The organism is Pseudoalteromonas sp. SR44-5 (assembly GCF_014163675.1).
GTDB classification, from domain to species: Bacteria; Pseudomonadota; Gammaproteobacteria; order Enterobacterales; family Alteromonadaceae; genus Pseudoalteromonas; species Pseudoalteromonas rhizosphaerae.
This window is the reverse complement of record NZ_JACJDT010000033.1, coordinates 1-53,765: the sequence shown is the minus strand read 5'-3', so window position 1 is coordinate 53,765 and position 53,765 is coordinate 1. Positions and strand designations below refer to the sequence as shown.

Genomic DNA, 53,765 nt, shown 5'->3' with positions numbered 1-53,765 from the left:
CTAGGTGCTAGGTGCTAGGTGCTAGGTGCTAGGAAAATTTTAACGTTTTGAATTAGTAAGAAATAGTTTTAAATTTGCAAAAGCCAAAGTAGATAAACTTAATGAATAGCGAGCTGAAATTAGCTCGCTATTCATAGCTCGTAGCCTATGATTTTATTTGATCTCAACACGCTGAGAGCGCATCACGATTTCGTCGTTAAGTTCAATACCAATACCCGGCTCTTCAGACACTTCAAAGAAACCATTTTTAGGCTGTGGATCTTGCAAGCATAACTCACGGTTCCACTTTTTAATTGCATAAGTGTGATGCTCATGAATTAAGAAATTTGGAATAGCCGTTTCTAAATGTAATGATGCTGCGGTTGCAACGGGGCCGCCACAGACGTGAGCCTGAATACGCACATCAAAAATATCAGCGTAATCACACACTTTTTTAGTTTCAGTAAAACCACCACATAAACCGATATCTGGCTGTAATACATTAATACTTTGATCTTCTAAGTAAGGGCGCACACCCCAACGATTATATAAACGCTCGCCACCGGCAATTGGCACTGATACTTTATCTGCCACTTTGGCATGTAACGAATGATTTAAGTAGTTAACTGGTTCTTCATAAAACATACAGTCAAATTCTTTAGCGATTTCACCGATTTGAATAGCAGAGGTAACACCCGGTAAACTGTGGCATTCAAAAATGATATCGACTTCATCACCAACAGCTTCACGAATTGCCTGCATACGGGCGCGATATAGCTTCATTTCAGCACGTGAAATAATGTTAGTGCGGTCGTAATAGGTATTGCCGTCTTTATCATATTGGATCGGATCAACTTTAACGGCATCGTAGCCTTCAGCCACTGCTTTTAACGCCGCTTCTGCGTATTCTTGTGGATGTACCAGAGCTTTAAACTCAGTGTCCCAGTCAAACTGTAATTGCGAAGCATAAGTACGCAGCTTGTCGTTAACTTTACCGCCTAACAACTGATACACAGGTAAACCTAATGCTTTACCCTTAATGTCCCATAAAGCGGTGTCTATCGCGCTCATTGCTGCATAGACTACTGGGCCCCCACCTAAACCCCAAAAGCTTTCACGCAGCATACGCGACCATAACTTTTCGGTTTGAAATGGATCATGACCAATTAAGAAAGCATCAGCCATTTCTTTGATCATAGCAGCGGCAGCACTGTGTCCTAAATCATAAGCAAGGCCAGCTTCGCCAACCCCGCTAATACCTTCGTCAGTATGAATACGGACAAATACAGGAGTCCAAGCAGGTCTGTCTGGACAGTGGATATCAAAAACTTCAACGCGATTAACTTTCATGACAATTCCTTATTAACCAAGGCTTAGGTTATTTTGCAAAACTAGGATCAAGACGATGGGCCTTACGTAACATCGCAGGCCAAGCTAATTGCCCACCGGTACTACCGCTGTGCACTACATTCGCTTGATTATAAATATTATCGATTATGGCTTGAGGTACTGGTGTAACAGCTTGGCCACTGGCTTGTAAAGCCAGCTGTATTTCACAAGCACGCTGTAAGTCATAAAAACGCATAAATGCATCACCCACCGTTGGCCCCACAGTTAAACCACCATGGTTTACTAACAACATATGATTAGTATTAGCGAGATCATCTTGTAAACGTTTTTTCTCATCGCTATTAACTGCTAAGCCTTCATAGCCGTGATAAGACAATGACGGCAGTGAAAACATTGAATATTGACTAAGTGGCAGCAGACCATTTTGCTGCGTGGCAACGGCAATCGTTTCTTTAGTATGTAAGTGAATAACACAATGAGCGTCATCACGCACTTCGTGAATCGCGCTGTGAATCGTAAAACCAGCAGGGTTGATTGCAAATGGCGTGTCATCTAAAATATTTCCGGCCAAGTCCACTTTGACTAGGTTAGAAGCTGTTACTTCATCAAATGTGAGGCCAAACGCATTCACTAAATAATGGTCAGTACCCGGCAAACGCGCCGATAAATGTGTGTAAATCAAATCACCCCAACGAAAATGCTCAACCAACCGATAACAGGCGGCTAAATCAACTCGTAACTGCCATTCTTGTGCAGAGACTTTATTTTTTAAATCAAGTTGTGGTAAATCAAACATTATGGGGCCTTATTTAAACGCGTTAAAAGCAAAACACGATATAGATGGATAGAAGTCTAAAGTAGTGTGCGTGGATGATCAATATTTAAAACAAAACAGCCACACCAAATTGGTGTGGCTGTTTTCTGTGAGCCCAGTGATAACTCACACTCAGCAAAAATTATTTTACGTTTGCTAAGTAATCGGCAATAGCAACCATTTCTTCTTCAGTAACAGTAGCCACCATCGCTTTCATCGCTGCAGTCATGCCATTGTTGCGCGCACCTGATTTAATGTCTTTCATTTGTGCCACTAAGTAGTCTTTATTCTGACCATTTAGTTTAGGATACATTGCCATGATCGGTGCCTTACCTTCAGGACCATGACATGTTTGGCACATTTTTGCTGTATAAAGCGCAGCACCATCGGCAGCCATGCTGTTAAATGACATACTAGCAACCATTGAGAGGCTTGCACCTAAGAGTAATTTTGTTATCTTGCTCATTGTATTTTCTCTTCTTTTTGACGGTTTATAAAAATTATTAGCTTAATTGTAGACCATAATAACGGATCTTTGTACATCACATATGTACGTAATTTATACACCAAGTAGATCACCAAACACGCTGTTCAAGTCATCTCTTAGGCTACCATACTAAATCATCTGGTACTTCAAAATCAGCGTATGGGTCATCAGCATCTTTGCCTTTGTCTTCTGGCTCTACATGAAACACGATGTACTTTTCATCAACTTCTGCCACTTTACGGGCTGGCTCATCTTCAAGTACAAAAAACTGCCCTTCCAACACACAAATTGCCAGTCGGCCACCTGACAAGGCTTTTTGCGTTTGTTCATTTACGTCGAGCTCTTTGACTTTATTTTCGTAAGTAAAATTGAAAGTCCGCTCACCACGAATCGAATCTTGATTATGATGTTCTAATATCTGCTTTACGCGGGCAACTTGCTCACGTTGCTTTAACTCACCTTGGCGAGCTTGATTTAATTCTTCTGCTTTTTTCTGCTGTTCTAACTTTGTTTGCTGAATATGCTTTTGCAGATCACTAGGGTTACTGGTCGCCCCTTTTTTTGGCTTTTTTTGTTGCTTACGCTTTTCACTTTTAGCAACTTTAGCTTTATGTGATGTGGTTAATCCTGCTTGTAGCAATTGGTCTTGTAATGAACCCATAGCTTTGTTCCATTAAAAACTGATATTAGCTTTATTTTATACCCAAACCACCTCAAGATGCGAGTTTCAGTTGGAATTAAAAGCGATTTAGGCAAGGCATTGATTGCAAGTAATAGTGGGTCTATTGCTAAAATCAATAACGTAGTATAAATCGCTTTTAAACCAACCCGTTGGGCGTTTCACAGGAACTTACTCTCAGCGTTGTTACTTCTTAAAAGGGACTGCCATTCTTGCAAAGTAACGCCTTGATATTAAGCCCCTGTGAAACGCTGAATTCTGCATCTTGAGGTGGCTTGGGTATAATCACCAATTAAAACAAATCATAGTGCTGTGACCATTAATCTAGCAAAGTGTTGTGATTGAAAACCTGATTTAGCGCAATAAATACTTATTTCTAGAATAAAAGTAACCACTTAAAGAACGCGTTGAGGTTGAATTTAATATCAATCAGGTTAAGCTGTGGTTTTTGTAGTAGGGCCAATAAAATGCGTTTCGGTCATTTATTAGTTTGCTCGCTGTTTATCTTTTTCGTGCTCTATGCACCGCAGCCATTATTAAGTTTATTTGCAGAGCAATTTTCAGTTAGTCCTGCAACCGCAGGTAGCTTGATGACGGCAACTATGCTCCCTTTGGCGATTGCCCCTTTGGTATACGGCTTATTACTGGCTAAACGTAACCCTTTAACAATTCTTCGCTACGCGATGCTAGTACTAGCTGTTACCTGTATTGCTTTTGCCTACGCCCCCAGTTTTGAGTTATTACTGTTACTACGATTTTTACAAGGTTTAACCTTGCCTGCCGCACTCACCGCAATGACCACTTACATAGGCAGCACTTATCAAGCTGATAGTTTGCAAAAGAATATGACCTTCTATATTGGCAGTACAATTGCTGGGGGTTACTTTGGCCGAGTGTTAGCGGCTATTTTTGCTGATTTATGGACTTGGCAAAGCTTCTATTTTGTTATTGCCGCAGGTTTAATTAGCTTTGCATTGAATATTCCACGTAATCAAACAGCCATTGTTAACAGCACTCTTTCCCCATTAAATTATTTAAAACAGCTCGCGAATGCTGCGGTATTAAAATTATATGGTGCGGTGTTTTGTATGTTTTTTTGCTTTGCTGCGTTATTAAATTATTTACCGTTCATTTTACAAGACACTTTTTTAATTACTAATACCCGTGATATTGGCTTAGTTTATAGCGGTTACTTGATTGGCGCCCTCGCCTCTATTGCGACTCCTTGGTTATTAAAAAAGAGTATTTCACCGTGGCATTTATTGTCTGCTATATTTGCTTTTTACAGCACTACACTAGTATTTTTGATGAGCTCACAATTAGTGATTTTTTTACTGGCATTCACTGGTTTTTGCGGCGCGATGTTTATTATTCATTCAACCGCAGCGCCGCTGGTTAATAAAATAAGCAGTGCACCACCGAGTGTCACTAATGGTGCTTATGTGTCGTTTTATTATAGTGGCGGGGCTTTAGGCTCTTTTGTACCTGGCTTGGTATATCAACAACTTGGCCATATCGCATTTATGGCCTCGTTATTATTAGTCTGTATATGCGGATTAATTTTAGTAAGTTCGGCTTATCTAGCGGGTAAAAAAACCACTTTAGGTTGATGCCCTGTGGTGGCAAAAAAAGCGTCTAAATCGGCTTTTTTTAATAACCATGTTTGGGTGTTCTCAAATGGATGACAATGAAATAGATCACCAAACCATATGTCTTGGTCAAGCCATAAAGTGACATCATTTTGCTTATCATTCATCAAAGCAAGCATAGATACACATCCAGGTGCGACTTTTAAAAAGCGTGCTAAGCGCTCATCGGAGGCAAACCCTAAGCGTGACAAGCCTTGATATTTAGCCAGTGATTTTAAGTCTAACTGCTTGTCATGTGCGGTGATCACCAAAAAATGCTTTTTACCTTCGTTATCACGCAAAAATAAGTTTTTTAATCGCGTTCCGGGCCGTTCCACCATTAATTCATCTGCAGCAAGACTACTATGTAATGCAGGGTGTTCGATAACGTCATAATTGATATTTAAATGCGCTAACAGCGCCGCTAATTTACTTTTATCCGCTAACATTTATAAACAACGCCCCATCAAGCGTACACTTAAATCTCGCCACAATACTTCATTTATCTCATATTTATCGTTGCGACAATATTTTTTGTCATGCAGCTCTTGTTTTAATAAGTGCACGGCTTGATCTTCTAATTCTAATTTTAAGCTATTTGATTCTTCAAAATATTCTTGCTCTGCAAAGTTTTTAAATTGCTGGCGTGTCAGTGGTCGATCTAAGTTTAAATTTGCGCGACTATTGGCTTTAACCGATACCACATAAGCAAAAATCTTATTACCTTGCTCATCTAATTTAGTGTGTAACTGTTTATTATTAATTTCAAAAGGCGGCTCATCACTTTGGCTAGCACAACCACAGAGTAAAACGAGTAACATCAACGCGTATTTTTTCATTATTAGTATCATTCCTGTTATCCAGTGACCGTTAGTCTACCAAAAATTCATTGTTTGCGTAAAAATTCAAAAAATATATAAATAATACTTGACCAAATTTAGAAATCTCATTAAAGTTCGTCCCGCTTGAAACGGAACCTCAAGTAGGTTGCGAAATTCGTAACTTTAGGAATGTGGGGCTATAGCTCAGCTGGGAGAGCGCCTGCCTTGCACGCAGGAGGTCAGCAGTTCGATCCTGCTTAGCTCCACCACTTTCCTACTCTTCAATTTTTATCACTATGGCTCTGATGCCAAATTCAATTTTTAAATCTTTCTCATTTTAATCAAAAAACTGTTTATTTTATGTTAGTTATTTTTTAGCTATCAGTTGTGCGCTGCATGGTATTTACGATCAAAAATGCCGAGCATAAACTCGGCATTTTAATTTGGTTATTCGACTACCAATTATTCGCGAATTTGACCTACACCATTGACGAGGTATTTCTCCGTCGTTAATGATTCTAAGCCCATTGGGCCGTAAGCGTGTAGTTTTGACGTTGCGATACCAATCTCTGCACCTAAACCTAACTGTGAGCCATCAGAGAAGCGTGATGAGGTATTAACCATCACTACTGAGGCATCAACACTGCGCTGGAACAATTCAGCCGCGGCTTGGTTTTTAGTGCAAATAACTTCCGTATGGTTTGAACCAAATTGCGCAATATGCTCAATTGCACCAGCAAAATCTGGTACTACACGAATCGCGATTTCTAAATCTAAATATTCTTCGCCAAATTCCTCTGGCGCAAGCACTGTTGCATCATCAAAATATTGTGCGGCTTGGCTATCTGCATTTATTTTTACACCTTCTTGGCGTAATACAACAGCACATAAATTTAAAAACTCATCGGCAACATCCTGATGAACGACAAGGCCTTCTAATGCATTACATACGCCAGTACGCTGAGTTTTACCGTTCAGTAGCAAGTTAATCGCCACTTCTAAGTCAGCGTCTTTATCTACGTATAAATGACACACACCTTTAAAATGCTGGATCACAGGAATTGTACTGTTATCTGTTACAAAGTTAATTAGCCCTTCGCCGCCGCGTGGAATAATTAAGTCAATGCTGTCACGTTGCTGCATCAATTCCATTAATAATCCGCGGTCTGGATCTGGAATAACGGAGATTAACGCTGCCGGTAAATTATGCTGCTCTAATACTTGATGCATGACACTCGCAATTGCTTGCGAGCTTTTAAGCGCCTCTTTACCACCACGTAAAATAACCCCATTACCTGATTTGAAGCATAACGCTCCAGCATCAGCGGTTACATTTGGACGCGCTTCATAAATCATACATACCACACCAAGTGGTACGCGCATTTTACGAATTTTAATCCCGTTAGGACGTTCAGTAATATCGCGTAATTGACCCACCGGATCATCAAGGCTTACAATCACTTCAATGCCTTCAGCCATCGCTTCAATACGTTCGTCATTGAGCGTTAAACGGTCAATCATAGCGGCTGCTAGATTGTTATCGCGGGCTGCGGCTAAATCACTTTCGTTCTCTTTAATAATAAATGCTTTTTGTTGGCGTAATGCTGCAGCCATATCCAGTAGCACCTGATTTTTGGTCTCGGTATCGAGTAAGGCTAACTGATGTGCCGCTTTTGCTGCCTGACGTGAAATATCTGTAATTAAACTCATGACTTCTCCAATAATGCGATATCTTTCTCTGAAATAACGGGACCAATCGAATCTTGCATCTTGTCGCTAAATTCGCTTTGTTCGTTATCTGCTATAAAATTCAATAAACAACTACTGTAATTTGCAGTTGCTTTGGCTAATCGAGTGCCGTCGCTGCTACGTACCAAAATGGTATCGCCAATTGCAAACTCACCATGCACTGCGACAATTTCATCGCCACGGATACAGCCAGTTTCACCTTCTAAAGACTCATCGTATGAACCTGCGACAACGACTTCACCTTGCTCACTTGCAGTATGAGTCATCCAGTGAACAGCTTCTTGCATCGGTTTTTCGTACGGTAAGAAAATAGTACCTGGGTTCTCACCTTCCAGCAGTTTTGTAAATGTCTGCTCTTTAAAACCATTAATTATATAAGTAGTAATACCATGTGAAGTCGCTTTTTCAGCTGCTTCAATTTTAGTTTTCATACCACCTGTACCAACCGCACTGGTAGCAGATCCTGCCATAGCATAGATTGATTCATCAATTGATTTAATTTCAGGCAGTAATATTGCATCGTCGTGCAAATTAGGGTTTTTATCATAAAGCCCATCCACATCTGAAAAAATCATCAATGCATCAGCATCTGCTGCTGCAGCGACCATTGCCGATAAGTTATCATTATCACCGACTTTTAAATCATCAGTTGTCACCGTATCATTTTCATTCATGATTGGCAGCACACCATGATCCAACAAAGTGAAAACAGTTTCTCTAATACTCTCATAACGCTCACGGTCACGTAAGTCACCATGAGTTAATAAAATCTGCGCCGATGGGAAATCAAAAAAGCGGTCCCACATAGCCATCATTTCGGTTTGCCCTGCTGCTGCCATGGCCTTTTTCATTGCCACAGTGCGCTCTTGTGTCTTCGGAAATAAATGCGCGCCAGCGGCAACTGAGCCTGACGAAACTAAAATAACTTCAATTCCTTGACTACGACAACGAACAATAAACTGAGCGATGGTTAATAAATAGCGTGAGCGACAACCATCTTGATCAGGTGCAATCAATGCGCTACCTACTTTTAATACGATACGTCGCCAATTTAACTTTTGCATAAATGTTCAACTTTCCATTTTAACTGTGACTTACCCTAGTTTGGATAAATCTGAAAACAACCACCTAGTGTTTACCTAGGTTACGAGTTAACAATTTGCACTTGCTTTTGCTCACTTTCTTTAGCCATCACTTTTTAATACTCAGCCGGAAACGCTCACTTAGTTAATTAACAAAGTGCGTTAGATATAGCATAACTTTGGCTCAATCATTAAGACTGAACAGTTATAAAGTAAATAAAAAGTGTTGTTTATGCATCGCTGTAAAAAGCTGTGTGAAGCTTTTTTATTAACAACATACATAGAGCCTCTAAAGTCTGATACACCAACAGATAGGGTGATGACTCAAGGACCGAGATTTGCTCACCACGATGGGTGTCAAATATTGAGTAAGTAACAGTTCAACTCAAACAATATGAATCACAATAAAATGTAATTTATGTTCAAATTAACTAATTACTAAAAATGAGTAAAATTGTACAAACTGCATTCAAAACAATTAACAAATTGATTTTTAAGCATATAAATATAGTAACCTCAATCTAAATTGTTGTAATTTAAAGCAACTTAAAAATAACTATATGTATTCGCTTAGACCTAACAAGTAACTAATTAGATGACTAATTGTTTGAACACTAACTATATTACGCTACTTTTAGCCTAAAGATCAAGACTATATTTTATTCACTCGGCTTACTATTGCAGCTAATAAATTTTAAAGTCATTAAGATTCAGTAAGTTAAATAGAGTTTAATTTGTTTCAAATATTTTAAAACCAATAAATTATCATTTCTTCTACAAATAAGTTCGTAAACAGCTAAAATTCTATTAGGAAAAATTAACATACACGTGTATACCCCTGTATTATAAGTATCGAAAGGTTTACTCCTAACTGTTGTAATAAATAAGGAATACTTCATCTATGTCAGCTATTTATATCGCAGGGATCGCTCTATGTTCGGTTCTCGCCCAATGGATAGCATGGGGTTTTCGTGTCCCAGCTATTTTATTTTTGTTACTTACCGGCCTGTTACTTGGCCCTGCTACGGGTTTACTTGATCCAGATGCACTGCTTGGTGATCTACTCTTTCCTGTGGTCTCACTCAGTGTTGCGGTGATCTTATTTGAAGGTTCTTTAACTCTGCACTTTAGAGAACTCAAAGGTATTGGCAAGGTAGTCCGTAACTTGTGCTCTATTGGCATGATTACGACTTGTATAGTGATAAGCCTCAGTGCCTATTGGATTTTAGAACTCAACTGGCGTGTAGCAGCGGTGCTCGGTGCAGTATTGGTTGTGACTGGCCCAACAGTTATTGCACCGCTATTAAACTCAATGCGACCAACCCAAGATATTGACCGCATACTACGCTGGGAGGGCATTGTTATTGACCCAATTGGTGCTTTATTTGCGGTTTTAGTATTTGAAGCGGTAATGCTAGTTGGTCAAGGTGAAGTGTTTATTCATACCGTAATCGCCTTGTTTAAAACCTTAGGAGTCGGTTTATCTATTGGCGTGGTCGCAGGTTGGCTTACAACGTTACTGATCCGCCGCGAATGGCTACCATTTGAATTACATAAATTCGGCATCTTAGCTCTGGTACTTATTAGCTTTACAGTCTCAAATCATTTGAGCCATGAGTCAGGTCTATTAGCGGTTACTGTATTTGGTATTTGGTTAGCGAACCAAGACGATTTAGAAATTGATTCTGTTTTAGAGTTTAAAGAAGATCTGTCTATGATCTTAATTTCAACCTTATTCATTTTGCTTGCTGCGCGTTTAGAATTAGCTGATTTAATGATGCTTGATGCCGATGTGTTCATCTTTTTGGCTATCGTATTATTTATCGCTCGCCCATTGTGTATTGCGATCTCCACTTTCGGCACTGAGCTACCAATTAAATCTCGCTTAGTACTCGCGTGGATTGCTCCGCGCGGTATTGTCGCAGCAGCGGTAGGCTCTGTATTTGCTATTAGTATGATGGAAGCTGGTGTTGCTGACGCCGAGAAAATGGTGCCACTGATTTTTACCGTTATCATTATCACAGTAGTTCTGCAAAGCTTAACTGCGATCCCGATTGCGAAGCTATTAGGGGTTCGTCAGCCTTCACCGAATACTATTTTGATCATTGGTGCAAACCATGTCGCTCGTGCCATTGCTTGTGGGCTAAAAGAGCAAAATATTCAAGTACACTTATCAGATCCAGCTTGGGAAAACTGCCGCATGGCACGTATGGATGGGCTGCCTTGTTATTATGGTAACCCGCAATCAGAACATGCTGAACGTTACTTACCCCTGACAACTCTACGCAGCGTAATGGCGCTTTCGCCAAACCGCCATCATAACGCGCTAGGCGTGCAGTATTTTTCACATTTATTGAATGAAAAGAACGTCTTTTCATTGCGTTCTTCGACCTCTCACGCCAAAGCAAACAAAGACAGCGCGACGTTTCTATCTCGGCAAATTTTGTTTGGTGACAGCGGCTCTTATGCACGTTTAAGTAGCTTAATTGCTAAAGGCGGCAAGGTCAGTGTAACGCGAATTTCTGAAGAGTTTAACTGGGGCAAATACCAAGAGATGAACAGCGATGCAATTCCGTTATTCATCCTCAATGGTGACAAAGACAGTGATGATGATAGCCCTATCAAACTGCGTCCGTTTACTATTAATATGGAAAAACCGCCGCAAGAAGGTGAACGTGTCGTCGCGATGCTGCCACCAAAAATGTCGGTATTGAAAGATCCTAATAATGGTAAAAACAAAGAACCGAAAGAAATAAAAGAGTAAAACGAAAAAGGCTAGGTATCGCACCTAGCCCTTTTACTTTCAACTTGCTAGTTTTCTAACTCGCTAACTAATCTACTCAAACCTACAATGGCAATCGTGCACGCGCTACTACACTATCGGGCATTTTTTGCGCCAATTGGGCTAGCGAGCGTTCAATCTTTTTATGGGTTGCTTTATCTGCAACCATACTATGAAATAACCAACGATATGCGTCTTCGTAATCACGTGGACTGCCATAGCCTTGATTAAATAAACTAACTAACCGCAATTGTGCTTTTAAATTACCTTGTGATGAAGCTTCACGTAGGTAAGTCACAGCAAGCGCTTTATCCTTTTGCACCAATCGACCCGTGTCATAGTATCGCCCGAGTTGCTCTAATGCCGCCGCTAAGCCTTGCTGTGCTGCTTGACGCATATAATACACACCAAGCTCTACATTACGATCAACACACACCGCATACGCCAGCATATCGCCATATAAAAATTGATAAGAAGGCAGTGCCATTTTATTGGCTCGTGCTTCGATATCTTGTACTAACTGGCAGTCATCTGCCTTTACTCGCGCAAGATGTGTATTACTATTGATCAAAGCAAGCAGCTCAGTTTCTGTATATAGTGGCACGGCAGCTATGGTCTCTTCAGACTTGGCGTGGCTTGCCAGCAAAAACGATAACGGCACTAATGATAAACAAGTTAACAAACGCATTTAGGTCACTTTAAATTAAAAACCATCTTGCTAAAGTTTATACAAAGATCGTTCCAGAATGAAATTTATAAATAGCTTATTTATTATAAACACTATCCCCAGACACAAAAAAAGCTGCACAAGGCAGCTTTTTTAGTACTATCAGTAATTATGCAAACGGACTGCGTAATACTATAGTTTCTACACGGTCAGGACCTGTAGAAATAATATCAACAGGTACACCGGTGATTTCTTCAATGCGTTTGATGTAATCAAGTGCCGCTTTTGGTAGCTGCTCAACAGTAGTAGCACCCACTGTATTTTCAGTCCAACCAGGCATCTCTTCATATACTGGCGTTACTTTATCATAACCTTCAGCAGCAAGTGGCGTCACATTAGTGATAGTGCCATCTTCTAACTGATAACCAGTACAGATTTTTAGTGTTTCTAGACCATCTAACACGTCTAGTTTAGTTAAACAAAAACCTGAGATAGAGTTAATTTGTACTGCACGGCGCATAGCCACAGCGTCTAACCAACCAGTACGACGTAAGCGACCAGTCGTTGCACCAAACTCATGACCTACGGTACCTAAGTGCTTACCAACTGGGTCTTGTTTTTCTAAACCGTCGTAAAGCTCGGTAGGGAAAGGACCAGAACCAACACGCGTGGTGTAAGCTTTGATAATACCTAGTACATAATCAAGATTTAACGGACCAAAACCAGCACCTGTAGCAACGCCACCAGCAGTAGTATTTGAAGACGTTACATATGGGTAAGTACCGTGATCGATATCAAGTAATGTACCTTGCGCGCCTTCAAACAAGATGTTGTCGCCCGCTAAACGCGTTTGATCAAGTAACTCAGTTACGTCAACAACCATTGCTTTAAGGATATCTGCAACAGCCATTGCATCATCAAACGTCTGTTGGAAATCTACCGCATCTACTTTGTAATAATTTACTAAAGTGAAGTTATGGTATTCCAATACTTCTTTAAGCTTCGCAGCGAATAATTCAGGGTTGAATAAATCACCGATACGCAAACCACGACGGGCTACTTTATCTTCATAAGCAGGACCTATGCCGCGACCTGTTGTACCAATCGCTTTATTACCACGTGCTTTTTCACGAGCTACATCTAATGCGATGTGGAAAGGCAAAATAAGCGGACATGCTTCACTGATCAATAAACGTTCACGTACTGGTACGCCACGTTCTTCAAGCATGCCAATCTCTTTCATTAGCGCTTCTGGTGAAACAACAACACCATTACCAATCACACACTTAACATTGTCACGTAATACACCCGATGGAATAAGGTGTAAAACTGTCTTTTCACCTTCGATTACCAGTGTATGACCAGCGTTATGGCCACCTTGGTAACGAACTACTAAAGATGCTTTGTCTGTAAGGAGGTCAACTACCTTACCCTTACCTTCGTCACCCCATTGGGTGCCTAATACAACAACGTTTTTACCCATTGTAAATTCACTTAGAAAAAATTAGGACGAGATTTTACCAGATAATGAGGGGAAAGATCACCCCCGTTTAGGTTATTTTTTCTGCGCAGTCGTACAACGACCTTTGCAATAAAAATTAACTGGTTGAATAACATTAAGTTACTCATAAAAATTCATCTTACTAAAAGAAAAACCCTGCATACACAGGGTTTGGATTTGTGCTAGATTTAGAAAAAGATTACTGCGCTGCAGCACCTTTCATATATCTAAAGAAGTCACTGTCTGGTGATAATACCATTACGTCTTGCTTATCTTTAAAGGTCTTTTTATAGGCCTCTAATGAACGTACAAAACCAAAGAATTCAGCATCTTTATTGTACGCATTGGCATAAATAGCCGCAGCTTTTGCATCGCCTTCACCGCGAACGGTACGGGCATTACGCTCAGCATCAGCCAGCATTACTGTGACACGACGGTCAATGTCAGCACGAATCGTTTCGGCTTTTTCTTGACCTTCAGAGCGGTGCTCTTTAGCAACAGCAGTACGCTCTGCACGCATACGTTGGTAAATCGAATTACTCACTTCTGACGGTAAATTGATTTGCTTAACACGTACATCAAGTACTTCAATACCTAGCTCTTGAGCACTTTCAGAAGCTTGAACTAATGCTTCTTCCATTAACTCACTACGTTCACCGGAAACAATCTCACGGATAGTACGTGAACCAAAGTTAGTACGTAGACCATTATTTACTTTTTGCTTAAGTAGTGCTTCAGCGTATTGCTTATCACCACGGGCACGTAAGTAAAAAGCACTAAAATCACTAACACGCCATTTTACAAACGAATCAACTATTAAGTCTTTTTTCTCGCTAGTAACAAAACGATCCGGTGCACCATCTAATGTCTGAATACGCGCATCAATACGACGTACTTGACTAAAGAAAGGTACTTTGAATTGTAAGCCAGGACCATAAACAATTGCTTTATCATCACTGTCTTTTTGCACTTTGCTGAATAGCATAACAATTGCTTTTTGCCCTTCAGGTACTACGAACACTGACGAAAAAGACAACACAACGGCCGCTAGTAATATAACTAAACTAAAGTTTTTCATTGCGCTTATCTCCCGTCGTTAAAGCGATCAGCACCAAAGCGGTCTGAACTTGAGTTCACAGTGCTATTGCGCGATGTATTAACTTTATTGCGTAAGTCGTTAATATCACTTGAGCTAGGTAATGCAACACGGGTTGCGTTCCCTTGCTTATCCATGATTTTATCAAGCGGTAAATACATCATATTATTGCCGCCCTTAACATCAACTAACACTTTTGAACTGTTACCTAGCACTTCTTCCATGGCATCAATATATAAACGCTCACGGGTTACACGCTTAGCAGCCTGATATTCAGGTAATAGCTTTTCGAAACGCGCGACTTCACCTTGTGCTTCTAAAATAATGCGCTCGCCGTAACCTTCAGCTTCTTGCGTCATACGGGTAACTTGACCACGAGCACGTGGCTCAATTTCACGCGCATATGCTTCAGCTTCACGAATAAAACGTTGTTCATCTTCTTGTGCGGCAATGGCATCATCAAACGCGTCTTTAACTTCAGCCGGTGGGCGTGAGTCTTTAAAGTTAACGTCAGTTACGATCAAGCCTAAGTTATACGGTTCGATGATTTTATTCAGTTCATCCCAGGTATTTTGACGCACAACCTCACGGCCATTTGTTAATACTTGGTCCATTTTTGAATGACCAACAACATAACGCAGTGCACTCTCTAGCGCTTCTTCTAAGCTAGAATCAGCATTAGTTACACTAAATTTGTATAGGAAAGGATCAATAACACGGTATTGCACCTGAAACTCAACGCTTACCACGTTTTCATCTTCAGTGAGCATAAAACCAGACGTCGATAATGAGCGAACGGCTTCAATATCTACCGGAATTACCGTTTCAATAAACGTCATTTTCCAACGCAGACCTGGATCTGCAATGCGGTCAAATTGACCAAAATGTAAAACGATGCCGCGCTCTGCTTCTTTCACGGTATAAATACCGCTCAGTGCCCATACAATTGCAGCAATGATCAGTACAAATGAAAGACCAGCTCCACCAAGTCCGCCGCCGCCATTGCCGGATTTATTACCGCCAAATAAGCCACCAAACTTGCTGCTGAATTTACGAAACACCTCGTCTAAGTCAGGTGGGCCTTGATCACGTCCGCCTTTTTTGTTCCACGGATCTTTGTCATTGCCATTATTACCCGGTTCATTCCAGGCCATAGCTATACTCCATTGTTATCTAAATAATTTAGGTAATTACGTTAAATCTAACAAAAATACCGCAGTTCTCATACTAAAAATGACATTGTGCAGTAGTTTTTTCGAATTACGAAATAAAAGCGTCGATTTCAGGACCAAACTCTTTTCTTAAACGATTCCATTCTACCATAGGCAGTCGAGTAGCAAGTAACCAATGACCCTGTTCATCAAAGTCTTCTTGATGCACGGCATTTAAATTGAACAACGCAGCACGTAAACGACCATATTGCGGAGCTAATTTAAGCGTATGAACAAACATTTTCTTTGCTAACAGCTCGCTGATAGCTTCAGACAATAGTTCACACCCTGCGCCACTGTGTGCCGACAACCATACTCTAATAGGCATGCCTTCATCGTCACGGTCAATACGTGGTTCAATATCTTCAAGCGCATCAATTTTGTTGTAAACCAACAATTGCGGCACTTCATCAGCTTCTATTTCTTTAAGAACCGATTGTACCTGTTCAATATTCTCTTTACGACGATGATCCGCAACATCGACCACATGAAGTTGTAAATCAGCTTCACGAGTTTCGGTTAGCGTCGCTTTAAATGCGGCAACTAGGTCATGGGGTAAATGACGAATAAAGCCAACGGTATCGGCTAAAATTATCGAACCAACATCTTCTATTTCGAGTTTGCGTAAGGTTGGATCAAGCGTCGCGAACAGTTGATCAGCAGCATACACATTAGAGTTAGTAATGCGATTAAATAACGTCGACTTACCCGCATTGGTATACCCTACCAACGACACCGTAGGAATTTCATTGCGGTTACGAGCACGTCTACCTTGCTCACGCTGCACTGCCACTTTCTCTAAACGCGCGCGAATACTTTGAATACGAACTCGCAATAAACGTCGATCTGTTTCTAGCTGAGTTTCACCAGGCCCGCGCAAACCGATCCCGCCTTTTTGGCGTTCAAGATGCGTCCAGCCTCGGATCAAACGCGTCGACATATGACGCAATTGTGCTAGCTCAACCTGCAACTTACCTTCATGGGTACGTGCACGTTGCGCAAAAATATCAAGAATAAGCGTCGTTCTATCAAGCACACGACATTGGCAAACGCGTTCTAAATTGCGTTCCTGTGACGGTCTGAGTTGATGATTAAAAATGACGACATCTGCGTTGTGGATTTTGACAATCTCAGCGATTTCTTCAGCCTTTCCGGTACCGACGAATAGTTTCGGATGTGGTGCTTGACGGCTGCCTTGCACAACCGCCAAACTGCTAACACCAGCAGAAGATACCAACATTTCCAATTCATGAAGATCTTCACGATCCCCTTCTTTTGGAAAGTCGATATGAACTAAGACTGCCTGTTCGCCGGCTTCATAACGGTCAAACAAACATTATGCTCCTAATTTAAAAATTTCCAGCTTCAGGCTCTTCACCGTCTTCGCTTCCTTGAATACCTTGGAAGTTAACAGCACGAGCAGGAACTACGGTAGAAATCGCATGTTTATACACCATTTGATTCACGGTGTTTTCTAGTAAAATAACAAATTGATCAAATGACTGGATCTTACCTTGTAGTTTGATGCCATTAACCAAAAAGATTGATACTGGAATACGCTCACGACGTAGCGCATTCAAAAATGGGTCTTGTAACGATTGGCCTTTTGCCATGTTATTTTCCTTCGTTCTAGGTGTTATTATAATTAAGTGGCTGAACTCATTTAACAAAGCTAAAAAATTTCAACTACTACTAGCTTAGCGAACTTACAACACGTTGCAAGTTTTCTTCATCACCCGTTGTTAACCACGTTACATCGGGCCAACCTCTTAGCCACGTCAATTGACGCTTAGCAAGCTGTCGTGTTGCTGCAATACCGCGAAAGACCATTTCATCGTAATCAATCTCGCCAGCAATGTAATCCCACATTTGTCTATAACCCACGCAACGAATGGAAGGTAAGTTAGGGTGTAAATCCTTACGTTGATATAGGGATGAAACTTCATTTTCAAACCCCTGCTCAAGCATTATTTTAAACCTTTGTTCAATTCGCTGGTGTAAATCGGCGCGATCATCAGGCGCAATAGCAAATTGATGAAAAGTATACGGTAAACTCGGCTGCTTACTTTTTTGTAATTCAGTCATTGTTTTACCCGTTAATCGGTAAACTTCAAGGGCGCGGTTAATACGTTGCGAGTCATTCTCGCTCATTTTTTGTGCCGCTTGCGGATCAATTATCTCAAGCTCTTTATAAAGTGCCGGCCAGCCATGTTGCTTGGCTTGTTGCTCAAGCTCTGCTCGTACTACCGGGCATGCTTCAGGTAATGGCGATAATCCATCAATTAATGCTTTAAAGTACATCATTGTACCACCAACTAATACAGGCACTTTACCTTGTTGGTGAAATTGGTCAATCTTTTCAATTGCATCACGACGAAAATCAGCTACTGAGTAACTTTCGCTAGGGTCGATTAGATCAATTAAATGGTGTGGCGCAAGCGCTAACTCATGTTGATCTGGTTTTGCCGTACCTATGTTCATATCTTTATACACTAAGGCTGAATCGACGCTGATTATTTCAGTTTTTAAATGTTGGCATAAGGCGATTGCTAATGCAGTTTTGCCTGCAGCGGTTGGGCCCATTAAAAAAATGACCGGTAAATTACTCAACTCGATAACCTTAATCTAACTGTGCTAAAAAATAACTTAAATCTATTTTAACTGCTTTTGCAGATAAACGCTGGATTGTTTGCGGATTATTTTGCATTCGCGTAACCGCCAAGGCAAAAGCTTGGCTGGCAAAAAAGCGCTCGGGCACTTGGCTAAGCTGCCAGTTTAGCCATTGCTCCACACTATTAAGCTCAGCCTTAGTGGCTTTTAATAGCGCATCTACGGCTTGGCTCACATCAAGCAGATACAAACTCTGTGGCAACTTTTTAACCATCACAAATTGCTTTTCAATCAATAACTCAAAGCCCAGCAAGGTAAACCATGATTGTTGCTGTGTTAAGCTTTGGCTGTCTTCTTTACTGATATTAACTCGCACAGGCAATAGTAAGGCTTTTCCTTCTAAGCTGCCTTGCTCAGCAATAAGCTCAAGCCAATCATTGACTAATAAATATTTAAAGTGTGAGCAATATAATTGCTGTTGCAGGCTAAATACACAACCGCCATCACTTTGTACCAGCAACGGCTGCGCACTTTGCGTCTGTAACAATGGTGCTACTTCTTGAGTAACGCCAATAGGTTGATCAAAATGGCTGGCGTGTTGCTCATTGACCCCTTGATAAAACGCACTCACATCTTGATGATTTGTCCGGCTCGCTTGCTTACTTCGCTCGCTTGAACCTGTATATCCACCACCACTAGGTGCTGGATTAGCACCGTAGCGAGCTTGCTCCGCTGGTTGTAAGTGCGACTTAGGATAATCAAACAAACTGCCTGCTGTATTGCTGGAGTGAGAGGGTGTTGCTGTATGCGCTGCTTTAGCATCGCTGTGTTGCGAATCAACATGCTGAGTAACACCAGCAAACTCATCTTGAAGCGGCACCACGACTTGTTTAATTGCCTGCAGAATAAAATCATGCACTAAGCGACCTTGATGAAAACGCACTTCGTGTTTCGCAGGATGCACGTTTACATCCACTTGACGCGGATCAATGTCGATATAAATAACAAAGCCCGGTAGCTCTTCTTGGCCTGCGACTTCTTCGAACGCTTGGCGAATGGCATGAGAAATAAGCTTATCGCGCATCATACGATTATTTACATAGGTATATTGCGTAGTATTACTCGAGCCAACTGGTAGCACCCAACCATGTAGCTGCAAGCCTGTATCGCCTGACTCAATATATAACCCCTGCTCAGCAAAGGCTTTACCTGCAACCTGAGCGACCCGAGCAATAGCCTGTGCAGGGTCGGTTTTAGCACGATATTGACGCACTACTTTATCGTTATGTGTGAGGGTAATTGACACATCAAAACGGCTCAGGGCAATACGCTTTATTAACTCATCAATGTGAGTAAATTCGGTTTTTTCGGTGCGTAAAAATTTACGTCTAGCGGGCGTATTAAAAAATAAGTCTTTAACTTCAATGGTGGTGCCGTCAGGGTGAGCAGTGGGTTTAATCTGCACCGCCATATCTCGCCCCTGTGCAAATGCTTGCCAAGCCGCCTCTTGCTGTTTGGTTTTTGAGCTAAGTGTCAAACGCGATACCGAACTAATAGACGCCAATGCTTCGCCGCGAAAGCCCAAAGAACAAATATTTTCTAAATCATCAAGGGACTTTAATTTACTAGTAGCATGACGAGAAAGCGCCAACGTGAGCTCGTCTTTATCAATGCCTGAGCCGTTATCACGAATGCGAATAAGCTTATGACCGCCGCGCTCAATATCAATTTGAATACGTGTTGCGCCTGCATCTAGGCTATTTTCAACGAGTTCTTTGACCACAGATGCGGGTCTCTCAACCACTTCGCCCGCAGCAATTTGGTTAGCTAATCGCGCGGGTAATATTTCAATGCTCATACTGATCCTAACGATTTTAACTTTGCGGAATGTCTAACTCTTGACCAATAAACAAGGTATTAGATTTTAATTGATTGACTTGCTTAAGCTTACCTACTGATACCCCATAGCGACTAGCTAACAAACTTAACGACTCACCAGGGCGAACTTTATGTTTAGTGGGATATTGCGATTTTAACGACGCAAACAGCGAATCATCCGGAGGATTTTTCAGATAATAGCTTTTGATAGAAGTAAATATTGCTTTCGCTAAGCGCTCTTGGTGATTAGCACTTTTTAATAGTTTTTCTTCTCGCGGGTTTGAAATAAACCCAGTTTCGACCAAAATAGATGGAATATCTGGTGACTTTAATACCGCTAGGCTAGCCGCTTGCGGCTCTTTTTTATGTAACTTAGCGACCTTTTTAAGCTCATGAACCATGCCTTCAGCAACGCTGAAACCGGTTTTCATCGAATGATCCATCGACATATCCAACAGCGCCTGCGCCAAGTACTTTTCACTGGCCGTGTCTTTAATCACTCCAGCAGCACCACCGAGTAGCTCTGAATGTTTTTCTTTATCTTCTATCCATTTACCAATTTCTGAATTAGCACGACGAAGTGATAACACCCAAACAGAGGCGCCATTTGGTTGCGGGCTAGTAAATGCATCCGCATGAATTGAAACTAAAAAGTCAGCCTTTTTCTGCCTTGCACGGCTAGTGCGGGTATTAAGTTTGACAAAGTAATCTCCACTTCGCACCATTCGCGAAATCATCCCGCGCTCGGCATCAATCATCCGCTCTAAGCGTTTGGCGATTTGTAGTGTGATATCTTTTTCATAAGTACCAGAAGGACCAATTGACCCAGGGTCTTCGCCGCCATGGCCTGCATCAATAGCAATAATAATATCGCGTTGTTGATTAAGCTCACGCTTTTTAACCCCAGTATTACTCGTTGCAGCTACTGGCTCTGCTTGATTTTTGTCATATAAGTCGACCACTAAACGATTTTTATAAGGTCCCGTTGGCGCCAATGCAAAAATCACCGGTTTAACGGCCCCTGTAAGCTCAAAAACAAATCGTACCCCCTGGCTGCTTTTCGCTTTCGAGTAACGTAGTTTACTGACGATTTGATGCTTACTGGGAATAGTTGGTAGGTCTTTTATTTTATCTGTATTTTCTAAATCGACCACTAAGCGCAGTGGATTTTTTAGCATAAAATAACTGAAGTCGGGCTTATCCGTTAAGTCGAATACTACCCGCGTACTATCTGGCGATGGCCACACCCGTACACTATTGATAGTATTTTGTGCATAGAGATTAGCACTGATTGCTAACAGCAAAAAAGCACCCATCCACTTTATGACAACTCGACTCATCGTTATCTTCACACCCTTGTTATTTGTTGTTATTCACTATGGTTTTTGAGTTTATCCACGATACTGTGACCACGCGGGCTAATACTTTGGATCTCAATTGCTCGTGCATCGCCGACATAACGTAAAGTAATATCTAAGTCTGGTGTTGGGATAAACTCGCCGCCTTTTTCAGGCCATTCCACCACACAAATAGCTGTTGGCGAAAAATAATCTCGAATACCCATGTATTCTAATTCTTCTGGGTCGCCTAAACGATATAAATCAAAATGATAAACATTGGCCGTTGCCAACTCATAAGGCTCCACCAGCGTATAAGTTGGACTCTTAACTTTGCCTTGATGACCAAAGCCTTGGATCACACCACGTGTTAAGGTGGTTTTGCCTGCTCCCAAATCACCGTGTAAGTAAATAACTGCCCCTTGCTCCATTAGCATAGCAAGTTGATTGCCCATTTTAACCGTTGCAGCTTCATCAGCGAGTTGAAAACCAACACAGTGCGTCATTCTAACCTCATGGATAGTATTAAAAACGATAACTTGTTAATCATACCAGATTATTTTGCTAAGGCGAGAATCGACACTTATAGACACAAAAAAACCGGCAAAGTTGCCGGTTTTTTTTGTAATTAGGATTATAGACCTAATTTTTTCTCAAGATAGTGGATGTTAGTACCACCATTTTGGAAGTTTTCATCCGCTAAGATGCGCTTATGTAATGACGTATTAGTTTTAATACCGTCAATCACAAGCTCATTCAATGCGTTACGTGCACGGGCAATTGCTACATTACGGTTTTCACCGTAAGTAATTAATTTACCGATCATTGAATCATAGTGTGGTGGCACTGTGTAGTCAGCATAAATATGGCTGTCCCAACGAATACCTAAACCACCTGCTGGGTGGAAACGCGTAATTTTTCCCGGTGACGGGATAAACGTTTCAGGGTCTTCAGCATTAATACGACACTCAATTGCATGACCACGGATAACGACATCGTCTTGCGTGAATGATAGTGGTTGGCCCGCTGCAATTTTTAACTGCTCTTTGATCAAATCAACACCGGTAACCATTTCTGTCACTGGATGCTCAACCTGAATACGAGTGTTCATTTCAATGAAATAGAACTCACCATTTTCGTATAAGAACTCAAATGTACCCGCACCACGATAACCGATTTCGATACATGCACGCGTACAACGCTCACCGATAAACTTACGCACTTCAGCAGTAATACCTGGTGCTGGCGCTTCTTCGACTACTTTTTGATGACGACGTTGCATAGAACAATCACGTTCACCTAAGTGAACAGCATTACCTTGCCCGTCAGCCAATACTTGAACTTCGATATGACGTGGGTTTTCAAGGAATTTTTCCATGTAAACCATGCTATTACCAAAGAACTGTTTTGCTTCTTGTTGCGTTAAAGCGATTGAGTCAATTAACTCAGCTTCACTGCGAACAACCCGCATACCACGACCACCACCGCCACCAGCGGCTTTGATGATCACTGGGTAACCGATACGTTTAGCGATTTGCATGTTGCGGTCTTTATCATCCGATACCGGACCATCTGAACCTGGTACACATGGTACGCCAGCTTTACGCATTGCTTCGATTGCAGATACTTTATCGCCCATTAGACGAATCGTGTCGCCGCGCGGACCAATAAACACAAAACCACTTTGTTCAACTTGATCAGCAAAATCAGCGTTTTCTGCAAGGAAACCATAACCCGGGTGGATAGCAACTGCATCGGTTACTTCAGCTGCCGCAATAATGCGCGGAATGTCTAAGTAACTTTCAGTGGCAGAAGGTCTACCAATACATATTGTTTCATCTGCAAGCAATACATGCTTAAGATCGCGATCCGCCGTTGAATGCACAGCAACCGTTTTGATCCCAAGCTCTTTGCAGGCGCGCAATATACGAAGTGCAATTTCACCTCGGTTTGCAATGACTACTTTATCTAACATTAGAGTTGGCCTTTTAGGTTGCGCTATTATTCAATGATGAATAAAGGTTGATCAAATTCTACTGGCTCGCCATTTTCAACTAAAATCGCTTTCACTGTGCCCGCTTTATCTGACTCAATTTGGTTCATCATTTTCATCGCTTCGATGATGCAAAGCGTATCACCTACTTTAACTTGTGAACCCACTTCTACATATGAAGGCGCTTCAGGAGAAGCTGCTTTATAGAAAGAACCTACCATTGGCGATAATACTTGATGGCCAGTAGGACCGGCAGGTGCTGCCGCTTCTACGTTTGCAGCAGGTGCAGCTGTAGGGGCTGGAGCCGGTGCTGGAGCGTACTGTGGTGCATAATGTGGAGCGTAAGCAGGACCTGCACTCATATTATTACGATTGATACGTACTGATTCTTCACCTTCGGTGATTTCTAATTCAGCAATACCTGATTCTTCTACTAGTTCAATTAGTTTTTTGATCTTGCGAATATCCATGAACGACCCGCCTGTTAGTTTGTTAGTTTAAAATTAATTCGAGTTTTGCAACCGATTGACAGCAGCTTCAAGTGCTGCGCGATAACCCATTGCGCCTAATCCACATATCACGCCCTGCGCCACATCAGAAAAATATGAATGATGACGAAACGCTTCCCGCGTGTGCACATTAGTTAAGTGCACTTCAAAAAACGGGATATCAACAGCCAGTAACGCATCACGTAAAGCCACGCTTGTATGCGTAAATGCCGCTGGGTTGATAATAATGTAATCAATGACCTGCCATGCACTATGTATGTGCTCAATTAAAGCTTGCTCACTATTACTTTGAAAATGCGTTAGCTCAACATCTAGACCATGCGCAAACTCAGTTAGTTCGCTCATAATCTCACTCAGTGTTTGTAAACCGTATTTTTCTGGTTCACGCTTACCCAGCATGTTTAAGTTAGGGCCATTTATAACTAAAAGTTTAAATTTTGCAGCCATAATACGCGATAATCCTATAAATAATGAGTTAAGCCATTTTGATTAGAAATCCCCGCAAAATGTAGAGGGGAAAAACTAAAATAGCAAGTATTTCTCACGTTAACCACCTATTATAGCCAGTTCGATGTAAATAGCAGCAAAATACTGGTCTAATCACTAGTAGCCACCACAAAAACAAAAACGCCACTCATATAAAGTGGCGTTTAAAATAGCGGTGCGAAAAATGTTTATTTAGCGCTATTTCTCACTTTTGCTAAATGCTCAGCAAAGTCCTTGGCATTTAAAAAGCCCGTCACACGCTGTGCTGCAAGCTCTTCACCTTGTGTATCAAAAAACAAAATACTGGGTAAACCAAATACCGAAAACTCTTCCATTACAGCAATTGTTTTATCATCACTTTCGGTCAAATCAATTTTTAACAACTCAAAGTTTGCAAACTCACCTTGTACTTTAGCGTCAGGAAAAGTGTATTTCTCGAACTCTTTACACGCAACACACCAATCTGCATATAAATCGACCATCACTAAACGACCATCACTGTTTGCATCATTTATTGCTTGTTTGAGCTCAGCTAAGTCAGCAACTAATTTAAAGCCGCGCTCTTGTTGCTCGCCATTTGCGGCACTAACAACTTGCGCTGTTGGCCATATATAGTTTTTAGTTAAGCTCACACCGCTAACAACTAATAACGTTGCAACAAACCACAATGCAGTTTTTAACTTACCTTGTGTTTGAGCGCTCTGCCAATGATGTAAATACAAGGCCGTTGCTAATGCTAATAAGCCCGCCATAAGTAATATGATGTCTGCATCGACAATACGTTCAAGCAAGATCAATGGCACTACCAGCATGATAAAACCAAACAGGGTTTTAACTTGTTCCATCCAGCCGCCTGCTTTTGGCAATAATTTACCGCCAGAGGTGCCTAATAACAGCAGCGGAATACCCATCCCTAAACTCAGCACATACAAAGTTAAGCCGCCAACTAAATAATCGCCGCTTTGCGCAACAAACAATAGCGCAGCTGATAACGGTGCGGTGGTACAAGGTGAAGCAATTAAACCCGATAAAACCCCCATTAAAAACACGCCAATGTAGTTGCCGCCTTTTTGATTATTACTTACTTGTGTGAGCTTATTCATCATGCCGCTAGGGAGCTTTATTTCGTACCAACCAAACATCGACATAGCGAGTAAAACGAATAATAAACTGAAACTAATCAATACATATGGGTGCTGCAAATAACCTTGCACTTGACCACCAAGTGATGCAACCACAAGGCCCAGCGCCGCATACGTAACGGCCATACCCTGCACATAAACAAAAGAAAGCGCAAAAGCTTTTTTAGTGGAAAGATTTTTTTGTCCTGCAATTAGGCTCGACAAAATAGGAAACATCGGAAATACACATGGCGTAAATGCCAAGCCAATACCGACCAAAAAGAAAATCGCTAAGTTCGCTAACAAACCTTGCGAGGCCAGTTTTTCAGTAAAGTTTAATTCTTTTTCTAAGTCATCTTCTTGCGTTACAACATCTTCTGTAGCAGCCGCTGATTCAGCGCTAAGCGCAGCTAATGCATTGCCTGCTGTTGCATTATCAGTTGCAGGGATTTCACCGGCAATCATACTCAATGGAATGGTGATGATTTCTGGCGGGTAACATAGCCCTGCTTCAGCACAGCCTTGATAACGTACTTTAATTACGCCACCTTCAGCTATATTACTTAGCTTGCTGATCACACTCAGTGAATCAAAAAACACTGCTGTTTTGCCAAAGAACTCATCTTCAATGATCACGCCTTTACCAAGATCAGGCACTTCAATATCAGCACCTTTACCAATAATTTCTAGCTTCTTTTTATATAGGTAATAACCTGGCGCAATATCCCAACCAATAAAAAGAGTGCTGCCTTGCTGATCAAAATCAAATGAAAATGCCTGATCAACAGGTAAAAATGTTTGCTCTGCGGGCTGCAGCAAATCACTTAATAAATTATTAGTTGCAGCCTGTGCTGGCATTAACGACAGCGCACAAAGCAATAAAAGAAAACAACGCATTAATTAAGTACCTCATCCATCCAATTAAAATAGGCTAAATTGCCAGTGGCCACATCAATAACCTGTATTTCAGGAATTTCATAACTATGTAATTGCTTGATAGTTTGAATCAATTCATTCATTTTTTCTGACTTTGTTTTAATTAATAATTTACACTCGGTTGCATAAGCAACCTCTCCTTGCCACATATAAACAGATTCCACATTTGGAAGAATGTTCACACACGCAGCTAATTTAAGCTTAACTAATTGCTCAGCCATGGAGCGTGCCTCACTTACATCTGCGCAAGTGGTAAAAATAAGTCGAAAATGAGTCGTCATATTGAACCTTTGATTGATTGCTCTGCCCAATGCCATAGTAGCTGATAGCTAAGGCAAAGTGTAGTTAACCTAAACTGCGGATAATAAATCGCTTAATCAGAGTTCAGGCTATTTAGCCAACACAGCTTTACCACTAGCCTTGAAAAAAGACCTGATAACCCATATTTATATTTCATCAACTCAACTGAGTGATCACTATTTAGAGAGCCTTATGTTTAGATTTTTGTTTTTATTATTTATTCTCGTGCCAATTATTGAAATTGCGTTGTTAATTCAAGTAGCTGATGTAATTGGTGGATTCGCCACTATTGCACTGGTTATTGTAACCGCAATATTCGGCGCAAAATTAGTTAGAACACAAGGTATGGGCGCACTGCAAAATGTGCAAACACAAATGGCGCAAGGGCAAATGCCAGCCAAAGAATTATTTACCGGTTTATGTGTGATTATCGCCGGCATATTATTGCTAACTCCAGGCATTATGACCGACGTATTCGGTTTTTTATTATTGACCCCGGCCATTCGCAATAAACTAGCTGCAGGCCTTGCTAGTCAAGCAACGGTGCGTATGAGTGCAGGCATGCAACAAGGTCCAACAGCATTTAATCAGCACACTCATGCAGAGCCAGAACCTCGCAAAATGAGTGAGCCGACCACTATTGATGGTGAGTACGAGAGAAAAGATTAAAAATTTTAATTTTTATCACTTGGGTTTTGAAGCAATACCCCCATTACTGAGTACAACTAAATCAATTGCCTTGAACCACAGGGTTTAATGCAAACTGGTACATATAAAGCTTTTTTCTGTCCTGTTCAGAAACTGTTAGGAGAACTAAATAAAATGAACATTCGTCCTTTACATGATCGCGTGATCGTTGAGCGCCTAGAAGAAGAAACCAAATCTGCTGGCGGTATTGTATTAACTGGTTCTGCGGCTGAGAAATCAACCCGCGGTAAAGTTATTGCAGTGGGTAATGGCCGTACTCTAGATAACGGTGATGTGAGAGCATTAGAAGTTAAAGTCGGTGACACTGTGTTATTCGGCTCATATGTTGAAAAAGCTGAAAAGATCGAAGGTCAAGAGTACCTGATCATGCGTGAAGACAATATTTTAGGCATTGTAGGCTAAAGCTACTTTTCGTTTAACAAACATTCAGAATTCAGAGGAAATTAATCATGGCAGCAAAAGAAGTACTTTTTGCAGGTGACGCACGCGCTAAAATGCTAGCTGGCGTAAACATCTTAGCAAACGCAGTTCGTGTAACTTTAGGTCCTAAAGGCCGTAACGTAATCCTAGACAAATCATTTGGCTCTCCAGTGATCACTAAAGATGGTGTATCAGTGGCAAAAGAAATCGAACTTGAAGACAAGTTTGAAAATATGGGCGCACAAATGGTTAAAGAAGTTGCATCTAAAGCAAACGATGCAGCCGGTGACGGTACAACTACTGCAACAGTATTAGCACAGTCAATTGTAAACGAAGGCTTAAAAGCGGTTGCTGCGGGCATGAACCCAATGGACCTTAAGCGCGGTATTGATAAAGCAATCATCGCAGCTGTTGCTGAGCTAAAAGAACTTTCAGTACCATGTGCCGATGCAAAAGCAATCGCTCAAGTGGGTACTATTTCAGCTAACTCTGATAAAGAAATTGGCGACATCATTGCAGAAGCAATGGAAAAAGTAGGCCGTAATTCAGGTGTAATCACTGTTGAAGAAGGTCAATCACTTGAAAACGAACTAGATGTTGTTGAAGGCATGCAGTTTGACCGTGGTTACTTATCTCCATACTTCATCAACAACGCAGAAAAAGGCGCTGTTGAATTAGATAACCCATTTATTCTACTTGTAGATAAAAAAATCTCTAATATTCGTGAGTTGCTACCTACATTAGAAGCCGTTGCTAAAGCAAGCAAACCATTACTTATCATTGCTGAAGACCTTGAAGGCGAAGCACTAGCTACTCTAGTTGTTAACAACATGCGCGGTATCGTTAAAGTATCAGCAGTTAAAGCACCTGGTTTTGGCGACCGTCGTAAAGCAATGCTACAAGATATCGCAGTATTAACTGGTGGTACGGTTATCTCTGAAGAAATCGGCCTGGAACTTGAAAAAGCAACAGTTGAAGATTTAGGTACTGCAAAGCGCGTAGTTATCACTAAAGATGATACAACTATCATCGATGGTGCAGGCGAAGAAGCTGGCATCAACGGTCGCGTTGCGCAAATCAAAGCACAAATCGAAGAAGCAACATCAGACTACGATAAAGAGAAACTACAAGAGCGCATGGCTAAACTTGCCGGCGGTGTTGCGGTAATCAAAGTAGGTGCTGCTACTGAAATCGAAATGAAAGAGAAAAAAGACCGCGTTGAAGATGCACTTCATGCAACTCGCGCTGCGGTTGAAGAAGGCGTAGTGCCTGGTGGTGGTGTTGCACTAGTACGTGCAGCAAGCAAACTTGTTGATTTAGTTGGTGACAACGAAGATCAAAGCCACGGTATCAAAGTAGCACTACGTGCTATGGAAGCACCACTTCGTCAAATCGTTACCAACGCAGGTGACGAAGCGTCTGTTGTTATTAACGCAGTTAAAGGCGGCACGGGTAACTTCGGTTACAACGCAGCAACTGGCGAATACAACGACATGATTGAAATGGGTATCCTAGATCCAACAAAAGTAACGCGCTCTGCACTACAATTTGCAGGCTCGATTGCTGGCCTTATGATCACCACTGAAGCAATGGTAGCTGAAATCCCAAAGGATGAAGCTGGCGGCGCTGATATGGGAGGCATGGGCGGCATGGGTGGTATGGGCGGGATGATGTAAATAGAGTTTTAACTCTATTAATGTAGCTCTAACCATTTAAACGAAAGCCCGAATAGCAATATTCGGGCTTTTTTATTACTCCTTATTAATATCTAATACTTTTAATATGCCTTAATTGTGGGCTAAGCAAAAGCTATCTTTCATCCAAACCTAATGTCTGCTTTAAGCCTCTTTAACACGTTACATAGCCCATCTTTAAATAGTGTGGACATCCATCCACATCAACTCAATATGAAAGAGGTGACACTATGTATCAAACTACAATTTATAGGAAAAAGGAATCTTGGAATAAAAATAAGCTTGTTGGTCAAAAGATCCCATTTAAACTTCAGTAAATCTGGGCTATTCGTATTCGCCTACAGCTAGCGAGTAATGTTAGAGACGTAGCGCTATTTAACCTAGCTATTGACAGCAAGTTAAGAGGTTGTGACCTAGTTTATCTGAGGCTACTTGACATTGCTCATGGACTAAGTGTGCAATCCAGAGCTATGGTAGTTCAACAAAAGACCGGGCAACCGGTAAAGTTTGAAATGACGAAAAACAAACGTGAATCTATCTCACAGTTAATTCAACACGACCAATTGACGTCAATAGGTAACTGGTTTAAATGTGTTTATTAATCAGAGAGCTTTCATTAATCATTAATACAAATTCAGACTGTTCACCTAATTTGTAATCGAACACTACTAGCTGCTTTGTACCTCGAAAATCTGCTACTCCAATCCATACACCAAGTAGTTCATTGGTCATTTTGTCATCTAAGACATTTAGCCTTTCCTTATATCGTTCTGTGAATTCTCTGACAGTTGAATTGCCCATCTTTTTATCAAGCTGATATGTTGCCGTGAGTATGGGGTTATTTTGGTCATCGATATACATTTCAAGGACTTCAAATGAGTCACTAGCATTTTTCACCCTGCACTTACAAAGTGCTGTCGAGCAATAAATTGGTTTCTGTTTTAATAATACCCTGAATTAATCGTATTTCACCCAGCAACCGGTTCAATGATGGCAAAGTATCAGTGCGGATTTCAGCAATAAGATCCCAATGGCCACTAGTATGGTGTATCACCACCACTTGCGGATAAGCATGCAGTTTTTTAATCACTTTAGCTTCATCTTTTGCTTCTAACGAAATATTCATTAACAAGCGAATTGGTTCTAACTCAACCTCAGGTTTTAACTTAATGGTATAACCTAAAATCACCCCCACTTGTTCGAGCCTATCGAGCCGGTTTTGGACAGTAGCCCGAGATACATTCAATTCTTTTGCCAAGGTAACAACCGAGGTACGTGCGTTGTGCCTAAGTAAGGAAATCAACCGTTTATCTTTATCATCTAACTTACTGTCCACATCACTAACCTTACAAAAAGAAAATAAAACCTAACAATATGTACATTAATGCATTCCAATTGTACAGCTTATTGGCTATTAATTGGCTAAACCAAGTGCTAAATTAGTGATATTGATAGCAAGAGAAACGAGAAATACATGACTTTATTTTTAGATGTGAACACCTTAGCAAAATTAATCAACCAAGTAGGTTTATCTCACTTTATGCAAAATTTGCTTGGCTATATGCAAGCAGACTTTAAACAATGGCCCCAATTTGATAAATCAGCACGTACCGCAGCGCACAGCGATGTTGGCGTGATAGAGCTGATGCCTATTGCCAATAATCATCAATTTGGCTTTAAATACGTCAACGGTCATCCTAATAACCCACTCACTGGTCATTCAACCGTGATGGCGTTTGGTGCGTTATCTGATGTTGCAACAGGTTACCCAATCCTACTGAGCGAATTAACCTTAGCGACGGCAGTGCGCACAGCGGTAACATCAGTAATGGCCGCAAAAGCACTCGCCAATCCTCAGTCCCGTAAAATGGCGATGATAGGTTGTGGTGCGCAAAGTGAATTTCAAGCTATCGCTTTTCATTGTTTGATGGGCATAGACGAAGTGCGAATTTTCGATATTGATGACATGGCAATGAACAAAGTGGAGCAACACTTAAAACAGTATCCGAACTTAACTGTCACTCGGTGTAACAGCAGCCAAGAATGTACCCAAGATGTTGATATTATAACAACCGTCACTGCTGACAAACACCTTGCAACAATTCTAACCCTCGACATGATCCAAGCTGGTATACACATCAATGGTGTAGGTGGTGACTGCCCAGGTAAAACCGAAATCAGCGCCGATGTACTTTATGCGGGTAAAATATTTGTAGAGCACGAACCACAAACGCGCGTTGAAGGCGATATTCAACAACTCCCCGCCGATCATCCGGTTCATCCATTATGGCAAGTGATTACAGGAAAAGCATCTGGGCGCGAAAGCGCTGCGCAAATAACTATTTTTGATTCGGTTGGCTTTGCCCTCGAAGATTTTTCAATGCTTCGCTACCTTTATGATTTAGCGAAGAAACAGCAGCTAGGTCAATACATAGAACTCGTACCCACATTAGCGGATCCGAAAGATTTATTTGCATTAACAACCCAAGAGCATTAACTTACAACGAGCGAATTTTCGCTTAATATAGAGATTTATGATGAAATTAAACGCGTTAGCACTACTTATTTTAGCACTACATGCAACTCACCTTTTTGCCGCGCAAATAGATAACGAAACAGTGATGGATCGTTTCATTCGTTATGTAAAAATAGATACCGAATCTGACGATACCAGCACAACAGTGCCAACTTCAACCAATCAGTTAGTTTTTGCCTCCCAATTATCCCAAGAGCTCACACAACTGGGGGTAAAAAATGTCCGCTTGAATGAATTTGGTTTTGTTTATGCAATATTACCCGCTAATACACCAAACAACATAGACGTTCAGCCCTTTGGTTTGATCGCCCATTTAGATACTTCGCCCGGCATTTCAGGCAAAAATGTAACACCCATTGTGCATCGAAATTATCAAGGAGAGGATTTAATTTTACCTGCAGATCCGAGCCAAATCATTACCGTGGCTGCCAATCCTGTACTCAATACTTTAATCGGTGACGATATTATTACTGCTGATGGCACAACATTGTTGGGCTCCGATGATAAATCAGGCATTGCTGCAATCATGACTTTAGTCGCACGCTTACAGAAAAATCCTGATATAAAACATGGTGATATTGCAATTGCCTTCACGCCAGATGAAGAAACCAGCATGGGAATTGCAAAGTTTGATGTCGCCAACTTTGGTGCAAGCGTAGCCTATACGGTCGATGGTGGTGCCATTGGTAATATCACTAATGAAACATGGAACGCCAGAGAGGTACAAATTGAGTTTTTAGGCCAAAATGCTCATACAGGGAAAGCAAAAGGAAGCATGATCAACGCAGGATATGCCGCAAGTAGTTTTATTACTCGTTTACCCAAAACGCAGCACGCTGAACAAACCGAAGGGAGCACTGGATTCATTCACTTAGATAAAGCTGAACTCAGGGTCCCAAAGGCAACTTTAGAAATCTTATTACGCGATTTTAGCCTCACTGAGTTAGATAAAAAATCGGCTCTAATCCATGATTTAGTAGCACAAACAAAAATTGAATTTCCTGATACACAGATAAAAGTGAAGATCACTGACAATTACCAAAATATGTATGAGGTTATTAAACAACACCCATATTTAATTGATAACGCCATACTTGCGGCAAAGCGCGCTGGCGTGACAGCACAAAAAACCGCAGCGCGTTGGGGTACTGACGGGTCAAGTTTGTCATTTATGGGATTACCCTGTCCAGATATTTTCACCGGCGGCCATAATTTTCATAGCAAATTAGAGTTTAATAGCCGTAAAGGATTAGAAAGCACTGCTGAAACTCTGTTTCAATTAAGTCAAGTATTTGTTCAACAAGCAAAAACTCTCACTCAATAAGCGACCTAAACTCAGCATCAGTAAGAGTAACTATAACTATTACATCAAGGCGCGTGAAAGAAAACGATCAACGTCAGAGAAAAATGTAGGGATTTCAAATGTCTGAAAAGAAACCAGCACCAAATCCTCTGGAAACTAGGCACTTAAAAGGCGAGGCATCAAAGCCTAAAAACTAACGCAGTTAACAAATAACTACTGATGTGTTGATTTTTAACAGCAATTTTAACCTTAATTTTAGTCGTGAGTTGGCGGGGGTATAAAGTGGTGTGTACTTGTTTTTCAGTGTAACTAATTTAATAAAAACAGATAGATAAACTGTATATGGGCGGCATGATGTAAGAGAATTAAAATTCTATTACGATAAAGTTCTAACCACTTAAACGAAAGCCCGAATAGCAATGTTCGGGCTTTTTTTTATTAATTTTTTTATCACTAAACTTGAACTGTGTGCGTATCATGCGCATAATGTGAAGATAGAATGATTAGAGTGTTGATAATGAATATTACTTTAGGTAAAGAATTCGAGCGAAGAATTACTGAGAAGGTATCTGATGGTTTATATACCTCAGCAAGTGAAGTGATCCGTGATGGATTAAGAATGTTATTTGAAAAAGATGTTGCTAAAAACAAGCAACTCGAAATATTACGAGAAGAAGTAGCTAAAGGTTTTGAACAATTGGCTGCTGGTGAATCATCAAACCACAGCATAATGGATATCTTTGAACAAGCCTCCCTTGCAGTAGATAACCTGAACTCTGGATAACGGATATGCGAATAAAACATATAATCCTTTAATTTTCAAATATATAAAAACAATTCTTGCGATTACTGACATATTATCGTTATCAATGTCATAAGTTTTGAATGAATCAAGGCAAGTTTGTGTACCTAATAGCTGGCTATTAGTAGCAAACTTAACGCTGATACGAGCAAAAATCGTGGCATTGACGTATATAGCTTATCCAGAGTTCAGGTTAGATAGTAAGTCTACAAGTAAGAATACCAATGTCGAACTATAGTTATCTCCTTTAGCCGAAGAGGATTTATTCAAAATAATTTCAACAACTATTGAGTCTTGGGGAAGTACACAGGCAAAAGTTTATTCTCAAAGCATAGATGCTGCCTTAATAAAACTTGCACAATACCCTGATTTCGGTAGAGAAAGAAATGAAGTTTACAATGGTGCCAAAAGCTTTCCTGTAGACAAGCATATCGTGTTCTATCAAGCCAGTGATAACGGTATTGATGTTGCTCGTATTCTTCATCAACGTATGGATCCATCAAAACATTTCTAAGCATATTTTGGTAAAATTATTCTTATCGCTGAAGTCATGTAATCTCATATAGTTAATTGATTTTTAATTCGTTTTTACATATATGAGATGTCAGGGGTATAAAGTGGGGTATCACTACCAATACCCATGTAACTATTTCAATAAAAACAAGTAGATATTTATCCGATGGGCGGCACGATGTAATTCATCTCCTAACCATCTAGCTCAATTAAAAAACCAGCTTCGGCTGGGTTTTTAGCATTATGGGCAAAGATAAAATAGCGGATATAACTTGCAAATAAAATGACTCCAGCGTATTGCAGTGCTTTTTAACTGTATGCCAAAACCATACTCAGAGTTAATTTTATTTATAAGCCATAATTAAGGATAGTAAGATGAATAAAAAGCCTGAACTGATCATCTCGTCACTCGATGCTGATAGATTGTATGATTTAATGGAATCATTACCAGCAGGAAGCTTTGCTGGCGAAAAAGAACTTGAAGCCGAACTTGGCCGCGCAACAATCGTTGAGCCAAAAGATGTGCCTTCGACAGTGGTTACTATGAACTCAACGGTAAACTTTATTGTTGAATCAACTAAAGAAGAATTCACTAAGACCTTAGTGTATCCAAAAAATGCTGATGCAAGTGCTGATAAAATATCAATTTTAGCCCCTGTTGGTAGCGCCTTACTTGGTCTATCGCAAGGTGATGAAATTGAATGGCCAAAACCAAGTGGCGGTCTCATAAAAGTAAAAATAAAAGCAATCACTTATCAGCCAGAACGAGCCGGTGAGTTACATCGATAATATTTATGTTATTAAAAACCCAGTGAAAGCTGGGTTTTGTTTTTAAAGATAATAAGTTTAAAACCTAGCGCCAGCCACACGTAAGTTCAGATTTATCGGGAAAAGCTTTCTGACTGAAGTCAGACCTACGGATAAATCTAGCACCGCACTTAACGTACCAGTCTTTTGTCCTCGGGTTATATTTTCTTATATGCTAAAAAGCATCTTTAAGCACTGCATTATTTCAAGGTTAGGACAATGACAAACATAAAACAGCATATAGGTAGCATGGCATTAGTTGTAGGGAATTATGATGATGCGATTGCATTTTACACTCAAAAACTGGGGTTTGATTTAATCGAAGATACTGATCAGGGTAATGGCAAACGCTGGGTATTAGTATCACCACCTAACTCTAATGGCACTAATTTATTACTCGCACAAGCAAGTACTCAACAGCAGTTAGAGGCTGTGGGCAACCAAACTGGGGGCCGAGTGTTTTTATTTTTACATACCAATGACTTTTGGCGAGATTATGAATTAATGCAAAAAAATGGCGTTAACTTTAATGAACAGCCCCGCGTAGAAGAATACGGCACCGTTGTGGTATTTGAAGATTTGTATGGTAATAAATGGGACTTACTACAATTAAATTAAAAGCAGTCTGTGAGAGGTCACTTATCGCGATAAATCACAACCTACTAGCGCTTAATACGGAACCTCTGGTTGACTTGATATTGTTCAATTAACCCTCATTAACTAACTATTAGTAACCATATTAAAAACAAATGGATTTATTAAACAAAGTTAGCATTGAAACATTATTAGTTCACCTTGGTGTAGTGACGTTATTGTTACTGGTGATATTGTGGTCAATGGTAAAAATAGTTGTGTGGGGTAAAACCATGTCACGAGGGGCTTTTTTATTTTTGTCGTTCTTTGCGCTTATTTCGTTATTCCCTATTCCACCCCCCGCAATTTGAGAATGTACAAAAAGCCAAACAAGAGCAACGTAAACGCAAAGAAGACTCCGGCGATCCACCAGAAGAGGACGAAGGTGAAGCATCGCGCTGAGATTCTCAGCTAACGATGCTTGAAAAACACTATCAATGAATCACATTATTGCTGACTAATTTGATATAAACGCTGTGCTTGGCTATTTGAATCTTTGCTGACGCTACGAAATTCTTCAGCATCACTGGCATTTTGCACAGAGATCTCACGAATTCGCTCTGCCAAGTTTTTCACATTTTCGGTTACTTGTGATTGCTCTTCAGTCGCTACAGCAATGCTTGATGAACGCTCTTTAATATCATTAAACGCGGTAACAATACTTTCATACTGTGCACGTGTTGTTGCTGAGCGCTCGTTCACTACTTCAGAGTATTCACGGCATTGCCCAATAACGTTAACCCCTCTACTAGCGGCTTCTTGCAATTGGCTGATCATGGTTTCAATCTCGCCAGCCGATTGCTGAGTACGATGTGCCAAGGTTCTAACTTCATCAGCCACTACCGCGAAACCACGTCCTGATTCACCTGCTCGAGCGGCTTCAATGGCAGCATTAAGCGCAAGTAGATTAGTTTGTTCTGAAATATTCATGATCACATCAAGCACCGAGCCCACTTGTTTTGAGTCTTGTGCAATCCGTGAAATGGCATCTGATGATTCCGTTAATTTATCAAATAATAACTGGATTGATTCGGCATTCTTCTCAATAACATCAAAACCAGAATTCACTAAATCAGCTGATTGCGTAGTAATATCTGCAACGCTCAAAACATCTTGTGAGGCTGATGAGGCTGCTATCGACATTTCATGAATTGCCTCAGCCAACATGTTGTTTTCTTCCATCAACTCTTGGGTACGAATTTGGCTGTTATTACTTAAGGTATCCATCGCTTCAGCGTTGTTTTTAACCGCAGCGGCTTCTGCTTGGATCTGTTCTAAAATCTTAATCAGATGATCGCCATAATCATTAATCGCTTCGCATAAGTGGCTCATTTCATCACTTCCGCGCACCGCCAGTTTTGAATTCGTGCGACCTTGCACCAACATTCTAACTTGCTCTGTGGTGGTGTTAATTTGCTGCACCAGGCGATTACCAAAAATCAGTAATACTGATACAAAAGCGAGAATAAGGGCGATAAATGAACTGTATAAATAATAAGTGAGGGTGTTAACGGTTTTCTTGGCAATTGCGGCAGGAATAATAACCCCGGAGCGCCAATTTTGCTCTGCCAATGAGTAAGTTACTAAAATAGATTGGTCATTATTAACCACACCACTGGCAAATTCAGCAACAGTTGTATTACTGTTTTGCAAGGCGCTGACCAACGGCTTTAAGCTACTGTCTTTACTGGCAACCTGAGTAAGGCTCATCATTGCTAAATTAGTATTGCGTATCGATGGAATCGATACCAGTTGCTCGGCGCTATCTAAAATAAAGTTATAGGTGCCCGTAGCATTGTTCTCTGCGATCAATGAGCTTTCGATAGATGCCAGTTCAACGTCTAAAGTGGCAACCCCCCAAAATTGGTTATCACGGATTATTTTCACGGAACAGGTAACCATCGGTACATTCGATACCGTGTCTACATAAGCTTCGGACCAAACGCACTCACCCCGATTAGCGTTAATGGCATTTTTATACCAGGTTTCTTGTTGATACGCGCTGCTGTCGGGCTGGTTATAATCATCTAAAAGTTTATATTGGCCATTACCTGTTTTCGCCCAGAAAAGAGATGCCTTTGCTGCTGAAGGCAGCATTTTATTCGGCTCAGGCCAAATACCACCACCCGCAATACCTTTGCCACTTGCAATCAAAGGAGCAATATTTTCAATAAAGGCCGCTTGCTGCAATGGCAAAGTCTCGGCTACCACGGCTAAGCTTTGCGTTAAGGTGGCACTTTTAGCTAAATCTTTTGCTAACGATTCGCCGATCACCTTTGCTTGTAATTTTGCGCTGGATATAGCGTCATTTTTAATGATTGGCGTAACAACTAGCTGCATTATTCCTGACAGAATAATTAAAGCAAACAACAGCAGCAGAAAACTCCCTAGGTACATTTTTTTTTGTATCAACATCTTCTTTTTACCTCAGTAGTAAATAATAGCCGCGCAAATTAGAGTATAGGGACTGTGCTGTATTTAGCAAAACGAGTTCCTAAAAATAGTGACCAAAAAGTATATTTAACCGCTATTTACCATTAATGAGCTGCCTGACAATAGCAAATAAATCACTTGGCAACATGCCGCGCTCCCCTTCGCGTTCTGCCAAAATATCGGCTGCTTTAGCGTGCAATGTCACACCGTAACATGCGGCTTGATCAACAGCGAAACCTTGAGCAAGTAACGCACCTATGATGCCGGTAAGCACATCACCACTGCCACCAACGGCAAGCGCTGGATTACCATTTTCGCACAACCAAGTTTGCTGCCCGTTGGCGATCAGGCTACCCGCGCCTTTCAGCACACTGGTACTGGTATAACGTTTAGCTAAATCCGTAGCAGATTGAAAGCGATTTGCTTCAATCTCAGCAATTGAAACTTTCATTAGCCGTGAGGCTTCACCAGCATGCGGGGTTATTATGCAATTTTTAAGGCGATACTCTAAAGCATGCTTAGCCAACAAATTTAAGCCATCAGCATCAATAACTAATGGTAAATTATTTGCTAAGCAATATTGTATAACCTGCTCAAATGCGATTTGCGCCCAACTATCCTGACCAAGACCTGGACCAATAATGACACAATTTGCCCATGCAAGGGCTGCGGATAAACTGTCGCAACTAACCATTAATTCAGGGCGACCACTACTAACGACTTGTACACTGCTTTGATGAGTATAAACACGCACCATTGCAGCACCTGTACGAAGTGCTGCTTCACTTGATAAACGAATGGCCCCGCTAGTACCTTGATTCCCACCGACGCATAACAGCTTGCCGTGGTTCCCTTTATGGCTATTGCGACTTCGTGCAGCAAGTGGTTTGAAACTAGTGATATTGATAAGTGTTGCGCTAGCATCCACTAACTTGGTAAATGATTCTGCGATCCCTAAATCATTAAAAATGATTTTTCCTGCAGCACTTCGCCCGGCACCGGTTACTAAGCCTTGTTTAATCCCCACAAAAGTAACGGTAATAGTAGCCTGAATAGCGATGCCAAGTGGCTGCCCGGTGTCGGCGTCTATGCCTGAAGGTAAATCAATTGCCACTATTGCGCTAGGTTGCGCGTTGGCATCTTCAATCATCGTTAAAAATGGCCGACGAACTTGACTATTAATTCCGGTACCTAACAAACCATCAATAATAATATCGGCATTATTGAGGCGACCTTGCGTGTAACTTTCAACTTCGCCCCCCAATGCTTGCCAACGTTGCTGAGCTGTAAGCGCATCCCCGGTGAGATGTCTACTGGTATCGGCTGCAAGTACAATGACTTCTTTACCGGCTTGCTTGGCAAGGCTTGCCACAATATAGCCATCGCCCGCATTATTACCATAACCGACCAGAATAAAGTAGCGCTGAGCATTCGGAAAATGCTCGATACACTGCGAGAATACCGCATGCCCTGCGCGCTCCATCAAAGTGAACATGCTAACGCCTGCCAAGGTCGCTGCTTTTGCTTCGTGCTCCCTCACCTGCTTTGCCAAAAATAGTTGCTGTGCTAGGCCTTGATTCTGCATATTGATCCATAATAGAAGACGGGCTGTTTACTTAGACTATTAGCCACAGCTGCTAGCGTCAAGGAATGTCGTCACCAACATTTTCAGGCTAATTTAGGAGGTATACTTAGGAAGGATGGTCTTTTCGTTTGCTTTTGTTGCTGCATTTAGCAACTTTAATAAAAAACGGCGCGCAATTTACATTGCGCGCCGTTTTTTAAAACTTACTAATTAAGTGAGTTTATTCTGCTTCCGGCAGGTTACGGCCGTAAAAGATTTCTTGCATTTCACGTGTTAATTTAGAACGAATTGCTTCTTCTTCGTCTTCAGATAAATCACTCGTAGTAACACCAAATAAATAAGTATTTAGGTCTGTTTCTTTTAGCATCATCTTAGTGTGGAACAAGTTTTCTTGATACACATTCACGTCCATCATTTGGTACGCTTCTTTGGTATCTTCGGTCATGTAGTTTTGAATTGAGTTGATCGCGTGATCGATATAGTGCTTAACACCATCTACGTCACGGGTAAAACCACGCACTCGGTAGTCAATTGTTACAACATCTGACTCTAAGCTATGAATTAGGAAGTTTAACGCTTTTAATGGCGAAATAATGCCACAGGTTGATACTTCGATATCGGCACGGAAAGTACAAATACCATCATCAGGGTGAGCTTCAGGATAGGTATGAACGCAGATGTGGCTTTTATCTAAATGAGCAACAACTGTTTCAGGTAATGGTCCTGGTGCTTCATCAACTTCATAAGTTTGCTGCTGCTCAATTGGCTCTTCTGAGATCAGAATTGTTACACTAGCACCTTGAGGGTCGTAATCTTGACGCGAAACATTTAAAATATTCGCACCGATAATGTCTACTACTTCACCTAAAATATCGGTTAGTCGATCAGCACTGTACTGTTCGTCGATATATTCAATATATTCTTTACGTTGTTGCTCAGTCTTTGCATAGCAAATATCGTAAATACTAAAGCTTAAACTTTTGGTTAAGTTATTAAAGCCATGAAGTTTAATTTTATCGAAGGGTTTGTTCATGATAAACCAACCTATAAACAAGTGAAATCTGCCAGAGCAGAATGAAAAGTTCGCGGATTTTATACGAATTTCACCTCAGGAAAAAGCGTTATTTTCCCTGTTCTTGTATAACTTCGTGTGTGTGGGTAATTTCTACTGTTTTATCAAGCATTAATGCTACTGAACAATACTTCTCTGCAGATAGTTGAACGGCACGCGCAAGGTGCTTTTCTGAAACGTTGTCGCCAGTCACAACAAAGTGTAAGTTAATCTTAGTGAATACTCGCGGAGCGGACTCTGCGCGTTCAGCACTCAATTGCACTTGCACATCTGAAAACTGTTGTTTAGCTTTTTTTAGAATACTGACTACATCAACCGATGAACAGCAGCCAACTGACATTAATACCATTTCCATTGGGCTTGGTGCGGCGCTATCGCTACCAGCATCAAACACAACATTGTGACCAGAATTAGAACGCCCTAAAAAAGTATCGCCTTCAACCCATTTCACATTCGCTTGCATTTTATTACTCTCAAAGAAGTTATTTCCTTGATTGTAAGGAAGTCACACACAGTTGCAAATTAAAAACGATAATTGGAATGATCAGGCACTTTCGACAACTGCGCTATCAAAGAGGTTTTTTACCAATGCGGCAAATTCATCGATAAATGCATGTTGCTCTATTGTCACTTGATTACTGGTGACGCTGCTGAGGACTTCTTGTAAGTCGTATACAATGCCATCTACTTCACGCACGATTTGACTACGTTGTTCAGTAGAAAGCTCAGTGTGTTGCTGGCATAACAACATAACATTTTCAGCAATATCATCTTCTATTAGCTCCATAATAGTAGGAGCGCCTGGTTTTATTTCGCCGGACTTCTCAAATAATGCTAAATTTTGAGTAAGATACATGATGAGGTCATCATATCCTTGCCTATCTAAAACCATAATTATCCACACCTAATTAAAACGACTGTATTGATTTAAGCAGAAAGCGCTTTTAATTGCTACCTTTGAGCATTAACCAATACAAAAAAAGCAGCCTTGGCTGCTTTTTTAGTTATTTATTACTATTTGACCAAAATCGATTAATCGATTTTTAAGCCAGGGCTTAATGTTGCTGGCATTGCTACTTTTTCAAGTTCAACAGAGGCAACTGGGTATGCGCAATAATCAGCTGCATAGTAAGCACTTGCACGATGATTACCTGATGCACCAATACCACCAAAAGGAGCTGCACTTGAGGCACCGGTGATTGGGCGGTTCCAGTTAACAATACCAGCACGGATACGACGTAAAAAATGGTCGTAATCTGCCGCATTATCACTGAGTAAACCCGCAGACAAACCAAAGCTGGTATCGTTGGCTTTATCAATCGCACTATCAAAATCTGTAAAGCGGAATACTTTTAATAGTGGACCAAAGTGCTCTTCATCTGGGAAGTTAGCAACATCTGTACACTCAATAATACCAGGCGTTACAAAACCTGTATTTTCAGTATGCTTAAGCTCAACCAATACTTCAGCACCAAGCTCAACGAGTTGTTGCTGTGCTTTTACCATACCAGCGGCCGCAGCTGATGAGATCATCGAGCCCATAAACGGTTGCTCTACATCATCGTAGTTGCCCACTTTGATGGCTTTAGTCGCGGTAATTAAACCGGCTAAAATAGCATCGCCTTGCTCACCTGCTGGTAAAAACAGCTTGCGTGCACAGGTACATCGTTGGCCACTTGAGATAAATGCTGATTGAATAATATCGTGAATAACGGCTTTAGTATCAGCAACATCAGTAATAATCAGTGGATTGTTACCACCCATTTCTAATGCTAAGATTTTACCTGGTTGACCGGCAAACTGCTCATGCAGAATATGGCCTGTGCGTGATGAACCGGTAAAGAATAAGCCATCAATACCTTTGTGAGCAGCAAGAGCCTTACCTGTGGCTACTTCGCCTTGTACTAGGTTAATAACCCCTGCTGGTAAACCTGCTTTTTCCCATAACTTAAGCGTTAGCTCAGCAACAGCTGGAGTTAGCTCCGATGGTTTAAACACCACGGTATTGCCCGCCAAAAGTGCAGGCACAATATGGCCATTAGGTAAATGACCAGGGAAGTTATAAGGGCCAAATACCGCCACTACACCATGTGGTTTATGGCGGATCATTGCACGACCTTGCGGCATTGGGTTTTCTACGTCGCCAGTGCGCTCTAAAAATGCTTTTTCAGAGATAGCTATTTTACCGACCATAGCACCCGCTTCAGTGCGAGTTTCCCATAACGGCTTACCCGTTTCTTGGGCTATTACAACAGCAAGCTCTTCGCTGTGCTCTTTTAGGGTTTCGGCAAAAGTTTTTACAATCGCTAAACGTTCTGCAAATGATTTATCAGCCCAGCTATAAAATGCTGCACGCGCAGAGTTAACAGCGGTGTCTACTTGCTCACTGGTGGCTGAGTTTGCTTGCCAAATAATTTCGTTATTGGCTGGGTTTACTGAATTAAATGCATCGCCTAGGCCTTGCGACCATTGACCATTAATAAATTGTGCAGGATGAGTCATGTACTTTCTCCTAAATTATATACGTGTTGCGGTAACTATATCGCCAGCTTGTAAGTGCAGTGCATCGGCCATTGCCTGTGGCAAAGTCAACTCAGAGCTTGTTTCATCAAGGTTTAGTTGTGCAACGGTTGCTCTAAAATCATTGAGTTTGTCATTCGCTAGCATGATAGCCGTCTCGCCGCTGTTTTCACCGATTTTTACGGTAAAGTTTTTGGCATTACGAATAGTTGCAATATTATCTACTTTTGCTTCTACCGTTGGGCCAGCATCAAAAATGTCAACGTAGCCATTAAAGGTGAAGCCTTCTTTTTTCAGTAGTTCAATCGCAGGGCGCGTATTATTGTGCACCTTGCCGATCACGGCTTGCGCCTCTTTACTTAATAAGTTGACGTAAATTGGGTACTTTGGCATTAGTTCAGCAATAAACACTTTTTGGCCAATACCGGTTAAGTAATCAGCTGTTGGAAAATCCATCGAGAAAAAGTGTTCTTCTAACCATTGCCAAAATGGACTACTGCCGTGTTCGTTAGAAACACCGCGCATTTCTGCAATTACGGTTTCAGCAAAGCGTTCTTGGTGCTGCTTGATAAACATAAAACGTGCTTTTGAAAGCAGCTTACCGTTATTATTTTTACGGTAACCATCTTTTAAAAACAGCGTACAAAGCTCTGTTGCTCCAGTGTAATCATTACACAAGGTTAAAATATCAACCGCTTTATAAACATTCAATGTACGAGATGAATGAATAGCTTTACTTAAATGATAGTGATAAAACGCATCATCTAAACCAACCGCAGCTTCAATTGCTGAAGTACCGACTACTTCACCTGTTTCGCTATCTTCAAGAACAAACAAGTAACCTTCATCACCCGGATGAGATGCACTTTTTGCGAATGAGCTTATTGAATGAGCTATCTTCTTTTGTAATAACTCTTCGTTATTAGGTAAAGAGGTAAAACCATGTCCTGATTCGTGGGCAATTTTCAATAAAGCTGGGTAATCACATTGCTGGATTGGGCGAAGGATCATCATGAGTCCGCTTGCTCCCTTATAAATAACGGTAAATTAAGAATATTAGGGCAAGCTTGCTACTTGCCCTTATTATGATTAGAGGTGTTGATTAACCGTTCACAACGTTGGCTACGGCTTTTTCAAAGCGCGCCATCCCTTCACGGATATCCGCTTCAGGGATCACTAAAGATGGAGTAAAACGCACCACATCGGCACCCGCGACTAACGACATCACACCCTCAGCGGTTCCTGCTACTAAAAACTCTTTAGCACGACCTTTAAACTGCTCATTAACCACAGCACCAATTAATAAACCTTGACCACGAATTTCCGAGAAAACGTTGTACTTATCGTTAATTGCAGTTAGTAATTCATTAAACAATGCTGACTTTGCTTTTACGCCAGCTAATACTTCTGGTGTATTCACAGTATCAAAGGCTGCTTCACCAACAGCACATGCCAACGGATTGCCGCCATAAGTAGAACCATGAGTACCGACTTTAAGGTGCTTAGCAATCTCTGTCGTGGTGATCATTGCACCAATTGGAAAACCGCCGCCAAGTGCTTTTGCAGTAGTTAAAATATCAGGTACTACATTTAACCCTTGGTATGCATAAAGATCGCCAGTACGACCGACACCAGTTTGTACTTCATCAAAAATAAGTAATGCGTTATGTTTAGTACATAACTGGCGTACACCTTGAGCAAACTCGTCAGTAGCAGAGATAATGCCGCCTTCACCTTGTAATGGCTCCATCATTACCGCACATGTGTTATCAGAGATTAGTGCTTCAAATGCGGCTAAATCGTTATAGTCACAATGTACGATATCTCCCGGCTTAGGACCAAAACCATCAGAGTAAGCAGCTTGACCGCCCACGGTTACAGTAAAGAATGTACGGCCATGGAAACCTTTATTGAAAGCGATGATTTGCGATTTTTGCTCACCAAAATTTTCAAGCGCAACACGACGCGCTAATTTTAGTGCGCCTTCATTTGCTTCTGCGCCTGAGTTGGCGAAATATACTTTTTCAGCAAATGTAGCATCTACCAATTTTTTAGCTAAACGAAGTGCTGGCTCATTAGTCATTACATTTGATAGGTGCCAGATTTTTTCGCCTTGCTCTTTTAATGCTTTAACCAATGCTGGATGACAATGACCTAGACAGTTAACAGCGATACCACCGGCAAAATCGATATATTCACGACCTTGCTGATCCCATACACGTGAGCCTTCGCCACGAACAGGAATAACGCTTGAAGGTGCGTAGTTAGGAACCATTACTTGATCAAATAATTCGCGATTGACTGTCATTTTATATCCTCTTAATTGTGATCCTACAGAAAGTTTAAAAAATAGGCTTGATGATAGACTGTTGTACCATCTCCTTTGGCGTAAATCAGCATAGCTCACATCGCCAAAAAATACTCTCTGGTTCAATTTTCAGATAATCATTATTTCAGAGTTTTTCGTTATTGTCTCTTATAAAACTTTCATGTAGCCCTTGTTATTAAAGGCTTTGAGATATAATTTCAGAGATAGTGAATAACTATCTGAATAACGAATTATGGGGTTGTTTATTCTATATCGCTGCCCCACCCCCCACCAGGCAGAGCTTTGCAAGATAAAATATGGGTAAGAGTAGATATTAATGATGAATGAATAGTCGTAAAAAAATTAACAAAAAATTTATGAAATAAGGGCGTGTTGACCTTTCAGGATTAAAATTTGTTCAAATTAGGGGCGATTTAATCACGGCGCGAGATTTGTAACCTAGTGGGCTAAGTAAAAATTGAGCAAAGCTTCCGCGTCCTGCTCACGCCCCTTACTTACATCCATGTAAGTAACAAAGAGTTAATCGCCCCTAGGAAGAACCCTTCGGGCAGCGCGTGTTTGGCATTGATGCTGCGTTATCGCCTATTTATGGGGAACAACCACACTACATAGGCTCTGCCTTGCCTAAATACCAAACACACTGCTGCAAATTCAACCTCGAAAGATAAACACGCCCTAGTCAATTTTAATATGAAAGTGCTGCAAATTGGTTTTTTCAAGCTGCTCTAGTTCCTGTTTTGATAACCCAACGTAATCAAACCAGAGTGATTTTTCATCACTTTCCACCAGCTGATGTTCGCTCAAAGTAACACATTGACTATAACAACGTGCCTTTTGCATTAACATTGCTAATGGCAATAGTGAATCCCCTTTGGACACACCATTAATCAACTGCGATAACACAGCATTAAAAGGTAAATACCGAAACGCCATTTTATCAATCACCGTCGCCGTGACTTTTAGCGCATGCTGATTAAGTAAAGTACTTAAAAATAACGGATCAGGTTTTAACTCTAACAATGCGGTGTGAAGATCTTTATGTTGGTCTTCTCGGGCAAGGGTTACTTTGCGCTGCCACACTCGTTCGAATGTGCGTAAATAGAGTCGAATCAAAGCTATCTTGCCAACATCGAGTAACATACCCAAAGTAAATGCATGTACTTCATTAATACCATTGAGCTTAGCCAACTCTTGCGCCGCAATCGCGCAAGCCATTGAGTTATCGCGTAGGCGACGCTTTAATAATGGAAATGGTTCGGTGCTGTGTGGCATCCAATGACGTACCGCAAAGGTAGGTACTACAAACTGTAAGTTGTCTAAACCAATATAACGCAGAGCTAAAGAGGGATTATCAACTTTTACCGAAGTATGTTTATTGCGCTGCGCGCGATAATAAGGCAAATTCACAAAAGCAACTAACTCACGTCCTAACCAAGTTAAATCTTTAACTAATGGCTCAAGGCGTCCTACCGATGCTGATTTTACCGCAAGTATGTCTAAAATCGCGGGGACATTATCTTCAATACCAATGATTTCATGTAGTACCGTATCAATATCGGCTAACTGCTTGTTCATGGCAGTATCAATAACTTGATGTAACTGCTGGCTGGCTTGAGCGCGGTACTTATGATGCGAAGTACTGGAGAGTTTACGTATTTTTTGCGCAGCAACTTCAACCTCAAGTAAGGTACGCTGCTTTATCGCTTCACCATAATTTATATCTAGAGTATGAATATAGCCAATTTGACGTTGCGCAAAGCTATGTCCAAGCAACAAGTCATGGGCTCGCTGCTCTAATGCCTTAGCTGTCCTTTGTTGGCGTATTTCATCTGTCATTAATAGTTATCTTTTATAAATAAATTAAGGGGAGCTACTAGGTTTGTTAGCATAAGCCTAGAACCGAGTTAAAAAGTTAGCAAGTAATTCAAGTCCTCGCTGCGTTAAAATTGCCTCTGGGTGAAATTGTACCCCCTCTAACGCTAAGCTATTATGAACTAAGCCCATTATTTCATCTAACTGGCCGCTTTCAGTTTCGGTCCAAGCGGTGATTTGCAACTCATCAGGAATGCTATCTTGTTCAACAACCAACGAATGATAACGGCAAACTGTTAATGGATTTGGTAAGCCGGCAAATACACCTTGATTAGCATGATAAATTGGCGATGTTTTGCCATGCATCACTTGCTTTGCCCTAACAATGTTCGCACCTAATGCTTGTGCTATTGTTTGATGACCTAAACAAATACCTAAAATTGGAAATTGACCTTTTAGTTGCTCAATAAGCTCCAAAGATATACCCGCTTCATTTGGTGAGCATGGGCCGGGAGATATCACGATATGCTGAGGGTTTAACTGGGCAATTTGACTAACCGAGATCTCATCATTGCGCTTTACTAGCACCTCTTGATCTAAACGTTGAAAATACTGTACCAAATTGTAGGTAAACGAGTCGTAGTTATCGATCATTAAAAGCATGTAATAAAGCACTCAAAATAGAAATTGTTTGCAGGCAACTGCCTGCGTTCATATTCTAACTTAAGCCCGCACGAGTGTCAGTGTTTTGTATTCAGGCAAAGGGAAATTACTTTAATAACGATAATACTGAGATTGATGTTGATTTATTTTAAATCAGCCCAAGCTCTATTGTATTGGCAAAACGCCTCAGAGCATTTAATTTGACTAAAACCCATGCGTGTTTATCTATCGAGATTAATATGTAACACGCTTTAATAAGGAGCGACCTATGTTAGGCGAAGATCATTCATTAACTAAAGATTTCCCTGAATACCAAAGCACTATCACTAAGCTCAACACTGATAATGAAGAGTTCGCGGCAAGGGCAAAGCAATACAATGCAATTGATAAAGAAATCCGTGTCCTGGAGTTACAAGATGCCCCTATTGATGATGAAGCAATGCATCAATTAAAACACGATAGAATGGCATTAAAAGATTGGCTCCATCAGCAATTAGCTGATGCTGCCAACTAATAATTATATTATATATATATCTGGCGCTTATTTAAAACTAAGCGCCAGCACTGAGCGTTAACTCCCTTTCACTCATCCTATTTGCCTAAAATTACATCCATTATGGTGCAAAAGCATTGCTATTCGTTTAGCTTAGAGACAAGCTATCTTTATCTAAGTTAAATAACATTATATTTTATGTGCAAATACATACTCTCGATTGACCAAGGAACGACGAGCTCTCGCGCCATCTTATACACCAAAGATGCCGAGGTTTTTGGCACAGCCCAACAAACTTTCCCGCAGCACTTTGTGCAAAATGGTTGGGTTGAACACGATCCTGTAGATATTTGGCAAACCGTATTAGCGAGCGTTAAAAACGTATTGGCGCAGCAACGGGTAACGGCTGCCGACATTATTGCCATAGGCATTGCTAATCAACGAGAAACCACCTTAGTGTGGAGTAAAAAAACCGGGCAACCTATTTACAACGCGATTGTGTGGCAAGACCGACGCACTAGCCAGTACTGTGATAGTTTGCGCGATGCTGGGCACAGTAAAACCGTCAATGATAAAACCGGCTTATTACTCGATCCGTACTTTTCTGCCACCAAAATTCGTTGGATCTTAGATAACGTCACTGGCGCTAAAGAGCAAGCACAAGCAGATGAGCTGGCGTTTGGTACGGTAGACACCTACTTACTATGGCAATTAACCGATGGTAAAGTACACAAAACCGATGCAACCAATGCCTCTCGCACATTACTGTTTAACATTCACCAGCAATGCTGGGATGAAGACTTACTCGCCTTATTTGATATTCCAGCCTCGATGCTACCTGAAGTAATGGACTCAGCGGCTGACTTTGGTGTTACTAGCAGCGAGTTATTTGGTGGTGAAATTCCAATTAGCGGCATAGCGGGTGATCAGCAAGCCGCTTTAATTGGCCAAGCTTGTTTTGAAGAAGGTATGGCAAAAAGCACCTACGGAACAGGCTGTTTTTTAATGCTTAACACCGGCGATAAAGCACTAAAGTCAAACAATCGCTTATTAACCACCATCGCATATAGACTTAACGGCAAACCTACGTATGCCATTGAAGGCAGTATTTTTATGGCAGGTGCCACCATGCAGTGGATTGTAGAGGGCTTGAAATTATTAGAAAGCGCGGGAGAAAGTGAAGCCCTCGTCAAAGGTGTTCCCTTAGATCATGGGGTATTTTTAGTGCCCTCTTTTACAGGTTTAGGCGCTCCCTATTGGGATGCCAATGCCCGAGGTGCTATTTTAGGGCTTACTCGAGATTCAGGTATTAGTACGATTGTCGCTGCAGCTTTGCAATCAGTGGGTTATCAAACTAAAGATTTACAAAAAGCGATGGAAGGGGATGGCTTGCGCCCCAGCATATTGCGCGTTGACGGCGGTATGGCTAATAATAATTGGGCTATGGAGTTTTTAGCTAATATTTTAGGTGCGAGTGTTGAGCGGCCCACCTTAACCGAAACCACCTCGCTTGGCGTCGCCTATTTAGCAGGCCTGCAAAGTGGTGTTTATGAATCAACAGCGCAACTGGCAACTATGTGGCGATGTGACCGCCGCTTTGAGCCAACAATGAGCAGCGATGAGCGTAACGATTTATATGCAAAATGGCTACATTGTATTGCGCAAGTGACGCTTGCTAATAATCCGCAGAATGACGGCTAATCGCGTTAATATAATCTGGCATTAACAACTAACTTTAAGGTTCACCCGTGCAGTTACTCGATAACGAATATGATTTACTTGTCATTGGCGGTGGCATTAATGGTGCTGGTATTGCAGCAGATGCAAGTGGTAGAGGCTTGAAAGTATTATTGTGTGAGCAAGACGATTTAGCCTCAGCCACCTCATCAAACAGCAGTAAGCTTATTCATGGCGGGCTGCGCTATTTAGAGCACTATCAATTTAGGTTAGTAAAAGAAGCATTGCTAGAGCGTGAAGTGTTATTAAAAAAAGCACCGCATATTATTTGGCCGCTCTCGTTTAGGCTTCCTCATCAGTCACATTTGCGGCCGCCATGGATGATCCGCCTAGGATTATTTATTTACGACCATCTAGGAAAACGAGACACGCTACCCGCTTCCAAGTCGATTATTTTCACAAAAGACAGTGTGCTAAATGCATCAATTACACAAGGGTTTGAATATGCTGATGGCTGGGTAGATGACGCGCGTTTAGTGATCTTAAACGCCCTTGCCGCCGAACAACACGGAGCAACCATAGCAACGCGTACTCGTTGTATCAAGGCACAGCGCAATATTGAACATTGGGATGTAACTCTAGCGCAACAAACGACCCAGCAGCAACTACAAATCAAAGCCAAATGCATTGTTAATGCCGCAGGCCCTTGGGTTGCTTCATTGTTTGATAATGTATTTATTCAGCCATCACCACAGCATATTCGCTTAGTCAAAGGCAGCCATATCGTGGTGCCACGTATTCATGACGAGCCATGTGCCTATATTCTCCAAAATGAAGATCAACGTATTGTTTTTGTCATTCCTTTTGAAGATGACTATTCCTTGATTGGTACTACGGATGAAGAATATACCGGCACCATTAAAGATGTAAAAATTAGCGAACAAGAGATTAGTTACTTAATCAATATTACTAATCATTACTTTAAAACCCCGATTGAAGCGACTGATATAGTACATACATTCAGTGGCGTACGGCCATTACTCGATGACCACTCAGCAGATGCTCAAGCTGTAACCCGCGATTATAAGCTGATATTAAATAATGATGATAATCAGGCTGCTTTGTTAAGTGTGTTTGGCGGAAAAATAACTACTTATCGAAAACTGGCAGAAAATGCTGTGGACAAACTCGCGCTATTTTATCCTCATATGACTGAAGCGTGGACAAAAAGCGCGCCGTTACCAGGCGGAGATTTTAGTGAAAAAGCGACGTTAATAACGCAACTACAAGTAAAATACAATTGGTTGCCTGAGTTATTATTAAATAGGCTGGTACGCTCCTATGGCACGCTAACTAATGCACTGCTAGGTAATTGCAGTGCATTGGCTGACTTAGGTTGTCATTTTGGCCATGGTCTATACGCTCAAGAAGTCGATTACCTAATTGCCAAAGAGTGGGCAAAAACCAGCGATGACATATTGTGGCGTAGAACAAAGCTCGGGCTACGCTTTAGTAAAGCGCAAGTCACCGCTTTAGATAACTACTTGCGCACCTTAAATTACTAACTACACATTAAGAAGCTGCAATAAAATGCTCATTTAAGGCTGCTTTTTCAATACTAGATAAAGCTTGCTTAGCTTTAGCGGCAAAGTCGTAACGTACCAGCACTGTTTTACCGATTGCGCAGCATTTATCTTGCTGCCACGCCTCTTGGCGAAGCACAAATGAGCTGCTGCCAATATGCTCTACCGATGTTTTAATACTTACTTCATGCGAGTAAAACAACTCACCTACAAACGACACCTCAATTTTAGCAATAATAAGCTTCCAATCGTGAGGATTTAAATCGGGGGTAAAAAATTTAAAAATAGGTGCACGTGCGGCTTCAAACCAAACAGGGAGTACGGTATTGTTGATGTGTCCGAGTGCATCCGTTTCGCTAAAGCGCGGCATCACTTTTTCAGTAAACATAATAATCCAATAATAATTAAACAGGTAACTCATGACGGACTTTATCCGCGTGTATGACAACGCGCTCAGTAATGACTTTTGCGATAACTTTATCACCACCTTTTCGCAAAGCCCGCATATAAAACAAGGGATGACATCAGGCGGCATAGATCTTAATAAAAAAGATAGCCACGACTTACACTTAAACAATCATCCTGAATACGCTGAGCAATTAAAACATATTCAACAAACTACTGCACAATATGTTTTTAACTACATTGAAGAACATATTTTTATAATGATTGGGGCGTTTGGTTTAAAAGTGTACCACCCCCAAACAGGACAACCTGTTGATTTAACGCAAGCTAATTTTGACGAGGTAGGTAAACCGCAATTACCTTTATTGGTACAGCAAATTTTTCGACTCGGTAATATCCAAGCGCAAAAATACGAAGTTAACAAAGGCGGCTACCCGTATTGGCATAGTGAAGTGTACCCACAGTTACACCATAACGAAGCACTGCATCGAGTATTGTTATTTATGTTTTATTTAAACGATGTTGAAGAAGGCGGTGAAACCGAGTTTTATTATCAAAATCGTAAGATAGCTCCGAAAAAAGGCACTATGGTGATTGCCCCAGGCTACTTTACTCATACTCATCGCGGTAATAAACCTGTGTCGAATGATAAATATATTTTAACGTCGTGGGTGCTGTTTAACCGCGCAGAACAAATATACGGGCAGCCACAGGCCTAAGCGGTAAGCGGTAAGCGGTAAGCGGTAAGCGGTAAGCGGTAA

At 41.1% G+C, this 53,765-nt stretch carries 51 protein-coding genes, 1 tRNA gene and 1 pseudogene; 17 read left to right on the top strand and 36 right to left on the bottom strand.

Annotation, left to right across the window (positions count from 1 at the left end):
- Positions 1-153: 153 nt before the first annotated feature.
- The 4 genes from H5154_RS16100 to H5154_RS16085 all read right to left on the bottom strand — a co-directional run bounded on the left by H5154_RS16100 (position 154) and on the right by H5154_RS16085 (position 3,291).
- A complete protein-coding gene (locus tag H5154_RS16100) occupies positions 154-1,329 on the bottom strand; it encodes a mandelate racemase/muconate lactonizing enzyme family protein (protein WP_064668182.1) in 1,176 nt (391 codons plus the stop codon).
- A gap of 28 nt (positions 1,330-1,357) precedes the next feature.
- Positions 1,358-2,125 carry a class II aldolase/adducin family protein gene (locus tag H5154_RS16095; RefSeq protein WP_145238137.1) on the bottom strand — a complete coding sequence of 256 codons (768 nt, stop codon included), beginning with the start codon at positions 2,123-2,125 and terminating at the stop codon, positions 1,358-1,360.
- 160 nt (positions 2,126-2,285) lie between these two features.
- Positions 2,286-2,609 carry a c-type cytochrome gene (locus tag H5154_RS16090; protein ID WP_145238134.1) on the bottom strand — a complete coding sequence of 108 codons (324 nt, stop codon included), beginning with the start codon at positions 2,607-2,609 and terminating at the stop codon, positions 2,286-2,288.
- 142 nt (positions 2,610-2,751) lie between these two features.
- On the bottom strand, positions 2,752-3,291 hold the full coding sequence (locus H5154_RS16085) for a DUF2058 domain-containing protein (RefSeq protein WP_149980503.1): 540 nt from the start codon (positions 3,289-3,291) through the stop codon (positions 2,752-2,754).
- Between the two features lie 485 nt (positions 3,292-3,776).
- On the opposite strand from H5154_RS16085, the gene H5154_RS16080 reads away from it, so the two are divergent.
- A complete protein-coding gene (locus tag H5154_RS16080) occupies positions 3,777-4,919 on the top strand; it encodes an MFS transporter (protein ID WP_182718931.1) in 1,143 nt (380 codons plus the stop codon).
- Here the strand turns inward: H5154_RS16080 and H5154_RS16075 are convergent.
- Complete coding sequence (locus tag H5154_RS16075; protein WP_145238125.1) at positions 4,886-5,386, bottom strand: prolyl-tRNA synthetase associated domain-containing protein; 501 nt, start codon at positions 5,384-5,386, stop codon at positions 4,886-4,888. The genes H5154_RS16080 and H5154_RS16075 overlap by 34 nt on opposite strands.
- Positions 5,387-5,776 carry a hypothetical protein gene (locus H5154_RS16070; protein ID WP_145238122.1) on the bottom strand — a complete coding sequence of 130 codons (390 nt, stop codon included), beginning with the start codon at positions 5,774-5,776 and terminating at the stop codon, positions 5,387-5,389.
- Between the two features lie 175 nt (positions 5,777-5,951).
- On the opposite strand from H5154_RS16070, the gene H5154_RS16065 reads away from it, so the two are divergent.
- Positions 5,952-6,027: transfer RNA gene (locus tag H5154_RS16065), tRNA-Ala, on the top strand.
- Positions 6,028-6,220: 193 nt separating this feature from the next.
- On the opposite strand, the gene H5154_RS16060 is transcribed toward H5154_RS16065, so the two are convergent.
- Positions 6,221-7,468 carry a glutamate-5-semialdehyde dehydrogenase gene (locus H5154_RS16060; RefSeq protein ID WP_145238119.1) on the bottom strand — a complete coding sequence of 416 codons (1,248 nt, stop codon included), beginning with the start codon at positions 7,466-7,468 and terminating at the stop codon, positions 6,221-6,223.
- Complete coding sequence (gene proB / locus H5154_RS16055) at positions 7,465-8,571, bottom strand: glutamate 5-kinase (RefSeq protein ID WP_145238116.1); 1,107 nt, start codon at positions 8,569-8,571, stop codon at positions 7,465-7,467. The genes H5154_RS16060 and proB overlap by 4 nt, the downstream gene beginning before the upstream one ends.
- 919 nt (positions 8,572-9,490) lie before the next feature.
- Here proB and H5154_RS16050 point away from each other — a divergent pair.
- Positions 9,491-11,353: a sodium:proton antiporter gene (locus H5154_RS16050; RefSeq protein ID WP_145238113.1), complete on the top strand. Its 1,863-nt coding sequence runs from the start codon at positions 9,491-9,493 to the stop codon at positions 11,351-11,353.
- Positions 11,354-11,435: 82 nt separating this feature from the next.
- On the opposite strand, the gene H5154_RS16045 is transcribed toward H5154_RS16050, so the two are convergent.
- From H5154_RS16045 to cutA, 15 genes are all read right to left on the bottom strand, one after another.
- Complete coding sequence (locus tag H5154_RS16045; RefSeq protein WP_182718930.1) at positions 11,436-12,059, bottom strand: tetratricopeptide repeat protein; 624 nt, start codon at positions 12,057-12,059, stop codon at positions 11,436-11,438.
- 148 nt (positions 12,060-12,207) lie between these two features.
- Positions 12,208-13,521 (bottom strand): adenylosuccinate synthase, encoded by a 1,314-nt coding sequence (locus H5154_RS16040; protein WP_182718929.1) that lies wholly within the window; start codon positions 13,519-13,521, stop codon positions 12,208-12,210.
- A gap of 217 nt (positions 13,522-13,738) precedes the next feature.
- Positions 13,739-14,617 (bottom strand): protease modulator HflC, encoded by an 879-nt coding sequence (hflC, locus tag H5154_RS16035; RefSeq protein ID WP_145238107.1) that lies wholly within the window; start codon positions 14,615-14,617, stop codon positions 13,739-13,741.
- Positions 14,618-14,622: 5 nt separating this feature from the next.
- Positions 14,623-15,789, bottom strand: coding sequence for an FtsH protease activity modulator HflK (gene hflK, locus H5154_RS16030; RefSeq protein ID WP_145238104.1), 1,167 nt, complete (start codon positions 15,787-15,789; stop codon positions 14,623-14,625).
- 106 nt (positions 15,790-15,895) lie between these two features.
- A complete protein-coding gene (hflX, locus tag H5154_RS16025) occupies positions 15,896-17,179 on the bottom strand; it encodes a ribosome rescue GTPase HflX (RefSeq protein WP_149980498.1) in 1,284 nt (427 codons plus the stop codon).
- 16 nt (positions 17,180-17,195) lie between these two features.
- Entirely contained in the window at positions 17,196-17,459 is a 264-nt protein-coding gene (hfq, locus tag H5154_RS16020) for an RNA chaperone Hfq (RefSeq protein WP_064668197.1), read from the bottom strand.
- 79 nt (positions 17,460-17,538) lie between these two features.
- Entirely contained in the window at positions 17,539-18,456 is a 918-nt protein-coding gene (gene miaA, locus H5154_RS16015) for a tRNA (adenosine(37)-N6)-dimethylallyltransferase MiaA (protein ID WP_149980497.1), read from the bottom strand.
- Positions 18,457-18,466: 10 nt separating this feature from the next.
- On the bottom strand, positions 18,467-20,314 hold the full coding sequence (mutL, locus tag H5154_RS16010; protein ID WP_182718928.1) for a DNA mismatch repair endonuclease MutL: 1,848 nt from the start codon (positions 20,312-20,314) through the stop codon (positions 18,467-18,469).
- 16 nt (positions 20,315-20,330) lie between these two features.
- On the bottom strand, positions 20,331-21,674 hold the full coding sequence (locus H5154_RS16005; RefSeq protein ID WP_182718927.1) for an N-acetylmuramoyl-L-alanine amidase: 1,344 nt from the start codon (positions 21,672-21,674) through the stop codon (positions 20,331-20,333).
- A 29-nt stretch (positions 21,675-21,703) separates the two neighbouring features.
- Complete coding sequence (gene tsaE, locus H5154_RS16000; protein WP_145238089.1) at positions 21,704-22,177, bottom strand: tRNA (adenosine(37)-N6)-threonylcarbamoyltransferase complex ATPase subunit type 1 TsaE; 474 nt, start codon at positions 22,175-22,177, stop codon at positions 21,704-21,706.
- A 128-nt stretch (positions 22,178-22,305) separates the two neighbouring features.
- Positions 22,306-23,646, bottom strand: a complete 1,341-nt coding sequence (gene accC / locus H5154_RS15995) for an acetyl-CoA carboxylase biotin carboxylase subunit (protein WP_145238085.1) — start codon at positions 23,644-23,646, stop codon at positions 22,306-22,308.
- Positions 23,647-23,672: 26 nt separating this feature from the next.
- Positions 23,673-24,134 (bottom strand): acetyl-CoA carboxylase biotin carboxyl carrier protein, encoded by a 462-nt coding sequence (accB, locus tag H5154_RS15990; protein WP_182718926.1) that lies wholly within the window; start codon positions 24,132-24,134, stop codon positions 23,673-23,675.
- A 33-nt stretch (positions 24,135-24,167) separates the two neighbouring features.
- Complete coding sequence (gene aroQ / locus H5154_RS15985) at positions 24,168-24,620, bottom strand: type II 3-dehydroquinate dehydratase (protein WP_145238079.1); 453 nt, start codon at positions 24,618-24,620, stop codon at positions 24,168-24,170.
- A gap of 227 nt (positions 24,621-24,847) precedes the next feature.
- Positions 24,848-26,677, bottom strand: coding sequence for a protein-disulfide reductase DsbD (locus tag H5154_RS15980; RefSeq protein WP_182718925.1), 1,830 nt, complete (start codon positions 26,675-26,677; stop codon positions 24,848-24,850).
- Complete coding sequence (cutA, locus tag H5154_RS15975; RefSeq protein WP_145238073.1) at positions 26,677-26,997, bottom strand: divalent-cation tolerance protein CutA; 321 nt, start codon at positions 26,995-26,997, stop codon at positions 26,677-26,679. The genes H5154_RS15980 and cutA overlap by 1 nt, the downstream gene beginning before the upstream one ends.
- A 211-nt stretch (positions 26,998-27,208) precedes the next feature.
- Here cutA and H5154_RS15970 point away from each other — a divergent pair, with 211 nt between their 5' ends.
- The 3 genes from H5154_RS15970 (at position 27,209) to groL (ending at position 29,820) form a co-directional block, all read left to right on the top strand.
- The gene (locus H5154_RS15970) at positions 27,209-27,685 is read left to right on the top strand and encodes an FxsA family protein (protein ID WP_182718924.1); all 477 of its coding nucleotides are present in this window, start codon (positions 27,209-27,211) and stop codon (positions 27,683-27,685) included.
- Between the two features lie 153 nt (positions 27,686-27,838).
- Positions 27,839-28,126, top strand: a complete 288-nt coding sequence (locus tag H5154_RS15965) for a co-chaperone GroES (protein WP_145238066.1) — start codon at positions 27,839-27,841, stop codon at positions 28,124-28,126.
- A gap of 47 nt (positions 28,127-28,173) precedes the next feature.
- Positions 28,174-29,820: a chaperonin GroEL gene (groL, locus tag H5154_RS15960; protein WP_145238063.1), complete on the top strand. Its 1,647-nt coding sequence runs from the start codon at positions 28,174-28,176 to the stop codon at positions 29,818-29,820.
- A gap of 603 nt (positions 29,821-30,423) precedes the next feature.
- Here groL and H5154_RS15955 read toward each other — a convergent pair.
- Positions 30,424-30,735 (bottom strand): hypothetical protein, encoded by a 312-nt coding sequence (locus H5154_RS15955; RefSeq protein WP_182718923.1) that lies wholly within the window; start codon positions 30,733-30,735, stop codon positions 30,424-30,426.
- Positions 30,736-30,742: 7 nt separating this feature from the next.
- Entirely contained in the window at positions 30,743-31,174 is a 432-nt protein-coding gene (locus H5154_RS24055; protein ID WP_182718922.1) for an Lrp/AsnC family transcriptional regulator, read from the bottom strand.
- Between the two features lie 138 nt (positions 31,175-31,312).
- On the opposite strand from H5154_RS24055, the gene H5154_RS15945 reads away from it, so the two are divergent.
- From H5154_RS15945 to H5154_RS23715, 7 genes and pseudogenes are all read left to right on the top strand, one after another.
- Positions 31,313-32,335, top strand: coding sequence for an ornithine cyclodeaminase (locus H5154_RS15945; protein ID WP_182718921.1), 1,023 nt, complete (start codon positions 31,313-31,315; stop codon positions 32,333-32,335).
- Positions 32,336-32,372: 37 nt separating this feature from the next.
- Entirely contained in the window at positions 32,373-33,698 is a 1,326-nt protein-coding gene (gene pepT / locus H5154_RS15940) for a peptidase T (protein WP_182718920.1), read from the top strand.
- 478 nt (positions 33,699-34,176) lie between these two features.
- Positions 34,177-34,461, top strand: a complete 285-nt coding sequence (locus H5154_RS15935; protein WP_259398530.1) for a type II toxin-antitoxin system ParD family antitoxin — start codon at positions 34,177-34,179, stop codon at positions 34,459-34,461.
- A 268-nt stretch (positions 34,462-34,729) separates the two neighbouring features.
- Positions 34,730-34,993: pseudogene (locus H5154_RS15930) on the top strand (type II toxin-antitoxin system RelE/ParE family toxin); the annotation flags it as partial.
- A gap of 374 nt (positions 34,994-35,367) precedes the next feature.
- Positions 35,368-35,781, top strand: coding sequence for a nucleoside diphosphate kinase regulator (gene rnk, locus H5154_RS15925; protein ID WP_182718918.1), 414 nt, complete (start codon positions 35,368-35,370; stop codon positions 35,779-35,781).
- A gap of 237 nt (positions 35,782-36,018) precedes the next feature.
- Positions 36,019-36,417, top strand: coding sequence for a VOC family protein (locus H5154_RS15920; protein ID WP_149980488.1), 399 nt, complete (start codon positions 36,019-36,021; stop codon positions 36,415-36,417).
- Positions 36,418-36,699: 282 nt separating this feature from the next.
- Positions 36,700-36,834 (top strand): hypothetical protein, encoded by a 135-nt coding sequence (locus tag H5154_RS23715; RefSeq protein ID WP_259398529.1) that lies wholly within the window; start codon positions 36,700-36,702, stop codon positions 36,832-36,834.
- Positions 36,835-36,879: 45 nt separating this feature from the next.
- Here H5154_RS23715 and H5154_RS15915 read toward each other — a convergent pair whose 3' ends face one another.
- The 10 genes from H5154_RS15915 to H5154_RS15870 all read right to left on the bottom strand — a co-directional run bounded on the left by H5154_RS15915 (position 36,880) and on the right by H5154_RS15870 (position 48,846).
- Complete coding sequence (locus H5154_RS15915) at positions 36,880-38,772, bottom strand: methyl-accepting chemotaxis protein (RefSeq protein WP_259398528.1); 1,893 nt, start codon at positions 38,770-38,772, stop codon at positions 36,880-36,882.
- Between the two features lie 187 nt (positions 38,773-38,959).
- Complete coding sequence (locus H5154_RS15910; RefSeq protein WP_182718916.1) at positions 38,960-40,450, bottom strand: NAD(P)H-hydrate dehydratase; 1,491 nt, start codon at positions 40,448-40,450, stop codon at positions 38,960-38,962.
- A gap of 220 nt (positions 40,451-40,670) precedes the next feature.
- Positions 40,671-41,483: an adenosylmethionine decarboxylase gene (speD, locus tag H5154_RS15905; RefSeq protein WP_145238045.1), complete on the bottom strand. Its 813-nt coding sequence runs from the start codon at positions 41,481-41,483 to the stop codon at positions 40,671-40,673.
- 88 nt (positions 41,484-41,571) lie between these two features.
- Positions 41,572-41,985: an OsmC family protein gene (locus H5154_RS15900; RefSeq protein WP_145238042.1), complete on the bottom strand. Its 414-nt coding sequence runs from the start codon at positions 41,983-41,985 to the stop codon at positions 41,572-41,574.
- A gap of 81 nt (positions 41,986-42,066) precedes the next feature.
- On the bottom strand, positions 42,067-42,414 hold the full coding sequence (locus H5154_RS15895) for a DUF3802 family protein (protein ID WP_149980484.1): 348 nt from the start codon (positions 42,412-42,414) through the stop codon (positions 42,067-42,069).
- A 140-nt stretch (positions 42,415-42,554) separates the two neighbouring features.
- Positions 42,555-44,024 carry a succinylglutamate-semialdehyde dehydrogenase gene (gene astD / locus H5154_RS15890; protein WP_145238036.1) on the bottom strand — a complete coding sequence of 490 codons (1,470 nt, stop codon included), beginning with the start codon at positions 44,022-44,024 and terminating at the stop codon, positions 42,555-42,557.
- A gap of 15 nt (positions 44,025-44,039) precedes the next feature.
- Positions 44,040-45,056: an arginine N-succinyltransferase gene (gene astA, locus H5154_RS15885; protein ID WP_145238033.1), complete on the bottom strand. Its 1,017-nt coding sequence runs from the start codon at positions 45,054-45,056 to the stop codon at positions 44,040-44,042.
- Between the two features lie 88 nt (positions 45,057-45,144).
- On the bottom strand, positions 45,145-46,350 hold the full coding sequence (locus tag H5154_RS15880) for an aspartate aminotransferase family protein (RefSeq protein ID WP_149980483.1): 1,206 nt from the start codon (positions 46,348-46,350) through the stop codon (positions 45,145-45,147).
- 696 nt (positions 46,351-47,046) lie between these two features.
- The gene (locus tag H5154_RS15875) at positions 47,047-48,207 is read right to left on the bottom strand and encodes an HDOD domain-containing protein (RefSeq protein WP_182718915.1); all 1,161 of its coding nucleotides are present in this window, start codon (positions 48,205-48,207) and stop codon (positions 47,047-47,049) included.
- Between the two features lie 57 nt (positions 48,208-48,264).
- Entirely contained in the window at positions 48,265-48,846 is a 582-nt protein-coding gene (locus H5154_RS15870) for an aminodeoxychorismate/anthranilate synthase component II (RefSeq protein WP_182718914.1), read from the bottom strand.
- 268 nt (positions 48,847-49,114) lie between these two features.
- Between H5154_RS15870 and H5154_RS15865 the strand changes: the two genes are divergently transcribed.
- From H5154_RS15865 to glpD, 3 genes are all read left to right on the top strand, one after another.
- Complete coding sequence (locus H5154_RS15865; RefSeq protein ID WP_145238021.1) at positions 49,115-49,360, top strand: YdcH family protein; 246 nt, start codon at positions 49,115-49,117, stop codon at positions 49,358-49,360.
- Positions 49,361-49,537: 177 nt separating this feature from the next.
- The gene (gene glpK, locus H5154_RS15860; protein WP_182718913.1) at positions 49,538-51,040 is read left to right on the top strand and encodes a glycerol kinase GlpK; all 1,503 of its coding nucleotides are present in this window, start codon (positions 49,538-49,540) and stop codon (positions 51,038-51,040) included.
- 47 nt (positions 51,041-51,087) lie between these two features.
- Positions 51,088-52,581 (top strand): glycerol-3-phosphate dehydrogenase, encoded by a 1,494-nt coding sequence (glpD, locus tag H5154_RS15855; protein ID WP_182718912.1) that lies wholly within the window; start codon positions 51,088-51,090, stop codon positions 52,579-52,581.
- A gap of 7 nt (positions 52,582-52,588) precedes the next feature.
- Here the strand turns inward: glpD and H5154_RS15850 are convergent, their stop codons facing one another.
- Positions 52,589-52,987 (bottom strand): thioesterase family protein, encoded by a 399-nt coding sequence (locus tag H5154_RS15850; RefSeq protein WP_182718911.1) that lies wholly within the window; start codon positions 52,985-52,987, stop codon positions 52,589-52,591.
- Between the two features lie 31 nt (positions 52,988-53,018).
- On the opposite strand from H5154_RS15850, the gene H5154_RS15845 reads away from it, so the two are divergent.
- Positions 53,019-53,723, top strand: coding sequence for a 2OG-Fe(II) oxygenase (locus tag H5154_RS15845; RefSeq protein ID WP_145238009.1), 705 nt, complete (start codon positions 53,019-53,021; stop codon positions 53,721-53,723).
- Positions 53,724-53,765 lie beyond the last annotated feature (42 nt).

Excerpts from the sequence above, each read along its gene's own strand:
- H5154_RS16100 (WP_064668182.1), bottom strand. The coding sequence starts at position 1,329 with ATGAAAGTTAATCGCGTTGAAGTTTTTGATATCCACTGTCCAGACAGA.
- H5154_RS16095 (WP_145238137.1), bottom strand. The coding sequence starts at position 2,125 with ATGTTTGATTTACCACAACTTGATTTAAAAAATAAAGTCTCTGCACAA.
- H5154_RS16090 (WP_145238134.1), bottom strand. The coding sequence starts at position 2,609 with ATGAGCAAGATAACAAAATTACTCTTAGGTGCAAGCCTCTCAATGGTT.
- H5154_RS16085 (WP_149980503.1), bottom strand. The coding sequence starts at position 3,291 with ATGGGTTCATTACAAGACCAATTGCTACAAGCAGGATTAACCACATCA.
- H5154_RS16080 (WP_182718931.1), top strand. The coding sequence starts at position 3,777 with ATGCGTTTCGGTCATTTATTAGTTTGCTCGCTGTTTATCTTTTTCGTG.
- H5154_RS16075 (WP_145238125.1), bottom strand. The coding sequence starts at position 5,386 with ATGTTAGCGGATAAAAGTAAATTAGCGGCGCTGTTAGCGCATTTAAAT.
- H5154_RS16070 (WP_145238122.1), bottom strand. The coding sequence starts at position 5,776 with ATGAAAAAATACGCGTTGATGTTACTCGTTTTACTCTGTGGTTGTGCT.
- H5154_RS16060 (WP_145238119.1), bottom strand. The coding sequence starts at position 7,468 with ATGAGTTTAATTACAGATATTTCACGTCAGGCAGCAAAAGCGGCACAT.
- proB (WP_145238116.1), bottom strand. The coding sequence starts at position 8,571 with ATGCAAAAGTTAAATTGGCGACGTATCGTATTAAAAGTAGGTAGCGCA.
- H5154_RS16050 (WP_145238113.1), top strand. The coding sequence starts at position 9,491 with ATGTCAGCTATTTATATCGCAGGGATCGCTCTATGTTCGGTTCTCGCC.
- H5154_RS16045 (WP_182718930.1), bottom strand. The coding sequence starts at position 12,059 with ATGCGTTTGTTAACTTGTTTATCATTAGTGCCGTTATCGTTTTTGCTG.
- H5154_RS16040 (WP_182718929.1), bottom strand. The coding sequence starts at position 13,521 with ATGGGTAAAAACGTTGTTGTATTAGGCACCCAATGGGGTGACGAAGGT.
- hflC (WP_145238107.1), bottom strand. The coding sequence starts at position 14,617 with ATGAAAAACTTTAGTTTAGTTATATTACTAGCGGCCGTTGTGTTGTCT.
- hflK (WP_145238104.1), bottom strand. The coding sequence starts at position 15,789 with ATGGCCTGGAATGAACCGGGTAATAATGGCAATGACAAAGATCCGTGG.
- hfq (WP_064668197.1), bottom strand. The coding sequence starts at position 17,459 with ATGGCAAAAGGCCAATCGTTACAAGACCCATTTTTGAATGCGCTACGT.
- mutL (WP_182718928.1), bottom strand. The coding sequence starts at position 20,314 with ATGAGCATTGAAATATTACCCGCGCGATTAGCTAACCAAATTGCTGCG.
- H5154_RS16005 (WP_182718927.1), bottom strand. The coding sequence starts at position 21,674 with ATGAGTCGAGTTGTCATAAAGTGGATGGGTGCTTTTTTGCTGTTAGCA.
- tsaE (WP_145238089.1), bottom strand. The coding sequence starts at position 22,177 with ATGACGCACTGTGTTGGTTTTCAACTCGCTGATGAAGCTGCAACGGTT.
- accC (WP_145238085.1), bottom strand. The coding sequence starts at position 23,646 with ATGTTAGATAAAGTAGTCATTGCAAACCGAGGTGAAATTGCACTTCGT.
- accB (WP_182718926.1), bottom strand. The coding sequence starts at position 24,134 with ATGGATATTCGCAAGATCAAAAAACTAATTGAACTAGTAGAAGAATCA.
- aroQ (WP_145238079.1), bottom strand. The coding sequence starts at position 24,620 with ATGGCTGCAAAATTTAAACTTTTAGTTATAAATGGCCCTAACTTAAAC.
- H5154_RS15980 (WP_182718925.1), bottom strand. The coding sequence starts at position 26,677 with ATGCGTTGTTTTCTTTTATTGCTTTGTGCGCTGTCGTTAATGCCAGCA.
- cutA (WP_145238073.1), bottom strand. The coding sequence starts at position 26,997 with ATGACGACTCATTTTCGACTTATTTTTACCACTTGCGCAGATGTAAGT.
- H5154_RS15970 (WP_182718924.1), top strand. The coding sequence starts at position 27,209 with ATGTTTAGATTTTTGTTTTTATTATTTATTCTCGTGCCAATTATTGAA.
- H5154_RS15965 (WP_145238066.1), top strand. The coding sequence starts at position 27,839 with ATGAACATTCGTCCTTTACATGATCGCGTGATCGTTGAGCGCCTAGAA.
- groL (WP_145238063.1), top strand. The coding sequence starts at position 28,174 with ATGGCAGCAAAAGAAGTACTTTTTGCAGGTGACGCACGCGCTAAAATG.
- H5154_RS15945 (WP_182718921.1), top strand. The coding sequence starts at position 31,313 with ATGACTTTATTTTTAGATGTGAACACCTTAGCAAAATTAATCAACCAA.
- pepT (WP_182718920.1), top strand. The coding sequence starts at position 32,373 with ATGATGAAATTAAACGCGTTAGCACTACTTATTTTAGCACTACATGCA.
- H5154_RS15935 (WP_259398530.1), top strand. The coding sequence starts at position 34,177 with ATGATTAGAGTGTTGATAATGAATATTACTTTAGGTAAAGAATTCGAG.
- rnk (WP_182718918.1), top strand. The coding sequence starts at position 35,368 with ATGAATAAAAAGCCTGAACTGATCATCTCGTCACTCGATGCTGATAGA.
- H5154_RS15920 (WP_149980488.1), top strand. The coding sequence starts at position 36,019 with ATGACAAACATAAAACAGCATATAGGTAGCATGGCATTAGTTGTAGGG.
- H5154_RS15915 (WP_259398528.1), bottom strand. The coding sequence starts at position 38,772 with ATGCAGCTAGTTGTTACGCCAATCATTAAAAATGACGCTATATCCAGC.
- H5154_RS15910 (WP_182718916.1), bottom strand. The coding sequence starts at position 40,450 with ATGCAGAATCAAGGCCTAGCACAGCAACTATTTTTGGCAAAGCAGGTG.
- speD (WP_145238045.1), bottom strand. The coding sequence starts at position 41,483 with ATGAACAAACCCTTCGATAAAATTAAACTTCATGGCTTTAATAACTTA.
- H5154_RS15900 (WP_145238042.1), bottom strand. The coding sequence starts at position 41,985 with ATGCAAGCGAATGTGAAATGGGTTGAAGGCGATACTTTTTTAGGGCGT.
- H5154_RS15895 (WP_149980484.1), bottom strand. The coding sequence starts at position 42,414 with ATGGTTTTAGATAGGCAAGGATATGATGACCTCATCATGTATCTTACT.
- astD (WP_145238036.1), bottom strand. The coding sequence starts at position 44,024 with ATGACTCATCCTGCACAATTTATTAATGGTCAATGGTCGCAAGGCCTA.
- astA (WP_145238033.1), bottom strand. The coding sequence starts at position 45,056 with ATGATGATCCTTCGCCCAATCCAGCAATGTGATTACCCAGCTTTATTG.
- H5154_RS15880 (WP_149980483.1), bottom strand. The coding sequence starts at position 46,350 with ATGACAGTCAATCGCGAATTATTTGATCAAGTAATGGTTCCTAACTAC.
- H5154_RS15875 (WP_182718915.1), bottom strand. The coding sequence starts at position 48,207 with ATGACAGATGAAATACGCCAACAAAGGACAGCTAAGGCATTAGAGCAG.
- H5154_RS15870 (WP_182718914.1), bottom strand. The coding sequence starts at position 48,846 with ATGCTTTTAATGATCGATAACTACGACTCGTTTACCTACAATTTGGTA.
- H5154_RS15865 (WP_145238021.1), top strand. The coding sequence starts at position 49,115 with ATGTTAGGCGAAGATCATTCATTAACTAAAGATTTCCCTGAATACCAA.
- glpK (WP_182718913.1), top strand. The coding sequence starts at position 49,538 with ATGTGCAAATACATACTCTCGATTGACCAAGGAACGACGAGCTCTCGC.
- H5154_RS15850 (WP_182718911.1), bottom strand. The coding sequence starts at position 52,987 with ATGTTTACTGAAAAAGTGATGCCGCGCTTTAGCGAAACGGATGCACTC.
- H5154_RS15845 (WP_145238009.1), top strand. The coding sequence starts at position 53,019 with ATGACGGACTTTATCCGCGTGTATGACAACGCGCTCAGTAATGACTTT.